The sequence below is a fragment of the Arthrobacter sp. SE2 genome (assembly GCF_058244265.1).
Genome location: NZ_JBZAYA010000001.1, coordinates 1 through 57671 on the forward strand (window position 1 = coordinate 1; position 57671 = coordinate 57671).

Consider the following 57671-nt stretch of genomic DNA (forward strand, 5'->3'; position numbering starts at 1 on the left):
CCCAGCAACTCGCCGGCGCCACCGGACCGGTCATCGCCGTCACCGACTACATGAAGGCCGTCCCGGACCAGATCCGCCAATTCATCCCCAACGAATTCGCCTCCCTCGGCGCCGACGGATTCGGATTCTCCGACACCCGCCAAGCCGCACGCCGCTTCTTCAAAAACGACACCCACTCCATCGTCGTGAAGACCCTGCAACTACTCGCCCGCCGAGGCGAAGTCGACGCACAGGCTGCGGCCCAGGCAATCGAGAAGTACAGTCTCCTCGATGTCAACGCCGGCACCACCGGCGGGGCAGGCGGCGAAAGCTAAAGCCTCCAGCGAAGCAAAACGAAGCCAGCAACATCTCGACGGCGGTCCACACCGAAAGGTGCGGGCCGCCGTCGGGCTTTAAGATCCGGGCTTCAACGATCGACCCACAGCACCAATTGGCGCAGCAAGCGCGTGACGCGCACCAAACGCAGTTGTAGCCTTCGCACAAATGGAGCTTGTGGATGATGCGCCGTATGCTCAAGGAATGGCAGAGCCGATTCAAACCCCCGCGAAACGCAAAGCGGCCGCGCGGACAGTAACACCGGAAAAGGCGGAGACTCTCAAGCGGCTCCGCGCCAATGTGGGGCAACTGTCCACCACCACCATGCGGAAGCTCGAGAAATCACTGCCTTGGTACAGCCGGCTGAGCTCCGACGAACGCTCAGCGTTGGGACTGGTTGCCCAAAACGGAATCGCGGCCTTCGTGACGTGGTACGAACGGCCGAGCTCGCCGTCCTGGATCCTGACGGACGTCTTCGGGAATGCCCCCACCGAGCTGACCCGCTCCATCAGCCTGCAAAAGGCCCTCCAGCTGATCCGGATCGTCGTCGAGGTGGTGGAGGACCAGGTCCCTGTGATCGCACCCGAAGCCGACCAACCCTCCTTGCGCGAAGCAGTCCTGCGTTATTCGCGGGAAGTGGCATTCGCCGCCGCGGATGTCTATGCCCGCGCCGCCGAGTCCCGCGGTTCCTGGGACACGAGGCTCGAAGCCCTGATTGTGGACGCCATCCTCCGTGGCGAGAATACCGATGCCCTTCGTTCCCGCATCGCGGCCCTCGGCTGGAAGGCCCAGGAGCGATTCACGGTGATGGTGGGAAACTCGCCGTCGGAACCAAGCGCAAGCTATGTGAGCGAGTTGCGCCGGACCGCCGGACGCTATTCGGAAGACGCCCTGGTTGGAATCCAGGGCGACCGCCTGATCCTGATTCTGGGTGGCGTGCAAGACCGCGACACCGCGTATCTGAGACTCAGCGAACTTTTCGCCCCGGGCGCGGTGGTCTACGGACCCGAGGCCAGTTCCCTGTTGGAGGCAAGCAGCTCTGCCCAGGCAGCCTTTGCCGGGCTCACCGCCGCCAAGGCTTGGCCTTCGGCTCCGCGACCGGTAGCCGCGGACGACCTCCTCCCGGAACGCGTAGTCTCGGGTGACGACGCCGCCCGCCGTTCCCTCATCAAGAACATTTACCGGCCGCTGCTGGCCGCTTCCAACGGCCTTGTTGAAACCCTCGGCACTTATCTGGAACTTGGCCATTCCCTCGAAGCAACTGCCCGCGAGTTGTTCGTCCACGCAAACACCGTGCGGTATCGTCTCAAGCGCGTCTGCGACGTCACAGGGTGGGACCCGCTCCTCCCGCGGGAGGCTTTCGTGCTCCAAACCGCGTTGGTTGTGGGCAGGCTTTCGGCCCAGCCAAAGGCGACGTCGGAGCGTCACGGTACCCGATCCGCGGGTTGAACCGTTGTAGACTTCCTACAAACTGACCCAGTGAGCTTGGTGTACGCAAACACCAGTAGTTCACGCGGCAATTTGGAAAGCTGGTTACGTGCTTGCAATCGTCTGCCCTGGACAGGGCTCCCAGACCCCTGGATTTTTGGCCCCTTGGCTGGAGCTCCCTTCCGTAGAAGGCCATTTGGCCTCCCTGAGCGAAATCGCAGGCATCGACCTCAAGGCCCACGGCACCACCTCCGATGAAGAAACCATCAAGGACACCGCCGTCGCGCAGCCCTTGATCGTCGCCGCAGGGCTCGTGGCAGCGAAATCACTGTTCGACGTCGAACTCAGTACCCTCCCGATCGTCCTTGCCGGCCACTCGGTCGGGGAGATCACGGCCTCGGCGCTTGCGGGTGTCCTGAGCGAGGCCGAAGCCATGACGTTTGTGCGCGAGCGTGCCAACAGCATGGCCGCTGCCGCCGCGGTCACCCCCACCGGCATGAGTGCCGTCGTCGGCGGCGATCCGGCCGAGGTGCTGTCCGCAATTGAGGCGGCCGGCGCAACTCCCGCGAACGTCAATGGAGCGGGCCAGACCGTTGCGGCAGGCACGTTCGAACAGCTCCAGGCACTTGCTGACAACCCTCCGGCCAAAGCCAGGGTCATCCCGCTGAAGGTTGCCGGTGCGTTCCACACATCACACATGGCTCCGGCCGTGAGCGCGCTTGAAGCATTGCGGCCGTCCCTCAAGCCGCAGGATCCCACGGTTCCCCTGCTCTCGAACTTCGACGGCCAGGAGGTCACGGACGGCAGTGCCGCCGTCGAAAGCCTGATCGCCCAGGTTTCGCGCCCGGTACGTTGGGATCTGTGCATGGAGAACCTGGTCCAGCGCGGAGTCACCGGACTCATCGAGCTGGCGCCGGCCGGCACCCTGGCCGGCCTCGCCAAGCGCGGCATGCCAGGCGTGAAGACCGTTGCCGTCAGGACCCCGGATGATTTGTCCGCCGCACTTGCACTCTTCGCGGAATTGGAGGGAGACGCATGAGCACCCCCGTACTCAAGCAAGCACCGACGAGGGAATATTCACGCATTGTCGGCTTGGGGGCATACCGCCCGGACATCATCGTCACCAACGACGACGTCTGCCAGTGGATCGATTCGTCGGACGAATGGATCCGCCAACGCACGGGTATCGTGACCCGCCACCGCGCCGCAGCCAATGTCAGCGTCATCGACATGGCCGAGGGAGCTGCCCGCGAGGCGCTCAAGCAGGCCGGCATTGAGGCTTCCCAGCTGGGCGCCGTCATCGTCTCCACCGTCACGCACCCGTATGCCACGCCGTCCGCGGCTGCTGCCCTTACCGACCGTTTGGGCGCCACCCCGGCACCTGCCTTCGACATCTCCGCGGCATGTGCAGGCTACTGCTACGGCATTGCCCAGGGCGATGCCTTGGTCCGATCGGGCGCGGCTGAATACGTCCTGGTGGTCGGCGCCGAGAAGCTCTCGGACGTCATCGACAACCATGAGCGAACTATTTCCTTCCTCCTCGGCGACGGTGCCGGTGCCGTGGTCATCGGCCCGTCCGACACGCCCGGCATTGCCCCGTCCGTCTGGGGATCCGATGGCAGCAAGTGGAACGCGATCGGCATGACGCATTCCCTCGACGAGGTCCGCAACCTTGGCGAGACTGCCCGCCATTCGGATGAATCCGACGATCAGGCCATTATTTCCGCAGCGCAGGATGTTTGGCCGACCCTCCGCCAGGACGGCCAGACGGTCTTCCGTTGGGCCGTCTGGGAAATGGCGAAGGTTGCGCAGCAAGCCCTCGACGCCGCAGGAATTGAAGCCTCGGATCTGGCAGCGTTTGTCCCCCACCAGGCGAACATGCGGATCATCGATGAAATGGTCAAGAAGCTCAAACTTCCCGAAACCGTGGTGGTTGCACGGGACATCGCTGATGCGGGAAACACTTCTGCCGCCTCCATTCCACTGGCCACGCACCGACTCCTCAAGGAGAACCCTGCGCTCAGCGGTGGCCTTGCCCTGCAGATCGGCTTCGGTGCCGGTCTTGTGTTTGGTGCCCAGGTAATCGTTCTTCCGTAGTTTCGGACCGCGCCTACCTTTCAATTGAATAGTGCTTTGAAACCCAAGCCGTAACCGCGGTTTGCCCCCATTTCCGGCAATAGCCGGCACAACAAGAAAAGGAGCCAACAATGGCTAGCAACGAAGAAATCCTGGCCGGCCTGGCTGAAATCGTGAACGAAGAGACCGGCCTCGCCACTGAAGCCGTGGAGCTGGACAAGTCCTTCACCGAGGACCTGGACATCGACTCCATCTCCATGATGACCATCGTCGTCAACGCTGAAGAGAAGTTCGGCGTCCGCATCCCGGACGAAGAGGTCAAGAACCTCAAGACTGTCGGCGACGCCGTCAACTTCATCTCGAACGCACAGGTCTAGCCTGGCCTCAACTGTGCCGGACTTCGGGTGCGCCCTGTTGCATCCGAAGCCCGGCACAGCTGCTTTATCTCCCAAAGTTTTTTCCTGCCTCCCCAGTGAGAACAGCACGTGGGTTGGCTGATCCGACAGAGAGTGATCGCATGGCACGCAAAGTAGTCATAACCGGTCTGGGCGCCACAACGCCCATCGGCGGCGACGTCCCCACGATGTGGAAGAACGCGCTCAAAGGGGTCTCCGGTGCCCACACACTCGAGGACGAGTGGGTTGCCAAGTATGACCTTCCGGTCCACTTTGCCGCCCGGTGCTCGACGCCGGCCCTCGAGGTTCTGAGCCGCGTTGAAGCCAAGCGCATGGACCCGTCCACGCAGTTCGGTGTCATTGCTGCCCGCGAGGCCTGGGCAGACTCCGGTATCACCGAAATCGACCACGACCGCCTTGCCGTGGCTTTCGCCACCGGCATCGGCGGCGTCTGGACGCTCCTGGACGCTTGGGACACGCTGAGGGAAAAGGGCCCCCGCCGGGTTCTGCCCATGACGGTCCCGATGCTCATGCCGAACGGCGTCGCTGCTGCGGTCAGCCTTGACCTCGGCGCCCGCGCCGGTGCGCACACCCCGGTTTCTGCTTGCGCTTCCGGCACCGAAGCGATGCACCTCGGCCTGGATCTCATCCGCTCGGGCAAGGCCGACGTCGTCGTGTGCGGTGGTGCCGAAGCCGCCATCCACCCGATGCCCCTCGCCGCGTTTTCCTCGATGCAGGCCCTCTCCCGCCGCAATGACGATCCCGAGCACGCTTCGCGGCCGTATGACCGCGACCGCGACGGCTTCGTCATGGGTGAAGGCGCCGGCGCCCTGGTCCTGGAAGCCGAAGAGCACGCGATCGCCCGCGGTGCGCGCATCTACGCTGAGCTCGCCGGTACTTCGGTCACAGCTGACGCCTACCACATCACGGCACCGGACCCGGAAGGCCTGGGCGCTATCCGCGCTTTGAAGGCTGCCATGTTCGACGGCCGCATCCAGGCTGAGGACGTCGTCCACGTCAACGCCCACGCCACCTCGACGCCCGTGGGTGACAAGCCTGAGTACACTGCCCTCCGTGCCGCCCTTGGCGCCCACGTCGACAATGTGGCGGTCTCTGCCACCAAGTCGCAGATGGGGCACCTGTTGGGCGCTTCAGGTGCCGTAGAAGCAGTGCTCACGGTTCTTGCCGTCTACGAACGCCAGGCTCCGTTGACCATCAACCTTGAGAACCAGGATCCGGAGATCCCGCTCGACGTCGTCACTTCGGCACGCACTTTGCCCGCCGGTGACATCGTCGCCTTGAGCAACTCCTTCGGTTTCGGCGGCCACAACGCCGTCATCGCCATCCGCAACGTCTGACAGTCGCCGCAGTTTCGAGGCACAAGCCAGGCACAAGAGGAGGGCCCCACCGCGGTGGGGCCCTCCTCTTTGCTATGGAAAACTGTCTCGGTACTTTGTTCCCTAACCGACTTGGTGCAGCCAGCGCACAGGGGCGCCTTCAGCGGCATGCCGGAAGGGCTCGAGCTCTTCGTCCCAGGCCTCGCCGAGCGCCAAGGAAAGCTCATGGTAGACGGCGGCAGGATCTCCCGCCCCCGACTCGTAGGCATAGCGGATGCGGTCTTCAGTCACCATGATGTTGCCGTGGACATCGGTGACGGCATGGAAAATACCCAGCTCCGGTGTGTGCGACCAACGCGCGCCGTCCACGCCTTGGCTCGGCTCCTCCGTGACTTCGTAGCGAAGGTGTGCCCACCCACGCAGCGCCGAAGCCAATTGGGCACCCGTTCCAGGGACTCCTGCCCAAGAGAGCTCGGCGCGGAACATTCCGGGAGCGGCAGGTTGAGGGGTCCACTCAAGATCGGTCCGCTTGTCAACGACCGATCCGATGGCCCACTCAACGTGAGGGCACAACGCGGTAGGGGCCGAATGCACAAACAAGACACCGCGGGTTATTGCAACAGACATTCCATCCTCCATAGCTGTAGGTACGTCTTCCCCAACGACCTCTGCCTGGATGGAAATTTGTTGCGCGGGTGCCGCGCCCTTCCGGTTTCCCTACCTATCTATGATTTTTTCCGCAGCGGAAGAACATTCAAGTTTAGGTTGAAAGTTCCCCCACAGTGCTTTCATTTTGCCGTACGGACCGGAATTACGCCAGTGCGATTCATGGACGGGCGGATTTCCTCCCTTGGGACTCCTCGAAGTGTCGCACGGTTTCGGGTCCTTAAGCACGGGGGTGGGCTTGTTGATAGCTCTTGCGAAGCCGGTCCACCGATACATGGGTGTAAATCTGGGTTGTTGCGAGGCTGCTGTGTCCCAGAATTTCCTGCACGGCGCGCAGGTCCGCGCCGCCGTCGAGCAAATGGGTTGCGGCAGTGTGGCGCAGGGCGTGGGGGCCGGTTGCCGCGGTATCCCCCAGGGCTGCCAGCAGGTCGTTCACCACGCTGCGGGCCTGGCGCTGATCGATGCGGTTGCCCCTTGAACTGAGAAAGAGCGCCGGTCCGCTACGCTCGCTTGCGAGCCGTGGACGGCCGCGGCGGAGCCAGTCGTCGACGGCGAGCGCAGCCGGGACCCCGTAGGGCACCGTCCGTTCCTTGTTGCCCTTGCCGAGCACGCGAAGAGTTCGGCGATCCGAATCGAGATCACCGATGTCCAGGCCGGCGAGCTCGCCGACACGGATCCCCGTGGCGTAGAGCAATTCGACGACCGCGCGGTTTCTCAACGGCATCGGAGAGCCATCTGAAGCTGCCTCTGACAGGTTTTCGAAGATCCTGGAGACCTGCTGTTGGTGAAGGACTCCAGGGAGCGCGTGGTCCCGTTTGGGGGCTTGGAGGCGGATGGCAGGGTCTGAGGCGATGAGTTCTTCCTGCAGGGCCCAGGAGGTGAATGCGCGGGCCGTCGCGGCATGCCGGGCGAGTGTTGCCCTGGACTTGCCGGATTCGCTTTGTGCCCCCAGCCAACGCCGGAGGGTGCCGAGTTCCAGATCTGGGAGCTGCTCTACGCCCTCCGCCACAGCAAAGCGCAGCAGGCTCTCGACGTCTGCGATGTATGCCCGCACAGTGTGGGCGGACCTGGCACGTTCGCCCTCGAGGTAACGCCGGAAGTCCTGAACGGACCCGGCGAGTGCTTCGGGGAGCGGTTTCTCTTGCACCCTTCCACTGTGCCAGCCGCGGGGCCCTATGGTTGACATCGCCACGTTCGGCCATCTTCACCTATGGGCGATGGACCTGTAAATCCTGTAGTACTGCCACAGGAGCAACCCCTGCCAGACCGCGAAAAGAACCCAAAGCCATACCGGGCCAGGGCCGCCCTGGACGAACAGGACGGCTCCCACGATCAGAAAGAGACCGATTTGCTGTCCAATCACGAACCTCGCGGGCTGCGTCCTTGACTTCATAGTCACTTCGGCTCCTTTGCTGAAACGACGGAAGGACGGTCCCCCATATCGCCCCAAGTGACGCTACGCCAACTTCCAGTTAACTGATAGTCGACCGTCAATTAGGTTGCGAATTTGAGACCCCGAACCAGGCTCAGCCTGCCATCCAGTCCCAAACTCAACCATGCTTCCCCGACCTTTTCCACGCGCCGCTCACTGATACCGCCAAGCCAAACAGGCCAAGGCGTCCAAGACCTGCCCTGACGGACTCGGGGCTGAGTCCTGCCACGACCGCGAGCTTCTCCACCGAGCTCGTCGAGCGGATGGGCAGCGCGTCGAGCAGAATCAGGTCCTCGAGGGTGAGCCCATCGTGGTCCGAGGCAGCCGTTTCCTTGTCCCCGACGAGCCCCTCACCGCTCGACCCCGCCAGTTCAGCGATCTCTCCGACATCCGTGACACAGACAGCTCCGCCATCGCGGAGGAGTCGATGGCAGCCCGCAGAGTTCGCGCTGTGGATGGACCCCGGGACCGCGGCGACCGACCTGCCGATGGACTCAGCATGATGGGCTGTATTCAGGGCACCGGAACGCCATCGCGCTTCCACCACCACCGTCACGGCTGCCAAGGCGGCGATAATCCTGTTCCGCTGGAGGAACCGGTAACGAGTGGGCGCCGAGCCCGGAGGAACCTCCGCGATGACCGCCCCTTGGTTTGCCACGGCACGAAGCAGATCCTCATTTCCGGAGGGATAGTATCGGTCAACTCCCCCTGCCATCACTGCGATGGTCGGCATGTCGTTTGTCCCCCCGGCCAAGGCCCCTCGGTGTGCATGTGCGTCGATCCCGTAGGCCCCTCCGGACACGACCGTGAAGCCGCGCTGACCCAGCCCGTAGGCGAAATCACCCGTTACCGAGGACCCGTAGCTTGTGCTGTCCCGTGAGCCGACAAGGGCGACGACCCGCCGTACGGGTGGGAACTCTAATTCGTGCCCGCGCCACCACAAACACAACGGTTCATGAAGGCCCAGATCTGCCAATTGTGCAGGCCACAGCGGGTCCCCAGGGATGATCATGCGACCACCCAGGCGTTGCATCGTGGCAAGGTCCCGTTCCGGGGCAAGGTCCGGGATCCGGGGCGCCCACCGGCGCAACGCAGCGGCCAATCCGCCCCCTGCAGAAGAAACCCCGCTGTCAAGCAACAAGGAACCCACTTCCTGCTCAAGCCCGGGTCCGGGAGCGAGTTCGCCGGTCGCTATTCTGAGGCCGTCAACGGCCCCGGAAACCTGGACCAGCGCGAGCCCGGCCGCATCTTGCGGTTCCATCAGCCGTGATAGCGCTGCCCGGGCAAGTCGCTCCCTTTTCCGGTCCGGAGCGTCCGGGGTGAGCTGCTGGCCGTGTTCAGTCATGGCGTGTCCTTTCATGCGGCCGCAACCGCCTGCCGCAAGCCGAGGGCCTGCCCGATGTCGTCGCTGTGGGGTTGGTCCCTGTGGCCCAGGTCCGCGAGGGTCCACGCGAGACGCAGGACGCGGTCGTAGCCCCTTGCGGTGAGGATTCCACGCTCCAGGGAAGCGTCAAGAATCTTCGTGGTCGCGGAAGGGAGACGCAGTTCGCCGCGCAGTACACGCCCGGGAACCTGCGAGTTGGTTTCCATGCCGAAACTCCCCAGGCGTTCACGTTGCCGTGACCGGGCGGCATGGACCCTCCTGGCGACCGTGGCTGTGTCCTCCTCCGCGCCGGATTGCCCAAAGTCCGCGAGGGATACACGTTCCACCTGGAGCTGGATGTCCACTCTGTCCAGCAAGGGCCCAGACATGCGCCCGAAGTAGCGGCGCCGCATCACCGGAGTGCAGGTGCAGTCGACTCCCTTCCCCGTGGCCTTCCCGCAAGGGCAAGGATTCGCCGCGAGGACCAGCTGGAAACGGGCCGGATATGCAGCGGTGCCGGCGGAGCGGTGAATGACCAGTTCTCCACTCTCCAGAGGTTGCCGCAGGGCGTCCAGGACCCGGCGTTCGTACTCGGGTGCCTCGTCCAGGAACAAGACGCCACGGTGCGCCCGTGAGGCCGCCCCGGGCCGCGGCAGGCCGGAACCACCGCCGATGATTGCTGCGGCGGTCGCACTGTGATGGGGATTCTCAAAGGGCGGGCGGCGCAAGAGTTGTACCGAGTCGACATGGACGGCCGAAAGCGAATGGATCGCCGTGACTTCCATGGCTTCCCGGTCCCCTAAATCCGGCAAGAGTCCCGGGAGCCGCTCGGCAAGCATCGTCTTGCCCGCACCGGGAGGACCGCAAAGCAGCACATGATGTGCCCCGGCCGCGGCAACCTCCAAAGCACGGCGGGCATCGCCCTGCCCCGAGACATCACAAAGATCCGGAACAACCGCGGCTCCGACGTCCTGATCCCCCGCAACGTCACCGTCGGCCGGGTCATAATCCAGGGCCAGGTCCTGCGGATCGGCCCCGAGATCAAACGCAAGTCGGGCCAGGGTCTTGTAGCCACGAACCACCGCCCCGGGAACCAACTCTGCCTCGGCGACGTTGGCCTGGGCCACAACAATCTCGGGGTGGCCTGCCTGAACAGCCGCCATGACCGCCGGCAAGATGCCGCGAACCGGCCTCAACCGGCCATCCAGTCCCAACTCGGAGATGAAGACCGTGCCTTCGGTGGAACGGATATCACCAGCAGCGCGCAACACTGCCATGGTGATCGCGAGGTCGAAACCCGAGCCACGCTTCGGCAGCGAGGCCGGAATCAGGTTTGCAGTGATCTTTCGACGACTCAACGGAATGCCGGAATTCTGCGCCGCGGAACGAATGCGCTCCTTCGCTTCGTTCAGGGAAGCATCCGGAAGCCCCAGGATCACGAAATTGGGGAGCGTTTGGCCGATATCTGCTTCGACCTCCACGATGTAGCCATTCAAGCCCAGCAGCGCAACAGAGTAGCTACGGCCCACGCCCACCTAGCCCACACCCCTGAGGTGTTCGAGCTGTGGCTCGCCCACGCCGTCGTCGACGATTCCCACGACATCCACCCGGCGGCGCACGGCGCGATGCTCGTGATCACGGCACCAGGAAAGGGCCAGACGATGGAGCCGGGCGAGTTTGGCGGCGCCGACCGCTTCGAATGGGTGCCCGTAGGCCAGGTTCTTCCGGGTCTTGACCTCGGCAATCACCAAGGTGTCGCCGTCGAGCGCCACGATGTCGATCTCGCCCTCGGAACATCTCCAATTGCGGTCCACAATCCGCATTCCCTGCGTTTCAAGGAAGGCTACGGCCAACGTTTCACCGTGCCGGCCCAGCAAGTCTTTGGCTTTCATGACCACCTCCGCTTCCAGCCTGGAGGAGCGGAGAATCCGAAGACAGGGGGCAGTTTGGCTATGTGGGAAACTCCGTCAGTCAGACGGTGTGGAGGAGAAGTTGGCGGACTTTTCCTAGTGGCGGGCTTTCCTAGTTGCCCAGGTTGCCCAGATCGCCTAGGTCGCCGTCCTTGGGCAGGGAAAGTTCCTCGTTGCGAGGCAGTTCTTCGACGTTGACGTCCTTGAACGTAATAACCCGGACATTCTTCACGAAACGCGCCGAACGGTAGACGTCCCAAACCCAGGCGTCCTGGAGGGTGAGGTCGAAATAGACCTCGCCATCGGCACTGCGTGCCTGCAGGTCAACGTGGTTTGCAAGATAGAACCGGCGTTCGGTCTCGACAACGTAGCTGAACAAACCAACGACGTCGCGGTATTCGCGGTAGAGCTGGAGCTCCATGTCGGTTTCGTAGTTCTCAAGATCCTCGGCACTCATAGATCCATCTTGCACCATAGAGGGCGCACACGCCGCCACGGTTGGGCGGACGGCAGCCAGGACCAGGAAAAGCGGAGGCTAGACCAGGTTCCAGCTGGTCCGGTGGTACGGCGTGGGACCCAACGATCTGATGGCATCGCGGTGGAAAGACGTGGCGTATCCCTTGTTCTCGTTCCAGCCGAAAGCTGGATATTCCTCGTGCAGCTCAATCATGATGCGGTCCCTGGCCACCTTGGCCAGTACACTTGCCGCCGCCACGCTGAGGCAGCTCATGTCCGCTTTCACCCGGGTGTGCACCGGGGCCTCACAAGCAGGACCAGCCATCTCGACGTCGAACAAGGAACCCTGGGTCTGGGGCGAGAGCCAGTTGTGGCTCCCGTCCAGCAGGACGAGGTCCGGATGCACGCCCGAGGCGAGAATCTCGAACCAGGCGCGTGTTCCGGCAAGGCGCAAGGCGCCCACAATGCCCAGCGCATCGATCTCCGCTGAACTTGCGTGGCCCACTGCGGAGCCAACCGCCCATTCGCGTACCAGCGGTTCCAACCGCTCGCGGTCCTCGGGCTTGAGAAGCTTGCTGTCGCGGACATCGGCGAGCAGGCCGTGGTCACGGAGATCGACGACGGCGATCCCCACCGACACCGGCCCGGCGAGGGCTCCGCGGCCTACTTCGTCGACACCGGCCAGAAGCGTGACCCCCGGAGACAGGAACCCCCGTTCGACGTCCAGGGTCGGAAAATCCGGAGCGTGCTTGGTCCGCGCAGCGGGTTTCCGCTGCGCTCGAACCGGAGCTGCCGCTCGTGTCCCCGCTGGAACCATCATTTGCCTGCTGGAGCCGTTGGTGTAGCCGTGTTCTGGGGCGACGGCGCGGGAACGTTGCGGAAGACCTCGGAGTGGTTGTCAAGGATCTGCCAACGGTTGATGGGCCAGGCGATAACCGTGGCTTTGCCTTCGACGTCGGAGATGTCGATGAAACCACCATTGACTGATTGGTGTTCGCGGGAGTCCGCCGAGTTATTGCGGTTGTCGCCCATAACCCAAATTTTGCCCGCAGGGACCACCACATCGAAAGACTTGGCCATGGGAACCTGGGCAGGATTGATGTAGCTCTCGTTGAGGACGGTGCCATTGACGCTGACCCGCGCTGAACTGTCGCAGCAGGAGACCCTGTCCCCCGGCAGGCCGATCACGCGCTTGACGAGGTGCTGATTGGTCTCGTCCGGAAGCAGTCCGACGAAGACGAGACCGTCCTGGAACCATTTGAAGGGCCCGGGCGTCGCCTTCTGCGTGGGCGGAAGCCATCCTTGAGCGTCCTTGAAGACCACGATGTCGCCGCGCTCCAGTGCGAAAGGTTGCGGGACCAGCAGGTTCACGAAGATCCGGTCGTCAACGTCAAGGGTGTTGACCATTGACTCCGAGGGAATGAAGAAGGCACGGAACAGGAAGGTTTTGATCAGGAAGGACAAGACGATCGCGATGACCACCACGGTGCCGATCTCCCTCAGCCAGCCGAGGAACGGACTGCCGTGGGTTTTGCCGGCAGTTTCGGACCGATCGCTTTCGCCCGATTCCAGCCGCGGATCCCGCCGTGCAGCGCGGCGCGGAGACTCCTGCTCCTCAGGCTGGACCGCCGTCGGAGCCGTCGCGCTCCCCGGTGCCGGATCGACGTCGTCCGCTGTAAGATCCATGGCGGGAGCGGACGGTCCGTCCAAGGGCCGGGCGTCGCCGTCGTGCCGTTCCGGCTTCCCGGGAGTTGTCTCGGGCATCTATTGTCCGTTCTTCGAGGTTGTACCGGCCTGCGCAGGGCGAGGCAGTTCTGCAAATCTATCAAGCGGCCAGATAATCCGGACCGGACGCCCGATGACACGCTCCAGCGGCACCATTCCTCCGCCGGGTGCACCCAGAAGGCTGCGCGAATCGGCCGATCGTGAACGGTGGTCCCCCATGAGCCACAATCGGTCACTCGGAACGACGACGTCGAACCTCTGCTCGCTCGGCGTGTCGCCGGGATACAGATAGGGTTCCTCAAGCGGCTGACCGTTGACTGTGAGTTTGCCATCGGTGCCACAACAAACGACGTGGTCGCCGGGAAGCCCGATGACGCGCTTTACGTATGTCGTGTCACTTCCCGTCAGGCCCAGCCAGTGGCCAGTGGCGGCCACCGCGTCGGCAAGCGGTCCTTTGCCGCTGTTCAGCGGAGCAAAGGTTCCCCTGCCGTCGAAGACCACGATGTCTCCACGGCGAATAGGGCCTGCGGCGAAATCAGTCCGGGACACAAGGATGCGGTCTCCAGTACCCAGGATCGGCTCCATGGACTCAGAGGGTATGAAGTAGACGTCGAGCCACAACGACCGGACAAGCCCACTGATAGCAACGGCCAGGACAAGTGCGAGCAAAACAAAACGCCAGCCCTGTTTCCGGGGCTGGCGTTTTGCGTGGTCCATGATTCGTTTCCTGTTGCGTTGCGGATTTCTCCGGCGCAGGCCGGACACGAATCCAGGACCCGCTGTTGGTCGAAAGACCTACTTGCCGGTGGCGAAGTCGCGCTTTTCCTTGATCTTCGCAGCCTTGCCGCGCAGTGCGCGCATGTAGTAGAGCTTGGCGCGGCGGACGTCACCCTTGGTGACGACCTCGATCTTGTCGATGATCGGGGAGTGCACCGGGAAGGTACGCTCTACGCCGACACCGAAGGAGACCTTGCGGACCGTGAAGGTTTCGCGAACGCCGTCACCCTGGCGGCCCAGGACGAAGCCTTGGAAAACCTGGACACGGGAGTTCTTGCCTTCGATGATGTTCACGTGAACCTTGATGGTGTCACCCGCGCGGAACTCGGGAACATCGTTACGCAGCGAAGCTGCATCTACGTTATCGAGGATATGCATTAATCCACTCCTGGTGAACGCCACAGGTCATCCACTTTGGGTCACGGCGGGCAAGCCGGGGCGCAAGGCCGTCCGGAAATTACCGCCGAAGATTTTCAAGTCCGGTACCGCCACTGATTGGCGGTTCCGGGTTGTCAGGCTGTTGGTGACGCTCCCCCTGTGGCAGGCGCGAACCCAGTAGACACAAGGGTTAATTCTGCCACAACCCGGGAGTTCCGGCCAATCCCGCGAATGCGGCCCGGTTGTTGCGCTCGAGCGGTGGATAAGACTGCCCGACGGCGGCGGGCTCAGTCCGGGAGGTCGGCGTCCGGGCGGCGCCGCAACCGGCCGTCGACGACGTCGTACCCGAGTTCCCCGAAAACGGTGCGGTCCGCACGTGTCAGGCGGCCGGCGTCGAACTCTTCGAGCAGGTCCGGGCGGCGTTCCGCCGTGCGCCGGAACTGTTCGTGGCGGCGCCACTGGGCGATCTTGCCGTGGTTGCCGCTCAGAAGGACGGCGGGCACGTCACGATCGCGCCATGACGAGGGTTTCGTGTAGACGGGGTACTCGAGCAAGCCGTCCGAATGGGATTCCTCCACCAACGATTCGGGATTGCCGACGACGCCCGGAAGCAATCGCCCAATGGCTTCGACCATGGCCAGGACTGCAACCTCGCCGCCGTTGAGGACGTAGTCGCCCAGACTGACCGGGCGGACGGTGAAGTGGCCTGCCGCCCATTCCATGACACGCTCGTCGATGCCTTCATAGCGGCCGCAGGCGAAAACGAGCCGATCTTCCTCGGCGAGCTCATAGGCAAGGGCCTGGTTGAAGCGCTCCCCCGCGGGCGACGGGACGATCAGGACCGGCTTCGTCGTCGGACCGTCCGATGTGCCCTCAGCTTCGGGACTTCCGGCTTCGGCACTTGCTGCAGAGGCAATGGATTCCAAGGCCTGGGCCCAAGGCTCGGGTTTCATGACCATGCCCGCACCGCCACCGTACGGAGTGTCATCCACCGTGCGGTGCTTGTCCGTAGTGAAGGTCCTCAAGTCATGGACATTCAGCTCCAGAAGCCCATCCTGACGGGCCTTGCCTATGAGGGAAAGCTCGAGTGGCGCCAAGTACTCGGGAAAGATACTGACGACGTCGATGCGCATTTAGGCGTCATCCTTGGTTTCAGCGTCGTCCTCTTCCGTATCGGAGGCGGAAGCATCGGTGTTCAGTTCGAAGAGGCCCGGCGGAGGGGTGAGCAGAACGTAGCCGTCCTCGACGTTGACCTCGGGCACGATCTCTTCGACGAAAGGCACCAGGATTTCCTTGCCGTCAGCGTCTTTAATGACCAGCAGATCCTGGACGGGCATGGTGTTGAGTGCAGTCACTTTACCTACGACCTGCGAGCCGACACGGACCTCAAGACCGACGAGCTCATGCTCGTACCAGCCTTCGTCGTCGTCCTCTTCCAGCTCTTCCGTCTCGATGAACAGCTTCGCCCCGCGGATTTCCTCTGCCTGGTTGCGCGTGGAGATCTCTTCGAAACCGAGCAACAGGATGTCCTTGTTCCACCGCGCGCTGGTGATGGTCAAGGGACCGGCCTTTGCGGGCTCCACCACAAATTCGGTCCCCGGGACGAAACGATCGCCGGGGGCATCGGTGAGCACCTGGACGGTGACTTCGCCGCGGATTCCGTGGGGCTTGCCGATTCGGGCAACCTGGAGCTGCATGGGGTTCCTCTGATTTCTTCGCTGGGCCGGCTTAGGGACCAAGGCTGGGGGTTTGCTCGTAAAACAATCCGGCCCCTCCACCATAATCTGGTGAAGGGGCCGGATTTAAGACAAGTATTGCTGAGCGCGTTACCGGCGACGGTCGGTGTCGACGACGTCGACCCGGACCTGCTCGCCGCCCGCCAATGCCGCAATCACAGTGCGCAAAGCGCGTGCGGTGCGACCTTGGCGGCCGATCACCCGTCCGAGGTCGTCCTGGTGAACACGCACCTCGAGGGATTCCCCGCGGCGGTTGTTCTTGGCACTGACCTTGACGTCCTCAGGGCTGTCAACGATCCCACGGACCAGGTGCTCGAGCGCTTCTGCCAGCAATTTACTCAGCCTCGGTGGTCTCTGCTTCAGCGTCAGCGGGAGCTTCAGTTGCTTCCGACTGCTTGGCCTTCTTGGTGATGGCTTCCGGGATGATGACGGAACCCTTCTCCGGTGCAACGAAAGCAGGCTTGGCGACCTTGGTCTTCAGCGTGCCTTCCTGGCCCGGGAGACCCTTGAACTTCTGCCAGTCACCAGTGATCTTGAGGATCGCGGCAACCTGCTCGGTCGGCTGGGCGCCGACGGACAGCCAGTACTGTGCACGCTCGGAGACGACCTCGATGTACGAGGGCTCTTCGGTGGGGTGGTACTTGCCGATTTCTTCAATCGCACGGCCATCGCGCTTGGCGCGGGAGTCCATGACGACGATGCGGTAGTACGGTGCGCGCATCTTACCGAAGCGCTTAAGGCGAATCTTTACGGCCACTTTTGTGGTCACTCCTGTTTCTGAAACGGGGTTGAGCCCGTCGTTCTGCACCCGTGGGGCGGGCCATACTTGAGGGTTCCAAGGACAAGATGCACACACGGAGAGAGGGGCCGTGCGGATCGAGTACCTGTCCATTGTGCCAGATGGCGGACAGTATTTCGAACGCGCGGTCCGTGCGGCCGGTTTACTGCGGGGTTACTCGCCCGCGGACCAGACGTAGAGACCGGCCCGCTCCGCCTTTTCGACGTCGCTCGCGAGGGCCGCCAACTGCTGGACGTACAGACGGGACTGTTGGGCATCAAAGGGCATGTCCTCTTGGGCCGCCCAGCTTTCGGCGACGTCGTCGAGGACGTTTCCCTCCCCTTCGGTCTCGTAGCTGAGGAGCTCGGACAGGGCGCGCACCATGGCTTCGGGGACGCCGAGCAAGGCGTCGCTGGTGACGTCCACCAAAGAAAGCTCATAGTCGGCCCCGCCTGCATGCACGGCGGTCCCGGCGAGGTCGCCGAGCTGTTCTACTTCGAAATCGCTGATTCCCGGGATCCGTAATGCAGCGCCGGATACGTCGCTGCCCTTCTCCAGGGCAGCGGCCCTCTTGAGTGCTTCATCGTGGGTGGCAACAAAGATTTCAGCAAAGCCCATGGAAAGTACTCTCATTCGTTCGTGCCAACGGAGCTGCGGCGCGGCGGCCGATATGCGCCACACCGTCGGATCAAGCGTAGCGGACGGCGACCCGCAGCCGGTTGCGCCACGGGTCCTCGAAGCGCAGCTCCTGGCCCGTGTGGTGGGACGCAATACCGGCAACCTTGAGGCGGTCCGCGAGCGCGCCGACGTCGTCTCCTGACGGCACCTCGATGACAACCTCGCCGAGGCCGAGTGTGTCCTTGCGCGGACCTGCACCGCGGCTGTTCCAGACGTTCATGGCCATGTGGTGGTGGTAGCCGCCCGCGGAGACAAACAACGCCTGCCCGTGCCACCCGGCGGTCTGTTCGAAGCCCAGGGTGTCGACGTAGAAATCATGGGCGGTCCGCACGTCGCCCACCTGGAGGTGGACATGCCCGACGCCGGCGCCCGCCTCATGCTGGCCCGCCACCGCGGCTTCGCTCAGGTATTGCTGGAGGTAGCGCTGCGGCGGGAGCGGCAGGCTGTCCATGACGACCGAACTGCCGTTCCACTCCCAGCCTTCGCGGGGTTTGTCGTAGTAGAGCTCAATGCCGTTGCCCTCAGGGTCGGTGAAGTAGAAGGCCTCGCTGACCAGGTGGTCCGCACTGCCGACGAAAGCGTGGGGCTCGTATTGCGCGGCCGAGGCAACAGTTGCGGCGAGCGAGGATTGGTCTTCGAACAGCAGAGCTGTGTGGAACAGTCCGGCCTCACCGCGACCCGGAATCTGGAGCCCGGAGGCCGGCGCGAGGTGCACCAACGGCTTGCCGAGCCTGCCGAAGTAGAGCCCGCCATCCTGTTCGGCGACCACGTCCAGCCCTAGCGCCCGCTGGTAGTAGTCGCCCATGAGCTTCATGTCCCCCACTTTGAGCATGACGGTACCCATGGTGAGTTCGGCAGGAAGGAGATCCTGGCTGGATGTGATGGTCATGTGAAACTCCCGGCTTTTTGTGGTGCCGCCCTTCGGCAACCTCTATCTATCTAAATTACTTGAAGCTTCAATTTATTCCTAATGCCCGGCGCTTCCTGAAATATGTCCCCTCAGCACGGTGCATTGCGGATTCAGCACCACCTCAAGGGACGCACGGGGATCGTTTGCGTAGAGCACGACGTCGGCACTGGCACCTTCGCTGATGCCGTCGGCACCCAGCCACTCGCGGGCGGACCAGCACGCGGCATCGAGGGCGGCGGCCGCCGGAAGGCCCGCGCGATGCAGTTCCAGGATTTCCTCGCCGATCCGGCCGTGCTTGATGACGCTGCCGGCGTCGGTCCCGGCGTACACCCGCACTCCGGCGTCGAATGCCTCGGCGACGCGTTCATGCCTGCGCTCCCACAGCCTGGTCATGTGGGCGGCGTATCGCGGGAACTTCGCTTCCGCCTGCTTCGCGATGTCCGGAAAGGTCGCAATGTTGATGAGGGTGGGGACAATCGGCACATCCTGGTCCAGCAGCCGGGGAATATGGTGCGGCAGGAGGCCGGTGGCGTGCTCGATGCAGTCGATGCCGGCGTCGAGCATGTCGTCGATAGTCCCTTCGGCGAAGCAATGGGCAGTCACCCTGGCTCCCTCGGCATGTGCTGCCGCGACCGCGTCCTTGACGATGGCGGCCGGAAAGGACGGGCCGAGATCCCCGGCGGAACGGTCGATCCAGTCCCCGACGATCTTGACCCAGCCATCTCCGGACCGCGCCTGTTTGCGCACCGCCTCCACCAGATCCTCCGGCTCGACTTCTTCGGCCAGTCCGGGGATGTACCGGCGTTGCCTGGCAATGTGCCTGCCTGCGCGGATGATCCTGGGCATGTCCGTCCGGCGCTGCAGCCAGCGCGTGTCGCTTGCGGATCCGGCGTCGCGGATCAAGAGCGTTCCGGCGTTCCGGTCCGCCGTCGCCTGCAGGCGCGCAGTCTCGTCGTCGACGGCCCCGCCCTTGCCCAAGCCAACATGGCAGTGCGCGTCGACAAGGCCGGGCAGCACCCATCCGGCCAGGACGACGTCCGGTGCGGCAGCAGGCCGCAGAAAGGTCAGCCGTCCGTCGACCGACCAGAGGCCACGCCGTTCCTCCTCCGGCCCGGTGAGCACGGTGCCGCTGAACTCGATGATTTCCGCCATGATTCCACCCTAGACTCCGACGCCGTCGCCGGCCCCGTCACATCTGTCCTGGTCACATCTGTCTCAGGAGCTCTCTGCTGTGGTAGCTTCGTCTACGACCACACGGGGGCCCTTGCAAGGGCTGAGATCAGGCTGACGCAGCCTGCGACCGTTGAACCTGTCCGGGTAATGCCGGCGAAGGAAGTGAGTAATCCTTTGAGCACCAAAGAAGCACAGCTGAGCCCTATCCAAAACGGATCGGCCCAAGAGGTGACACAATCCCTCAAGTCGCATTCCCTCGCGTTCCTGGAGGATGCCGGGACGGGAATCCGGGTTCCGGTGACTGAAATCGCCCTGGAGCCGTCCCCCAACGGCGAGGCCAACACGCCTTTCCAGGTGTACCGCACCGCAGGGCCAGGGAGCGATCCCGTGGTCGGCCTCGAGCCGTTCCGCAGCGAGTGGATCGAAGCCCGCTGCGACACTGAGGCCTACAGCGGCCGCGAACGGAACCTGCTCGACGACGGCAAGTCGGCCGTACGCCGCGGCGCCGCCTCAGCGGAGTGGAAGGGTGCACAGCCGGTGCCCCGCCGCGCCGTCGACGGCAAGACCGTGACGCAGATGCACTACGCCAAGCAGGGCATCGTGACGCCCGAAATGCAGTTCGTGGCACTTCGCGAAAACTGCGATGTGGAACTCGTCCGCAGCGAGGTCGCGGCCGGCCGGGCCATCATCCCCAAGAACATCAACCACCCCGAATCCGAGCCGATGATCATCGGCAAGGCGTTCCTCGTGAAGATCAACGCCAATATCGGCAACTCGGCCGTCACCAGCTCCATCGCCGAAGAGGTGGACAAGTTGCAGTGGGCCACGCAATGGGGCGCCGACACCGTGATGGACCTGTCCACGGGTGACGACATCCACACCACCCGAGAATGGATCATCCGCAACTCCCCCGTGCCGATCGGTACCGTGCCTATTTACCAGGCCCTCGAGAAGGTCAACGGTGAAGCCAACAAGCTCAATTGGGAGATCTTCCGCGACACTGTCATTGAACAATGCGAGCAGGGCGTGGACTACATGACCATCCACGCCGGCGTGTTGCTGCGGTACGTGCCACTCACCGCGAACCGCGTGACGGGCATCGTTTCCCGTGGCGGCTCCATCATGGCCGGCTGGTGCCTGGCGCACCACGAGGAAAACTTCCTCTACACCCACTTCGACGAACTCTGCGAAATCTTCGCCAAGTACGACGTCGCGTTCTCGCTGGGTGATGGACTGCGCCCGGGCGCGACGGCGGACGCCAACGACGCCGCGCAGTTCGCCGAGCTGGACACCTTGGCGGAGCTCACGAAGCGTGCGTGGAAGTTCGACGTACAGGTCATGGTCGAGGGCCCTGGACACATCCCGTTCCACCTCGTCCGCGAGAACGTCGAGCGGCAGCAGGAGCTGTGCGACGGCGCACCGTTCTACACCCTCGGCCCGCTCGTGACCGACGTTGCTCCGGGCTATGACCACATCACCTCGGCTATCGGCGCCACGGAGATCGCGCGCTACGGAACCGCGATGCTCTGCTACGTCACCCCGAAGGAACACCTGGGCCTGCCAAACAAGGACGACGTCAAGACTGGCGTGATCACCTACAAGATCGCGGCCCACGCAGCTGACCTTGCGAAGGGACACCCGGGCGCCCACGAACGCGACGATGCCCTGTCCAAGGCCCGCTTCGAGTTCCGCTGGCGTGACCAGTTCGCGCTGTCATTGGATCCGGTCACAGCCGAAGCGTTCCACGACGAGACTCTCCCGGCGGAACCGGCCAAGACTGCGCATTTCTGCTCCATGTGCGGACCGAAATTCTGCTCCATGCGCATCAGCCAGGACATCCGCGACGAATACGGCTCGGCGGATTCCCAGGCGGCCATCGCGGAAATGTACAGCGGGATGCGCGAAAAGAGCGAGGAGTTCCTGGCATCCGGCGGCAAGGTCTACTTGCCCGAGCTCGAGGTTCCCGCAGGAAAACGTTGAGCGAACGTCGGGAAGCCTGAACTGATCAGGAAGCTTGCACTGATCCGGCGCGGCTGACATCCGCGATGAAGGACCGGATCATCCGGTCTCCTTCAACTGAATCATGAGGCCGGTGTCCTCCAGCCGCAACGCGGTGGAGGGCACCGGTTTCCTGCAAGTAGCCGGCGATCTCTTCGTAAAGGGGTTCCCAACCACCGGTCAGGACAAGCGTGGGGACGCCGGGCACGATGTGCAGGGGCGCTTCCCACGGCGGGGCCTGGAGCCGCAGGCGTCGAGCGGTACGACGGGCCTCCGGGGTACTGAGAACGGCCGCCTCGGAAGAAAAGGCCCTGCGGACGAATTCGCGTTGATAATCGTCATCGCTGAGTTCGTGCCGGATCCGGAACAACGGCTCCATGAGTGCCCGGTAAGCCGCGGTGGCGGGCAACTCAGCCGTCAATGAAAGACAAGCCGGTTCCACCAGCACGAGGGACCGGACCAGGTCCGGCCGCTCCACCGCGGCCAACATGGCTGAAATCGCGCCTTGGGAGTGCGCTACGATATGGCCTCCACGTGCGGGGCCGGAACCTGACGCGGCCTCCCGCCCTCCGAGGCACTCCAGGATAATGTCCACGTCGGCGCCAACATCGGATTCCAAAGGCTCGGCCTGCGCATCAAAGCCGTGGCGTTTCAGGAACAGTGCATCGTACGCCAGCGCCATGCCGTGCTGTTTCGGCCACGCGGCAGCGCCGAATGTGCCTGCTCCATGGACGAACACAACGCGCTGCTTTTGCATCCCCCCAGCCTATGGCACGGGGCTGACAAGCCAACTCACTGGCAGTTAATGCCGTTCTGAGCCATCAAAACGACACCTATTGCCAGCTAGTTGGGTGAGACGGCTACTTGCCTCCGAGGAACTTGTCGAAGCCCTTGGGGAGGTTCAGCTGCGAGGGATCGAAGTCGCCGCCAGCTTGGCCGAATGCCGCGCCCGTGGGAACGGCTTTCGCCCGCTTGTTCTCGGCGTCGCGCAGTTCCTGGGCCGCCTTCGCGGGGTTTCCGGAACGGGCCTTCTTCTTGGGCGCGTTCTTGCTCGCCTTGCGGGAACCGCCACCGAGTCCGGGCATGCCAGGCATCCCGGGCATTCCGCCGCCCTGGGCCAGCTTCTTCATCATCTTCTGGGCCTGCGCGAAACGCTCCAGGAGGCCGTTGACCTCGGAGACGTGGACACCGGAACCACGGGCGATGCGGGCACGACGGGAACCGTTGATGATCTTCGGAGCCAAACGCTCATGCGGGGTCATGGAGCGGACAATTGCCTCCACGCGATCGATTTCACGCTCGTCGAACTGCTCCAGCTGCTGGCGGATGTTCTGCGCACCCGGCATCATCATGAGCATCTTCTTCATGGAGCCCATGTTGCGGATCTGCTGCATCTGGGCGAGGAAGTCGTCCAGGGTGAAGTCTTCCTGGTCGGCGAACTTCTTCGCCATCCGGGCCGCTTCATCCTTGTCCCAGTTCTTCTCGGCCTGTTCGATGAGGGTGAGAACGTCACCCATATCGAGGATGCGGGAAGCCATGCGGTCCGGGTGGAACAATTCGAAGTCGTCGAGGCCTTCGCCGGTGGACGCGAACATGACCGGCTTTCCGGTGACCGACGCTACCGAGAGGGCGGCACCACCGCGCGCGTCGCCGTCGAGCTTTGACAGTACGACACCCGTGAAGTTGACGCCTTCATCGAAGGCAACCGCCGTGTTGACGGCGTCCTGGCCGATCATGGAGTCGATCACGAACAGCACTTCGTTCGGGATGATCGCCTGGCGGATGCGGCGCGCCTGGTCCATCATTTCGGCGTCGACGCCGAGGCGTCCCGCGGTGTCGACAATCACGACGTCGTGCAGCTTTTGGCGGGCCTCGTCGACGCCGGAGCGGGCGACGGCGACCGGGTCGCCGCTGGGAACATCCAGATCCGAGGTGGTGCCGGGGTGCGGAGCGAAGACGGGGACACCGGCGCGTTCGCCGACAATTTGGAGCTGCGTCACGGCGTTGGGACGCTGGAGGTCAGCGGCCACCAGCACGGGGCTGTGGCCTTGGGCCTTGAGCCACTTGGCAAGCTTGCCGGCGAGGGTGGTCTTACCCGCACCCTGCAAGCCGGCGAGCATGATGATGGTGGGGCCGGCCTTCGCCAAGCGGATACGGCGGGTCTCGCCGCCCAGGATCTCCTGGAGTTCCTCGTTGACGATCTTCACGATCTGCTGGCTCGGGTTCAGGGCCGCGGAAACCTCGGCGCCCAGGGCGCGTTCACGGATGCGGGCTGTGAACTCGCGGACCACGGGAACGGCAACGTCGGCGTCCAAGAGGGCACGCCGGATCTCCCGGACGGTGGCGTCGACGTCGGCCTCGGTGAGGCGGCCCTTGCCACGGAGATTCTTGAAGGTTGCTGTCAACCGGTCAGAGAGTGAATTGAACACGCGCCGTGCACTTCTTTCAATGGTCTACGAATGGCGGCCGTTCCGACGCACCAATATCTTGACGATTCCTGCCCCAAACAAATCTGACTCAACTGAGGGACTCGACTATCTAGGGTACCAAGACGCGCCCGCAAGATGGCATGCTGGCACAGTGACCAGCAAAACAACAGTAAATACGTTGCTCATCCTAGGCGCCTCCGGAGATCTGACGGGACGATTGCTGTTGCCGGGCCTTGCCAGGCTCGTGGCCGGCGGGCTCGCGGACGGCCTGAAGCTTATCGGAGCCGGCTCAGACCCGTGGACACCCCAGCAATGGAGCAAACGCGTCAGTGGTGCGTTCGAGGAGGCCGCCAATGGCGCAGGCGCCGCGGGCAAGAAAGCAATCGCGGCCCTGGAGAAAAGTACTGAATACCATCAGTTGGACGTCACGGCGGATGGACAGCTCGCGACGCTCCTGGCCGGGCTCGAAGCACCAATCGCCGTCTATTTCGCTTTGCCCCCGCACATCAGCCAAAAGGCCTGCGAGGTCCTCAACGCCGGGCAGCTTCCTCCCGAAACAAGCCTGGTCATGGAGAAACCCTTCGGATCCAGTTCCGAATCCGCCCGGGAACTCAACAAGACCCTCGCCGCTTTGGTCCCGGAAGACCACATCCACCGCGTGGACCATTTCCTTGGCAAGGCCACCGTGTTCAACATCCTCGGCCTGCGCTTCGCCAACAGATTCCTGGAGCCGGTGTGGAACCGGGACCACATCGAGAAGGTGGAGATCATCTTCGACGAAGACCTCGCCCTCGAAGGGCGTGCGCGCTACTACGACGGAGCCGGCGCCCTCAAGGACATGATCCAGAGCCATTTGCTCCACATCATGGCGCTGCTGGCCATCGATGCCCCCTCCAGCATCGGCGAGCGCGATCTCCGCGACGCGATTTCAACGGTGCTGCGTGCGAGCAGCATCACCGCACCCTACAAGAAGTCCACCCGACGGGCGCGGTACACCGCCGGCCGGATCGGCGACCGGGACGTGCCGGACTATGTCGCGGAAGCGGGCGTGGACCCTGCCCGGGAAACGGAGACGCTCGCGGAAGTCGAAGTGGGAATCGACACGTGGCGCTGGAAGGGCGTCCCCTTCATCCTGCGCTCGGGAAAGGCGCTGGGTGCCGCGCGGAAAGAGGCCATTGTCACGTTCCGGCCCGTTCCGCACCTGCCGTCCGGATTCGAGGGCGTGGACTCCCCCAACCGGCTGCGCATCGGGTTCGGTCCTGACACCCTGCAGCTCGACGTCGACGTCAACGGTCCCGGAAACATCTTCACGCTCAATCGCGTGACGCTCAACGCAGAATTGAATGCTTCCGATCTGCTGCCCTACGGAGAAGTATTGGAGGGCGTCATTACCGGCGATCCCCTGCTCTCGGTCCGCGGCGACACCGCCGTCGACTGCTGGCGGATCATCGAGCCCGTGATCAAGGCCTGGGCCAAGGATTCCGTGCCGCTCGAAGAGTACGACGCCGGCGGGCCCGGTCCCGCGGACTGGCCCACCGCCGTCGGGGACTAGCCAGCCAGCCGCGCTCCTTCGGAAGCGCACACGCAAGAGGGGCCGGGTACCTTTCCGGGTATCCGGCCCCTCTTTGCGTTGGTGCCTTAGATGGCTGCTGCGCCTCGCTCGCCCGTGCGGACACGCACAGCTTCGTAGACGTCTACGGTCCAGACTTTGCCGTCACCGGCACGGCCGGTGTTGGAGGAAGCAATCAGGACATCGAGGATGTCGTCTGCTTGCTCGTCCGTGGCCAGGACCTCCACGCGGATCTTGGGAAGTAGATCCACGTTGTACTCGGCTCCGCGGTACACCTCGGTGTAACCGCGCTGCCGGCCGTAGCCGCTGGCCGCGCTGACCGTCAGTCCCTGTACCCCGTATGCTTCGAGCCCCTCGCGGATGGCGTCGAGCTTCTCCGGGCGGACGATCGCCGTGATGAGTTTCATGCCTGGACACTCTCCTTGCCTGATACGGATGCTTCTTCAGCTGCTTCGGACGATACCTTGCCGGTGATGAGGTCGTGAAGGGGCTGGAAGCTTCCGCCGTGGCCGCCGACGCCGAACTCGTATGCCGTTTCGGCGTGCAGGCTGAGGTCTGCACCGGCGATCTCCTGGCGTTCGGAGATGCGGAAGCCCATGAGCTTGTGGATCGGGTAGGCGATGATGAAGGTCATGACGCCGGTGAACACGATCGAGCAAAGCGCTGCCAGGGACTGTGCAACCAGCTGGGTAGTACCCCCGCCGTAGAACAGGCCGGCTGCACCCTGGGTCGGGGTGGCGAGGAAGCCGATGGCCACCGTGCCGATGATGCCGGACACGAGGTGGACGCCGACGACATCAAGAGAGTCGTCGTAGCCAAGCTTGAACTTGAGGCCGACGGCGAGGGCCGAGGCAACGCCGGCTGCAACACCGAGGGCGATGGCACCGAGCGGAGAAACGTTGGCACAAGCCGGGGTGATGGCGACCAGACCGGCGACGACGCCCGAAGCAGCTCCGAGCGAGGTGGGGTGGCCGTCACGGATGCGCTCCACGATAAGCCAGCCGAGCATGGCCGCTGCCGGAGCGGTGAGGGTGTTGATCCAGATGAGGCCCGCCTGCTCGACGGTTGCTGCTGCACCGGCGTTGAATCCGAACCAGCCGAACCAGAGGATGGCCGCACCGAGCATGACCAGGGGCACGTTGTGCGGGCGGTGGTTCGGGTCCTTGCCGAAGCCCTTGCGGTTGCCGATGATCAGGACGAGGATCAGGCCGGCCACACCGGCGTTGATGTGCACCACGGTGCCACCGGCAAAGTCGATGACCGGGGCGAAAGTCTGGCCGAACCAGCCGTCCTTGGAAAAGAGCCCGCCGCCCCACACCATGTAAGCCATGGGTGCGTAGACCAGGGTGGCCCAGATCGGGGTGAAGAGCGTCCAGGCCGAGAACTTGGCACGGTCCGCGATGGCACCGGAGATCAGGGCCACGGTGATGATCGCGAAGGTGGCCGCGTAGCCTACCTTGAGGAGGTCAGCGGGATCCGTGAAGTTGTGCAGACCGAAGTGGCTGAACGGGTTTGCGAAGAGCTGGAAGAAGTTGTCCGTGTTGCTCGTGGACATCGATGCGCCCCACAAGACCCAGACGATGGTCACTGTGCCGATGGCGATGAAACTCATCATCATCATGTTCAAGGCGGCCTTGGCACGGGTCATGCCGCCATAGAAGAATGCCAGGCCCGGGGTCATGAACAGCACGAAGGCTGACGCGACCAGGAGCCAAACGAGACCGGCGCTGAATTCCATGGTCTACGTCCTCTCTGCTCTTTGTTGCGGACTTTGCCGCCTGTCCCAACGCATTTGCGTTCTACATAAGAGTTTTGCGGGGCAGTGTTTCACCTGCGAAGGTTTTAGATTGCGGGGCTGTTACAAGAACTTCTCGAAGGTAAATGGTGCATATCACCCGTGTTACGGATATGTTTCGTCAGTTCCACTTTCCCCGCGTTCCCACGACCCAGAGGACCCCGACACCATGACCGCAAGCCCCGAATCCCCCGCCAATCAAGGAGCGAGGGCCGCGAAGGCTGCAATGCCACGGGACATCAAGGTGATGTTGGCGGCGGCGTTCCTGATTGCATTGGGTTTTGGCCTCGTGGCGCCCGTGCTCCCCCAGTTCGCCACGACTTTCGACGTCGGAGCAACGGCAGCCGCGGTGATCGTGAGTATTTTCGCCTTCATGCGCTTGGTGTTCGCTCCCGCCGGGGGTGCCCTGATGGGCCGCTTCGGCGAGCGTCCTGTGTACATTGCAGGGTTGCTGATTGTGGCGGCGTCGACGGCCGCCTGCGCCTTCGCCCAGAACTATTGGCAGCTGCTGGTCTTCCGGGGCCTCGGCGGAGCCGGTTCCGTGATGTTCACCGTTGCGGCGATGGGCCTGTTGATCAGGCTCGCCCCTCCGGAAAGCCGTGGACGGGTCTCCGGCGCGTACGCCTCCGCCTTCCTGATCGGCAGCGTCCTGGGGCCCGTGGTTGGCGGCCTGCTGGCCGGCTTCGGCCTGCGCGTCCCGTTCCTCGCCTACGCGGCGGCCCTGGTCCTTGCGGCCCTGGTTGTCCGCACGCAGCTGACGGGCAGTTCAGGTGCAGCGAAGCAAGGCGGCGCGGCAGGGCCGGCAATGCGCATGAAGGAGGCCCTGGGCGATTCTGCCTACCGGGCCGCCCTGTTCTCCAGTTTCAGCAACGGCTGGGCGACCTTCGGCGTACGCATGGCCACCGTGCCGTTGTTCGCCGTGGTTGTGCTGGCCGGAGGATCGGCCTCGGCGGGGTGGGCGCTGGCGGTGTTTGCAGGGGGAAACGCGCTGGCGCTGACCTTCTCCGGCCGTATGGCTGACAGTTTCGGCCGCAAGCCCATGATGCTGCTGGGCTTGGTGGTCACCGGCCTGGCCACCGCCACCATCGGCTTGACCGGCAATCTTCCCGCATTTTTCGGGGCGTCTGCCGCGGCCGGCTTCGGCTCCGGCTTGCTGAACCCGGCCCAGCAGGCCGCCGTCGGGGACATCATCGGTCGTGGCCGCTCCGGCGGCAAAGTGCTGGCGGCCTTTCAGATGGCCTCCGACGCCGGAGCCATCGTGGGTCCGGTCCTGGTCGGCCTCCTGGCCGATGGGCTTGGCTACGGTTGGGCCTTCGGCGCAACGGGCGGCATCCTCCTGCTCGCCGCCGTCGGCTGGTCGGCAGCGCGCGAGCCGATGCAGCGCGCCCCCGAAAGCGTCGACTGACCCAACTGACTGGCACTAGGTGTCGTTTTGAGCCGTGAAAACGACATTAACTGCGAGTCAGTTGGGCTGGACGCGGCTAGTTCAGCAGGGCGTCGACGAAGGCTTCGGCCTCGAACGGCGCGAGGTCGTCGGGTCCTTCCCCGAGGCCGACGAGCTTGACCGGCACGCCAAGGGCCTTTTGGATGGCGACGACGATCCCGCCCTTCGCGGTGCCGTCGAGCTTTGTGAGCACGATTCCCGTGATGTTGACTACTTCGGAGAAGACCTTGGCCTGGTTCAGGCCGTTCTGGCCGGTGGTCGCGTCCAGCACCAGCAGGACTTCGTCCACCTCGGCCAGTTTCTCGATGACGCGCTTGACCTTGCTGAGCTCGTCCATGAGGCCGACCTTGTTTTGCAGGCGGCCGGCGGTGTCGATCATCACGACATCCACTTCCTGCTCAATGCCGGCCTTGACGGCTTCATAGGCGACAGATGCCGGGTCCGCGCCGACGACGTGCGACCTGACGGTTGCGACGCCGACACGCTGGCCCCATGTGGCGAGCTGCTCCGCAGCCGCCGCACGGAAGGTGTCGGCCGCGCCCAGCAGGACGTCCTTGTCTTCGGCGACGAGAACGCGCGCGAGCTTGCCGACGGTGGTGGTCTTGCCGACCCCGTTGACGCCGACGACGATCATGATGGCCGGGTGGGCTCCCTTGCGTTCCACGTTCAGGCTGCGGTCCATCGTGGGGTCCACGAGCTTGATGAGTTCCTCGCGCAGGAGTGCCTTGACGTCCTCCGGGCTGCGGGTGCCTTGGACCTTTACCCGTGCACGCAAAGCATCGACCAACTGCATGGTGGGCTCCGTGCCGAGGTCGGCAAGGAGCAGTGTTTCTTCGACTTCGTCCCAGACGTCTTCGTCGATCTTGTCGCTCGAAAGCAGGGCCAGGAGCCCCTTGCCGAGAATGCTGTTGGACTTGACCAATCGCGCCCGAAGCCGGTTGAGGCGGCCCTCGACAGGCGCGGGGGTCTCCACCTGGATAAGTTCAAGTCCCGCGGCGTCGTCCGGAACGTCGGTCTCCGGTACGGCAAGGTCGGAGGGTTCGACGACGGGTCCGGGCGCCGTGCGATCCGGTGCGGTCCCGGGGGCGTCGTCGACGATCGTTCCGCCGCCTGCCGGCGCCTTGTCAGCGGGGTCGTTGGCGTCGCGCGTTCCAGCGTAAGTCGAGGAGGACTTCCGCGCCTTGAGCAGGACAGGAATCAGCCCTCCGACCACCACGATGGCAGCGACAATGGACAAAATAATGGGGAGGAGATCGTTCACTCCCCTAGCTTCTCACAAAGCTAGACCTCGGCACCGAGCCTCTGGCTGATGACAGTGGACACGCCGTCGCCCCGCATTGTCACTCCGTAGAGGGCGTCTGCGACTTCCATGGTCCGCTTCTGGTGCGTAATGACAATCAGCTGGCTGGACTCGCGCAGCTCTTCGAAAATCGTGATGAGCCTGCCCAAGTTCGTATCGTCCAGAGCGGCTTCCACCTCATCCATGACGTAGAACGGCGAAGGCCGCGCCTTGAAAATCGCCACTAGCAAGGCGACAGCCGTCAGCGACCGTTCCCCACCGGAAAGCAAGGACAACCGCTTGATCTTCTTGCCGGCAGGCCTTGCCTCCACTTCGATGCCGGTGGTCAGCATGTCATCGGGGTCCGTCAGCACCAATTTGCCCTCCCCGCCGGGGAAGAGCCGCGCAAAGACGTGGTCGAACTGCTTGGAGGTATCAGCGAATGCCTCGGCAAAGACCTGCTGGACGCGGTTGTCCACTTCCTTGATGATGTCCAAAAGGTCTTTGCGACTGGATTTGAGGTCTTCCAGCTGCGTGCTCAGGAATTGGTGTCGTTCCTCAAGCGCGGCAAATTCCTCAAGCGCCAAGGGGTTCACTTTGCCAAGCGCGGCGAGGTCCCGTTCGGCTTTGCGGAGCCGTTTCTCCTGCTCGGCGCGGACAAATGGAACACCCTCGAGGATGGCGTTTCCGTCCTCATCCACGGGCGCGCGGAGTTCGGCCCACTTGTCCACGGCAGCGGCGGGGACGGGAACGGGCTGCTCCGGACCGAAGTCGGCCACGAGTTGTTCGGCTGACAGGCCCAGCTCCTCGATGGCGCGGGTTTCCAACGCTTCGATCCTGAGCCTTTGCTGGGCCCGGGCGAGTTCGTCTCGGTGGACGGAATCCGTCAGTCCCGCTAGCTCCTGGGCCAACTTCTCGTTACTGCTCCGGACATCAGCGAGTTCCCTTTCGCGCTGCTCCCGGACGGCCTCGGCGAGATCGCGGGCGCGGGCGGCGAGGTCCACTGAAACGTCAACGAAACGTACAGTCTGTTCGACGGCGGAAGCAACGGCCGAGGCCCGCTCGGCTTGGGCTTTGCGTCGCAAGGCCCGGCGCGCGGCTTCCTCACGTGCCCGCCGTTCGCTCGCGGCCGCCCGTTCCAGGGAAGCGGCCCGGTTGCTGGTCGCGGCGAGCTGTTCCTCGGCACTCCGCAAGCCCAGCCTGACCTCCATCTCACGGGACCGGGCGTCGCTGGCAGCCCTGGCCAAGGCATCGCGGTGCTCCGTGGAAGGCTCTTCCTCCTGGGGGGCTTCTTCTGCCGCGGCCAGTCGTTCCGCCGCAAGCTCAAGGGACTCCTCTGCCACGGCGATGTTCAGTTCGGCTTTGGCCAGGGACTCCGCCATTCGATCGCGTTCCGCGACGGCGCTGCGCAACTGGGAATTCAGGTGGCCAAGCCGTTCCGCGACGGCGGCCAGGCGGGCATCCGAGTCGTGGAGTTTGTCCAGCGCGGCGTTCGCACGTTCCTGGGCATCGGCCCGGCGCGCTTCGGCTCGAGCAAGGGCGAACTTTCCCCGCTCAAGACGCGTGGTGAGCTCCAGAAGCCGGGTGCCGGCGTCGTCCACTGCGGCTTGGACCTCAAGGAGCGACGGCGCCGTGGCCGATCCCCCGTCCACCGTCAGGACCCTGAAGACGTCGCCTTCGAGGGTCACCGCGATAAGCTCCGGGTTGCCGGCAATGAGGCTTGCCGCCGCGTGCAAGTCGTCGACGACGGCGGTGGACGCCAGAAGGGTCCTTGCGCCACTCGCTTCGGGGGCGTCAGTCGCCACCAACCCGGCGGCCCAGCGCGCACCGTCAGGCAGCAGCGGCAATTCCCGCAGGCCAGGCTCGGGATCCGCTGAGGGTACCGCGCCCGCCACCAAAAGCGACGCGCGTCCGGCGTCGGCGTCCTTCAACAGTTGCATCGCGGCGACGGCCCCCTCGCTGTCTGACACCACGACAGCGTCGGAAGCAGTGCCAAGTGCTGCGGCCACGGCCGTCTCATACCCGGGCTCCACCGTCAGGAGGGAAGCAAGCGAACCCAGGACTCCGGGGTGGTCCGAGGACAGAAGCCGCGAAGAACCATCCTTGCGGTTGAGTCCAAGCTGCAAAGCATCGCGGCGGGCGGTGAGCGCATCGCGTTCGCGGACTTCATCGCGTTCGGCAGTTTTCAACGCTTCGATCTCCGCGTTGATCTCGTCAAGAAGCGCGCTGGCGTCCTCGTATTCGGCGTCGAGGCTTTCTTCGCCGTCTTCGACGCCGGCCACCTGCGACTCGAGGGCCGCAAACTCACTTTGCGCGTGCCGACGGCGTTCCTCACCGGCTGCCAGCGAGTCCCTGAGCCTGCCCCGCTCAGCGTCGGCCGCCTCGGCCCGGGAGCGTGCGGCAGCCAATTGGCCCACGAGTTTCGCAAGGCCTTCACGGCGATCAGCTGCTGCCCGCAACACGGCCGTCAGGCGTTTGTCCTCGGCGGCGGCCAGGTTCTCGGCTTCCTGTTTGGCTGCCGTAGCGTCGAGCAGGGCGGCTTGCTTCGCCAGGATGTCATGCTCAAGTTCCGACTGCTCCTGCCGGACCCGGGCGGCCTGCCGGTCCAGGTGGTCCGGGTCGCGGCCTGAATCCGGGGCAGCATCGGAGGCGCCAAGGAGACGGCGGCGCTCGGTAGCGAGCGATCCCAGGGCGCGAAGCCGGTCCCTGGTTGCCGACAGCTGGTACCAGTTGTCCCTGGCGGCATTCAGCCTAGGAGTGGCCTCAGCTGCGAGTTGCTCAAGCCGGAGCTGGCGTTGGCGGCCTGCGCCGAGCTCCGCTTCGACTACCTCGCGGCGCTCCTTCAACGCGGCTTCGTCGGCGACGTCCTCCTCCAACGTCCGGGTGAGCTGGACGAGATCATCGGCCAAGAGCCTGGACTTGGCGTCGCGGACGTCGAACTGCACGGTTTGGGCACGGCGGGCGACTTCGGCCTGTTTGCCGAGCGGCGTAAGTTGACGGCGGATTTCCGCCGTGAGGTCACCAAGGCGTTGCAGGTTCGCCTGCATGGCTTCCAGCTTGCGGACGGTCTTTTCCTTGCGACGCCGGTGCTTGAGGATGCCTGCGGCTTCTTCAATGAATCCCCTGCGGTCCTCGGGGGTGGCGTGCAGGACCCGGTCCAACTGCCCCTGCCCCACGATCACGTGCATCTCCCGACCAAGACCTGAATCCGAGAGCAGCTCCTGGATGTCCAGGAGGCGGCATGGCGAGCCGTTGATGGCGTACTCGGATCCTCCGGTCCGGAACAATGTGCGGGAAATGGTGACTTCGCTGTATTCGATCGGCAAGGCGCCGTCGGCATTGTCGATCGTCAGGGCAACGTGCGCCCGGCCAAGAGGGGGCCGCCCCGATGTCCCGGCGAAGATGACGTCTTCCATTTTGCCGCCGCGCAGGGTCTTGGCACCTTGTTCGCCCATGACCCAGGCCAGCGCGTCAACCACATTGGACTTGCCCGAACCGTTGGGGCCGACAACGGCGGTGACGCCCGGCTCGAAGTCGAACGTCGTGGCCGACGCGAACGACTTGAAGCCCCGGACAGTCAAACTTTTCAGATGCAAGGTGTTTCGGATCTCCTGAGTGGCTGAATTCCCGTTCTCAATCTACTGCCCGACGGCGGAAATCCCCGGATTTGCGGGGCAAACCGGCGAATCCGTGCTACCAGCGGCCGTTGCGCGGCTTCGGCTGGCAGATCGGGCAAGTGTACGAGGAGCGGTTCATGAATTGCTCCCGTTTAATCACACCGGGAAGTCCAACGGCGGAACAACGCCTGCACGGCTCGCCCTCCCGGCCGTAGGCATCCAAGGACCGCGCGAAGTATCCCGAAGCTCCGTTGACATTGACGTAGAGCGAATCAAAGCTCGTCCCACCGGCGGCGAGGGCGTCGCTCATGACTTCCTTCGCGGCGTCGACGAGCCTCACGGCATCGGTCCGCTTGAGGGTGTCTGTCGGCTTTGCATAGTGGAGCCTGGCCCGCCAGAGAGCTTCATCGGCATAGATGTTGCCTATCCCGGAGATGACAACCTGATCCAACAGGGCACGCTTGAGACCGGTCTTGCGGGCTTTGACCTTGCGGTAGAACTCGTCAAAGGAAAAGTGCGGGTCCAGCGGATCGCGGGCGATGTGCGAGGCTTCTTCGGCAATTTCAGGAAGGGGCGTCTCGCCCTGGCCGCCGGGGCCGCCGTCGGACGTCGGTACAAGGGAAGTGACAAACAGTCCACCGAAGATCCGCTGGTCCACAAACCGTAACTCCTCGGGCATGCCGTCGGAGCTGCTAAGACGGAGACGGACTTTGAGGTGCTTCTCATCGGGGAACGCAGGGGCCTGCATGAGGAGCTGCCCGCTCATACCGAGGTGCGCCATCAGCGCGACGCCGGGCATCGTTTCGGCGGACACTGCCCCGCCTGGCAGTTCGGCGGCGTTGCCCGCACTGCGGGGTTCCTCGGTTCGCAGGGGCATCCACAGGAACTTACCGCGGCGGACGACATCCAAAACCGTGGAGTTCTCAAGGTTGCCGATAAAGTCCTCTGTGCCCAAGGCGTGGCGGCGGATGGAACGGGGATCCAGGACCTCCACGGCCGTGATGGTCCGGCCACGCACCCAACGTGCCAGGCCGCGGCGGACCACTTCGACTTCGGGCAGTTCCGGCATGTGGAATCAGGCGCTATGCGCAGGATCAGCCGGAGAGTCGGCTTTGCTGTTCAGCGTGACCTTGCTGTTGAGCGTGCGCCACGCATCTGCAGCGGCTTCCTGCTCGGCTTCCTTTTTGGAGTGGCCCGTGCCTTTGCCGTAGGCGGTGCCGCCGATCTGGAGCACTGCCTCAAAGCTGCGCGCGTGGTCCGGGCCGGAGCCTTCGACTGCATAGTAGATGGACCCGAGCTGACGGCTGGCGGCAAGCTCCTGCATGCTGGTCTTCCAGTCGGTGCCGGCACCGAGGGCTGCGGCGTCCTTGAGCAAGGGCCCAACGAGCCGCATGACGAGCTGCCGGGCGGTCTCAATGTCGTTGGAAAGATAGGTGGCGCCGATGAGCGCTTCCATGGTGTCCGCAAGGATTGAAGACTTGTTCTTACCGTCGGTGAGCCTTTCGCCCTGCCCGAGGTAGATGAATTCGCCGATGCCAAGGTCCCGGCCGATACCCGCCAACGCGCGGGTGCTGACGACGGCGGAGCGTCGCTTCGCTAGGTCGCCTTCCGGCAGCGCCGGGTTGTCGCGGTACAGCGAATCGGTCACGGAGAAGCCCAGGATGGAGTCGCCCAGGAACTCGAGGCGCTCGTTGGTGGGAATCCCGCCATTTTCATACGCGTATGAACGATGTGTCAGAGCAAGACGAAGCGTCTCGGCGTCAATGGAGACACCGAGACGCTTCAGAAGCTCTTCAGTTGAAGACATCCTTTGTCAGCCTTTTGGCGGATTTAGACGTCAGCGACCTTGCGGCCCTTGTATTCAAGGAACAGCGCGGTCCCGGCAGAGTCGGTTACGACCTTTGCCTGGTGCGGCAGGCTGTAAACAACCTGGCCGTTTTCGATGGTCTTGACCAAGTTGGGGGCAGTTGCCTTCCACTGGGCACGGCGGGCGCGTGTATTTGCGCGAGACATTTTCCGCTTGGGAACAGCCACGGCTATCTCATTTCTCTTTTAGTCAGCACTTACTAATCAGTTTGCCGGTCGGTCTTAGCCAGTTCAGCTAGGGCAGCCCAGCGAGGATCCAGGTCCTCGTGGTGGTGCCCCGGCTCGTCTTCCAGACGCACTCCGCATATTGAGCAGAGGCCCTGGCAGTCTTCCCGGCACACCGGCTGGAACGGCAGCATGGTTACAACCGCGTCCCGCAACACCGGTTCAAGATCGATTAGATCGTGCTCGACTCGACGTTGCTCTTCATCGTCTTCTTCGTCCGAAAGCTCGACGCCCTCATAGAAGAAAAGTTCTTGCACATTGACCTCAAGGTCATACGCAAGGGGATCCAGGCATCGTCCGCATTCGCCCTTGACTTCAGCGAATACGGTTCCAGATACCAGAATTCCTTCGTGTACGGCCTCAAGCCTCAGGTCGAGCTCGATATCCGAGCCTTCCTGAACGCCAATGAGTGCCACGCCAAGGTCACTTGGCGCGGGTACATGTTCCGTGAGCGTCCGCATGCTTCCTGGACTACGTCCGAGGTCCTTGACGTCCAGCGTCAAAGGCGAACTTGCATCTCGCTTAATGAGAACTCCTGTAGAACATATGACCGACGTACCATCTTAGCCTGAACGCGTGAGCGGACTCAAACCGGGTCAATTACAACGCGTTCTGCCCGAGGTACCGATCCAGCTTACCCGTTGCGGAGCTACTCCGCTGCCGACCCGCCAGCGAGGAGCCTCTTGAGCACCGATTTAGGCACGAAATCGGAGACATCGCCGCCCAAGAGGGAGATTTCCTTGATGAGCGTGGAGGACAAATGAAGGTAGTGGGCCTCCGCCGGAAGAAAGACAGTCTCGACGCCGGACAATTGGCGGTTCATGGTGGCCATGGGAAGTTCGTAGTCGAAATCCGAGGACGAGCGCAGGCCCTTGACGATCGCCGAAATTCCCCGATGCCTACAGTATTCGGCCAGCAATCCCTCGCCCATGGGCTCCACGATGATGCCCCGCAAGGAAGCAAGTGTCTGCCTAGCCATGTCCATGCGTTCTTCCAGGCCGAAGCGGTACTTCTTCGCATAGTTGGTGGACACGGCGACGACGACTTCATCGAACAGGCCGGCGGCCCTCGCAATGACTTCCAGATGTCCGTTGTGGATGGGGTCGAAGGAGCCAGGGCACACTGCGCGTCTCATGGTTCGAACCTACCGCATCCGGGGCCGCAGGCACTATGGCGATACCATGGCTGAAACGGCGGGCCGGACGAGCCGGAAGCCAGCACCCAGGAAGGCATCCCCACAGTGACGAGCCCGGCCTCTCTCAGCCAGAACACGTCCGCCGCACCTTGGCAACGTGCCGCAAGCGGCGCCAACCTGCTTTCGGCCGACGGCAGCCTCGGAGTGACCATCTTCGAAGAGATGACCACCCTGGCAATGTCCACCGGAGCCATCAACCTGGGCCAAGGATTCCCGGACGAGGACGGTCCGGCGGAAATCAAGGCAGCAGCGCAGGCAGCCATCACGGCGGGAGCCAACCAGTACGCGCCAGGCAAAGGGATCCCCGAGCTTCGCGAGGCCATCGCCGCACACCAGGAACGCTTCTACGGACTGACCCCGGACCCGCAGACCGAGGTCATTGTGACCACCGGGGCCACTGAAGCCATCGCCGCCGCATTGCTCGCATTCATCGAACCCGGCGACGAGGTCCTGACCTTCGAGCCCTTCTACGACTCCTATGGCGCCATCATCGGACTCGCCGGGGCCAAGCATGTGACCGCTCCCTTGCTGGCGCCGGACTTCCTTCCGGACGTGGACGCGATGGAATCGGCATTCAGCGAGCGCACGAAGGTTGTGCTCCTCAACAATCCGCACAATCCCACGGGCGCCGTTTTCCCTCGCGAGGTGCTGGAACGCGTCGTCGAGCTCGCGCTGAAATACGATGCCTTGATCCTCAGCGATGAAGTCTACGAGCACCTCACCTTCGGTGTGCAGCACCTTCCGGTCGCCGGCATCCCGGGAGCGGCCGAACGAAGTGTCACGATTTCCTCGGCTGGGAAGACGTTCTCGTTCACCGGCTGGAAGATCGGCTGGCTCAGCGGACCGGCGCACCTTGTGGCGGCGATCCGAACGGTCAAACAATTCCTCAGCTACAGTTCCGGGACCCCGTTCCAAAGTGCGATCGCGGTAGGCCTTGCCCTTCCCGATGAGTTCTACACCGGCATCGCGTCCACTCTCCAGCACAAGCGGGACATCCTGGCCGAGGGACTGCGGGCCGCGGGCTTCGGCGTCTACACGCCGCAGGGAACATACTTCATCAACGTCGACACTGCGCCCCTCGGCATCAACGACTCCGTGGACCTGGCCCGACGACTGCCGGAGCTCGTCGGAGTGGCGGCCATCCCCGTTCCCGTGTTTTGCCACCCGGAAGGCGCGGAAAGGACGCGCAGCCTTCTCCGGTTCGCGTTCTGCAAGAAGACCGAAGTACTGGAAGAAGCGGCCGCCAGGCTGGCCACCCTGCGGGACAGGCTCTGACTGTGTCAACCGGCCAAAACCACGAGGGACGGCGCTTCCTGCGAGCCACCGGCCAACATGCCGCGATCGAGGCCGACACACTGATTGACGGCGCCTACATCCTGCGCATCGGCGACGCAGAGCAATCCCATGTCAATCTCGCGGAGCCCACGGAAATCTTCTACGAGTACCTGCGCAGGATCGGCCATGTAGTGGATCTGCTCGCGCCAGGAGGGCAAGCCATCACTGCCCTCCATCTCGGCGCGGGGGCCTTGACCCTGGCCCGCTACATCGAGGCGACGAGGCCCGGTTCGGAACAACACGCCGTCGAACTCGAACGTGAATTGCTCGACTTCGTGCTGCAGAAGTTGCCCATGCCGGACGGCACCCTCTTGGAGACCCATATTGGCGACGCACGCGAAACCCTCGCCGAACTGCCCACGGAACTCGAGTTCGACGTCGTGATCCTGGACATCTTCTCCGGTCCCGAGGCCCCGGCACACATCGCCTGCCAGGAGTTCTATGAAGAGACCGCGGCGCGGCTCCGGCCCGATGGGGTGCTCATCGTCAATGTCGGCGACGAAGCGGCCCTGACCCTGGTGCGCAGCCAGGTCGCCGCGCTGCGCCGGGCGATGCCCGACGTTGCGGCTTTCGCCGAGGCCGGCATGTTCGCCGGCCGGTACCCCGGCAACATCATCCTGGTGGGGACGCGCCGGCCGTGGCCGGCCGATTGGACGGCGGAACTCCTCGCCCGGGGGCCGCACCCCGCGGCGGCGCTGAGCGGAGTGGAGCTGGACCGGATATCGGGCTAGCGCCGCCTTTCGGGCTCGCGCTAGACGGGTTCTGCGAACCAGAGCTTGGTTTCGCCGTACTTCTTGTCGGCAAACCGTTCGAGGGTGTCCGGCCAGTCCGGTTCCGGGGACCGTGAGGAACGCTCGACGACGATCACCGCGCCTTCATCGAGGTGGAAGGCGAGCTTTGCGAGGACAGCCTTCAGGGAAGGCTCATCCAAGGGATAGGGCGGATCCAGGAACACGAGGTCCCAGAGAACGTCATCCGCCGCGCGTTCCAGGAAGGATTCCACTTTGGAACGAGTGACGGAGACAATCCTCCGTCCCAGCACTTGGTTGGCCATGTCGGCGTTTCGCTGGCAGACCTCGGAGGCACGTGCGTCAGATTCCACGAGTTCAGCCGAGCGCGCGCCCCGGCTGGCACTTTCGATGCCGAGCGATCCCGAACCCGCATAGAGATCCAGCACCCGGGCATCGTCGATGGCGTCGAGTGCCTCGAGCCGCGAGAACAACGCCTCCTTGACACGGTCCGTCGTGGGCCTAGTGGCGTTTCCAGGGACGCTGACCAGCGGATTGCCGCCGACCACACCGGCAATGATCCGGCTCACCGGCCAACTCCCGGGGCGGAGCACACAGGCGTGCCTTCAAGCGTGGATTCCTTAGCCGCGTTCAAGGAACGCCTCCTTTTCGGGGTTCAGATATTCGTCAATCGCGGCGGCCAGGGCCTGTTGGCCGTCCAACCCGGGATCGTCCGCGACGAGCCGCTGGGCATCGGTGCGGGCGCGGGCGATCACGTCCTCATGCTCCAGGACCCGCAACAGCTTCAGGGTGGAGCGCCCACCGGATTGCGAGGCGCCAAGGATATCCCCTTCTCGGCGCAGCTTGAGGTCTTCCTGGGAAAGTTCGAAGCCGTCGGTTGTGGAAGCAACGGCGTCAAGGCGCCTGCGGCTCGGATGGCCGGGCTCGAGCGTCGTGACCAGCAGGCACGTGCCCGGAAGGCCGCCGCGGCCCACCCTCCCGCGAAGCTGGTGGAGTTGCGAAATGCCGAAACTGTCAGCATCAAGGATCACCATCAGCGTGGCGTTATGGACATCCACCCCCACCTCGATCACTGTCGTGGACACCAGCAGCTGGGTCTGGTTGGCGGTGAACGAGGCCATGGTTTCGGACTTGAGGGCCGGATCCTGCCGTCCGTGGAGGGGCTCCACCCGCACGCCGCGCAGGGCCGGCTCCTGGCTGAGCGTTTCAACGACGGCGTTCACCGAAGCGAGCTCGCGTGCGGGGCCCTCCTCCGAAAGTTCGGCGTCGCTTGGTTCCGCTTCGCCCGGGCTGAAGTCGCCGTCGTCGTCGTCTCCGATCTTGGGACACACGACGTACACCTGGTGGCCGGCGTCGATCTCTTCCCGCGAGCGTTTCCAGATCCGGCCCGCCCAGCCCGGGTTTTCCGCGAGCCCGACAACGTGGGTGGAGATGGGCGCGCGGCCTGCAGGGAGTTCGTCCAGCACGGACGTTTCGAGGTCGCCGAAGACGGTCATGGCAACAGTGCGTGGAATCGGAGTAGCAGTCATCACCAGCAGGTGGGGCGGCCGGTTGGCCTTGGCACGCAGGGCGTCGCGCTGCTCCACCCCAAAGCGGTGCTGCTCGTCCACCACGATCAGTCCGAGGTCCTGGAACGAGGTTTTGTCACTCAGCAGCGCATGGGTGCCGATCACAATGCTGGCATTGCCCGAGGCCGCGTCCAGCATGGCTTGCTTACGGGCAGCCGTCGGCATGGAGCCTGTCAGCAAGGCGACCTGGACCGAACCCGGGCCATTCCCGGGGTCGCTGTCCAACAGTCCGGCACCGCCTAGCATGCCGGCGCCTCCGAACAAACCGTCCCGGGCCAGCGGGCCCAGGGTCCTCCGGACGGAATCGAAGTGCTGTGCCGCGAGGACCTCCGTGGGGGCAAGAAGTGCCGCCTGCCCGCCGGCATCCACCACTTGCAGCATGGCCCTCAAGGCCACGATCGTTTTCCCGGAACCAACTTCGCCCTGCAGCAAGCGGTTCATCGGCGAGTCCTGTGCCAGCTCGTGCGAAAGCGTCTTTCCGACGGCGGCCTGGCCGGCAGTCAGCGTGAACGGCAGCTGCCGGTCGAAGGCAGCAAGGAGCCCTTCGGGCACGGGCCGACGAGCAGTGGCCTCTTCTGCAGCCAACTGGGCCCGGCGCCGCGCCAGGGCAGTCTGCAGAACCAGTGCTTCCTGGTAGCGGAACCGGTCACGGGCGCGCTGCCAATCCGCCGCCGTTTCCGGCGAATGGATCAGCCGGTACGCTTCCCCTACCCCCAGGAATTTCTCCCGGGACGCAATTTCGGCAGGCAGCGGATCCTCGATGCTGTCCACATCGATGGTGTCCAGCAGCGTGGTGATGACCTTGTGGATGGACCAACTGGTGAGCTTCGCGGTGGCCGGATACACGGGAATGGGCATGGCCGCCAGCTTTTCCGGATCGACGGAAACGGCAAGCTCCGGGTCCTCGTCGAGCAGCATGAAGTCCGGATTGGTCATGCCCAAGGATCCACCGTAGCGGCTGACCTTGCCGGAGAACATCACGCGGCGCCCCGGCTGAAGCTCAGCGCGGGCACGGAAGCCGTTGAAGAAACTGATTTTCAAGGTTCCGGGAATCTGCTCACCGCTGGCCTCGTCCGTGACCACGACGTCCGTCAACGATCCCCGCCTTGCACGCATTTGCCGGGTTGAATTGGACAGGACCCTGGCGATGAGGGTGGCTTCTTCATCCAACGGCAGTTTGCTGATGGGCGTCAGCTCCCCACGGCTCAGGTAACGGCGGGGAAAGTAGTTCAGGAGCTCCCCGACAGTGTCCAGGCCAAGGTGCTTCTCGATGACGGACGCGGAGCGTTTGCCGATCCTCCGCTCGAGGGGAAGGTGAAGCTCAGTATTCATGCCCGTGCTGGCCTGCCGGAAGGCCTGGGTCGCGCGGCATTGAGAGCTGGCTGACGGAGATGTCGGTGGGGTCGCCGAGTGAGCGGATGACGGCCACGGCGGGTTCAGCGTCCGGAACGTGGACATGCACGCGCCACCGGTAGCTGGCTTCCGCCGAGTCCTCATCGTCATCGTCGTCGTCCCCGGAATCCTTCGGTCCGGACGGGCTGCCTACCAGGTTCGCGCTGCCCACCTGGCTCATGATGACGGAGTCGCCGAGTTCGTCCAAGCGCTGACGGAGCGTGGCAGCGGCCAACGGTGAAAGGCTGATGGTGCACATGACCTCGACGCCGTCGTCGTCAGGCATTCCCGCATGGATGTGCGGATCCTGCAGGTCGTAGCCGTGGAGCCCGTCCAGGAGCTCATCCTGGAGTTCTTCGCCGAGCACAGCCGAACGGAGGCAATCCAGGATCAACAACATGCCCACCCCACCCGCGTCCACTACATGGGCCGCATGCAGCGGGGCCAGCTGGTCCTCGGTTCGCACTACTGCGTCTAGCGCTGCATTGACGGCGGCATCGAGGGCCAGGCCCAACGCCTGGTTGCTGTCGTCGCCGTTGTGGGCACTATCGCATTCGCCCGCTGCCCTGGCGGCAGCTTCGAGAACGGAGAGCATGGTACCAGGTACCGGCTCGCTCAAGGCAGACCAAGCCCGGATCTGGGCCCGGTTCAGTGCGGCGGCAAGCAGGGGCGCGCTGAGGCGCGTGTGCCCGGCCAGCGGCTCGGCCATTGCGCACAAGAAGACAGCGAAGAGTGTTCCTGAGTTCCCCCGGGCCTGCTCCATGGCCGCGCGTCCTGCCGTTGCCAGAACGGCTCCGACGTCGTTCACCGGTTCGTCCGCGGTGGACCGATCGGCGAATGCCGCAGCAGCAGCGCGGACTGTGAGGTAGAGGTTGGTGCCCGTGTCGCCATCTGCCACCGGGAAGATGTTGATGGCATTGAGACGGTCGCTGTGGTTCCCGAGCGTCGTCTCCGCTTTGCCCAGCCACCGCTTCATGGCGTGCGTGTTGGCGGCAATCTTAGTCTGCAAAGTGATCCCATCCCACGGTGTCAGCGGGGATTCCCGCTATCCGGACGCCGCTGTGCTGTCCTTCGGCAACGGCCTGGATCGAGCCTATCGCAGTGAAGCCGGAAGGTAGCTGAACATTTGCTGGAAATGTCGCCAACAGGCCGTGGTCCTCCCCGCCCCCCAGGATCCAGTCCATGGGATCGCTGCCAAGAGGAGCCGAGGCAGCTTCCAAGGGAGTGGCGAGGGCCTTGAGTGCGATGGGGTCGAGGTCGAGTGCCACGCCACTGGCTTCGGCGAGACGGGCGCCGTCGCGCAAAAGCCCGTCCGAGACATCCATCATGGCCGTGGCTCCTGCCTTCGCCCCCAGCGGTCCTGCGGCAAGAGGCGGCAGCGGCCGGCACTGGCTATCCATGAGTCCGCGCTGGGCAGCGTTCAGCTCGCCTACGGGTATGGTGCTTTCGAGCAGGGCCAGGCCGGCTGCGGCGCGTCCAACAGTTCCGGCAAGGGCCACGGTGTCTCCCGGACTTGCCCCGGAGCGCAGGACAGCAGGGAGCCCGTGCATTGTCCCGACGACGGCGACCGTCACCGCGATTTCGCGGCCACGGCCCAGGTCTCCCCCGGCAACCGAACAATCGGCAGCCCCCAAGCCGACAATGCCGGCCGTCAGGCCATCCGCGAAGTCCTCGACCCACTGGACGGTAGTGTCGGGCGGCATGGTCAAGCTGACGACGAGGGACACTGCAGTACCGCCCATCGCGTTGATGTCGCTGAGATTCTGCGCTGCCGATTTCCAGCCGACGTCATACCCCGTGGTCCGGTATCCGTTGTTCCATTCAAGGCGGAAGTCCTGGTCCTGGGTCTGGGTGTCGATGGAAATGAGGGTCCGGCCATCCGGCGCGGCGACGACGGCGGCATCGTCCCCCGGCCCGAGCAGCACGCTGCTGCTGGGGTTCAGGCGCGGAAAGATGCGCGCGAGGAGCTCGCCTTCGGACAGCTCGCCGACAGTCTGTTGTTCTATGGACACAGCTCTACGCTATCGCGAACCGCCGACAACAAAAGGCTGTCCCTTCGCGTCCGTTGCCCCGATCCTCGGTTTGCCGCAGCCGCGATAGGCTTGATCAATGCAACAAACGAAAGCCGCTGTGTACGTCCGCGCCCTCTGTTCTTTGACAGCCGCGGCGGTTTCGATCCTTACGCTTGCAGCCTGCTCTCCCGTCGCCGACGTGAAACCTGCGGCTGATGCCGCGAATGCTGCCTGCGCACCCATGATGGTGTCGCTCCCGGACACCATCGGCGACGCCGCCCTGCGGAAGACCAACAGCCAGGCCACGGCGGCATGGGGCGACCCGTCTGTATTGATTCTGCGTTGCGGCGTCAATGTGCCCGGCCCCACGACGGACCGTTGCGTCACCGTCAACGACGTCGACTGGGTCATCAAGGAAGGCGACCCGGTATGGACCCTGACTACGTACGGGCGCGAGCCCGCAACTGAAATCCTCATGGACCCGAACAAGATCAGCTCCGCCACCGTCCTTGCCGATCTGGCACCCGCCGCGGCGAAAATCAAGGCGGTTCGCAAGTGCGTCGGCCAGCCGGAGCTGCTTCAGAACCTGCCCACGACTACTCCTGGCAAGTAGCCTGCGCCGCCCTGCCGGTTACTAGCGCAGGCCGGTTTTCCGGTTGAGGGCCAGGTAGATGAGTTCGTCGATCAACTCGGCGTAGCCCAGGCCGGAAGCCGCCCACATTTGCGGATACATGCTCTTCGGTGTGAAGCCGGGCATCGTGTTGATCTCGTTGATGATGAGTTCGCCGTCCGGAGTGTAGAAGAAGTCCACGCGGCTCAGGCCTTCTGCATCCACAGCATCGAACGCAGCCGCCGCGAGCTCGCGGACGCGCGCAATGGCCTCCTCCGGAATATCGGCGGGGCAGCTAAGGGCCGCGGCGCCGTCCTCCACATACTTCGCGTTGAAGTCGTAGAATTCGTGTTCGCCGGGAGCGACGGCGATTTCCCCCGGCATGGAGGTTCGAGGAGCCGACGTGCCACGTCCTTCGAGGACGGCGCACTCGATCTCACGGCCGACAATGCCGGCCTCGATCACCAGCTTGAGGTCGTGCCGCCGTGCTTCTTCAATGGCTGCGTCCAGCTCATCCATAGAGTCCACCTTGGAAATTCCCATCGAGGAACCGGCGCGGGCGGGCTTCACGAAAACCGGGAACCCGAGGCGGTCCACGCGCTTGCGCACGGCTTCGGCGTCGTTGATCCATTCACGGTCAGTGACGGCGACATACGGTCCCACCGTCAGTCCGGCGGCTTCGAAAACGACCTTCATGAAATGCTTGTCCATGCCGACGGCGGATGCGAGGACTCCGGCTCCCACGTATCGGGTGTCGGACAGCTCCAAGAGGCCCTGGATGGTGCCATCCTCGCCCCAAGGGCCGTGCAGGAGCGGAAACACGACATCCACGGAGCCCAGTTCCTCAGGCACCGCATTCGGTGCCGTGACGATCAATTGGTGGGCTCCACCTACCTCAGCGAGGGTTACGGTCCTCCCGGAGGGCAGCACCTCAGGCAGGGCCGACGCGCTCAGCGACCACTGGCTGATGTCAGCGGAAGGGATCACCCACTGCCCCGACTTGGCTATCCCGATGGGGACGACGTCGTACTTGCTCTTGTCGATAGCGCCCATGACCCCGGCCGCAGTCACGCAACTGACGGCGTGCTCGCTGGATCGGCCGCCAAAGAGTACGGCGACGCGAGGCCGCCTGTGTTCGGCCGGCTTCGCGGACTCGGCAGCTCCAGCAGGAGCGGCAGTTCCGGCAGACAGGGATTCTTCGGTCACAGTCAGTAATCGCCTTCGGACTTCAGGGAGCGGGCCAGGAGTCTGGGCCCAAGTTCATCAACGGACAGTTTGCCTTCGAGGACGGCTACCACGGCCGCGGTGATCGGCATGTCGACACCGAGTTTTCCGGCTAGTTCGTAGACAGCGTACCCGGATTTAATGCCTTCCGCCGTCTGCGTCATACGCTCGGTGACCTGGTCCAGGGTCAAACCTTCGCCGAGCAATCGTCCCGCCGTGTGGTTCCGGGACAGGGGCGAAGAGCAGGTAGCCACGAGGTCCCCCAGCCCGGCAAGGCCTGCCATAGTGCGGGCCTCGCCGCCCAAGGCGAGGGCCAGCCGGGAGGTCTCCGCAAGACCCCGCGTGATCACGGATGCCTTGGTGTTGTCGCCCATTTGCTTGCCTTCGCAGATACCGACGGCAAGGGCAATCACGTTTTTCACGATCCCCCCGATTTCGACGCCGACCACGTCGTTGCTCGTGTAAGGGCGGAAGTACGGTGCGGTGCAATAGAGCGCGAACGATGCAGCCGTTGCTTCGTCGCTGCAGGCTACGACTGAAGCCGTCGGTTCCTGGCGCGCGATCTCCATCGCCAGGTTTGGCCCGGAAACAACAACCACCCGCTCCTCGGGAATCTCGAGTTCCTCGGAAATGACCTGGCTCATGCGGGAATCCGTACCGAGTTCAAGGCCCTTCATGAGGGAAACGACCACGGCGCCAGGGGCAACCAGTGGTTTCCATTTGCGCAGTTGAAGCCGTAGCGACTGCGCCGGCACGGCCAAAATCACGATTCCGGCACCCGCGAGGACCTCTGCCACGTCTGTTGAGGCAGTGATGGAATCGGGGAGCGCAATGTCCTTCAAGTATTGGATGTTGCGGTGCTCCGCATTGATTTGCGCAACAACTTCGTCCCGCCGGCCCCAAATGCGGATACTGCGCTCCGCGCCGGTGGCAATTGCGGCATCCGCCAGGACCTTTGCGAACGTCGTACCCCAGGATCCGGCGCCAAGCACGGCGACAACACCGTTATCACCTTTGAGTTCTACCCCGGAGGTCACTTCTGTCCGTCCGTGCCGTCGGCGCCCGAGGTTCCTTCAGTCGCTTCGAAGCGACCGTGCTTCGACTGGTTGTGGGCGGCCGGGTCCCAGCGTTCCTTGGGCGGTTCTTCCCCGCGCAAGGTTGCAAGGAGCTCCGTGATGGCGTCCATGATGACGTCCGTAGCCTCAACCAGGGTGGCCCGATCCAGCGGCCGGCCCTGGAACGCGCTGAGATCAACCGGATCGCCGACCAAGATGCGGGATGTCTTCCGCGGGAAGACATGCAGGCGCTTGGCGTACCTGGGGAACACCTCTTGGGCACCCCAATGGGCGATGGGAACCACGGGAGCACCGGTCTGGAGTGCCAGGCGCGCCGCTCCCGTGTGACCCTTCATCGGCCACAAATCCGGATCGCGCGTCAGGGTGCCCTCCGGGTAGATGATGATGGCACCGCCGGCATCCACCACTTCCTGGGCGGCTTGCAACGAACGGTTCGCCCCCGCCGTCGAGCGCTCCACTGGAATCTGGTTCGCGGCGCGCAACAGGCTACCCAGGACGGGGGCCTTGAAGAGGCCCGCTTTCGCGAGGAAATGCGGTGGACGCTTCATGTTGTAGAGCATGTGCCCCACGACAATGGGGTCGATCTCGGTGCAGTGGTTCGGAGCGGCGATGAAGCCACCCGCGGGGAGCTTTTCAGTCCCCTCCCACTCCTTTGCCATGAGGATGTTCATGAGCGGTCGCGCAATTCCCGCAAGAACAGCGAACATGGCACGGCTCTGGGCCGATTCCTTCAAGGTGTCCCCCGTTACTTGGATTCGGTGAGGTCGAAATCGGCGCCCAGCCCGGCGAGCTTTTCAGTGAAGCGCTCGTAGCCGCGGTTGATGATGTCGATCCCGGTCACCCTGGACGTGCCGGTCGCGGCGAGCGCCGCAATAAGGTGGCTGAATCCGCCACGGAGATCAGGGATGTCGATGTCGGTGCCCCTCAGCGGAGTGGGTCCCGAGACGACGGCGGAATGCAGGAAATTGCGCTGGCCGAAGCGGCATGGCACACTCCCAAGGCATTCGCGGTGGACCTGGATGGTTGCGCCCATGCGGGTCAGTGCATCGGTGAAGCCGAAGCGGTTTTCGTACACGGTTTCGTGGACAATCGACACGCCTTCTGCCTGGGTCAAGGCGACCACCAGGGGCTGTTGCCAATCGGTCATGAATCCCGGGTGCACGTCCGTTTCAAGGACCAGCGGGCTCAGCTTTCCGCCGGGGTGGTAGAAACGGATGCCGTCCTCGCGGATATCCATGCCGCCGCCCACCTTGCGGTAGGTGTTGAGGAAGGTCATCATGTCCCTCTGGGAAGCACCCTCCACGAAGATGTCTCCGCGGGTCACCAGGGCAGCGGAAGCCCACGACGCCGATTCATTGCGGTCCGCCAATGCGCGGTGGTCGTAGCCACCCAGATCCCGAACACCCTCGATCCGGATGGTGCGATCGGTCTGGACGCTGATGATGGCACCCATCTTCTGCAGCACGGCGATGAGGTCGATGATTTCCGGTTCGGTAGCGGCACCGCTCAGTTCGGTGATCCCCTCGGCGCGCGTGGCACTCAGAAGGACTTGTTCCGTGGCTCCCACCGACGGGTACGGGAGCGAGATCTTGGCGCCGTGGAGTCCCTTGGGAGCGGAGATGTGGATGCCGCCCGGGCGCTTTTCGACGACGGCGCCAAACTGGCGGAGCACGTTCAAGTGGTAATCGATCGGCCGGTCGCCAATCTTGCAACCGCCGAGATCGGGAATGAACGCTTCGCCGATGGCGTGGATCAACGGACCGCACAGCAGGATCGGGATGCGGGAGTCCCCGGCGTGGGCGTCGATCGCGGTGCTGGACGCGGTCTTCGCATTCTTGGGATCCAGGGTGAGATCACCGGTGACGGGATCCTTCTGAACAGTCACGCCGTGGAGCTGCAACAGGCTGGTGACTACCTCCACGTCCTTGATTTCCGGGACGTTCCGCAGCACCGAGGGTTCGTTGCCGAGGAGGGAAGCCACCATGGCCTTGGGAACAAGGTTCTTGGCACCTCTGACGGTGACGCGGCCGGTCAACGGGACGCCGCCGCGGATTGTCAGAACACTACTCATCTATACCGGTTTCCTCACGAGTTGATGCCCCCACACTTACGAAGGCTCCAGCTAAGCATAAAAGCTGACGTTAGCGATTCGAAATGGAGGGGCGTGGCGAAGGCGGGTTTGCGGGTGCTGCTTGTGCCGCGAGCGCGCGCCGGAAACAACTCCGCACCCCGAAAAGACGGGCGCACCCGGTAGTTCGGGTGCCTTGGTCTTTAACTGGTGCAAGTGGTGACGGGAGCCTCCATTGCGTGGCGCATTCGTTCACGTATTCGCAGGATCTTTCCACATACGACGACGGCGGGCTGGCCACCGGGCGCGGTGCCCCCAACGCTGGAGGCATGCCACCTTTCCGGTCCGATCCATGGATAACCCCTCATTCCAACCCCAACGACGACCATGGAGGGCGCACGGTGGCAAGAATGGCCCGGCGCAATGAACTGGTACGGATTCGCCGGGGCTTGTACCTTTCGGTCAGCCGATGGACGGAGCTTGAGCCGTGGGAGCAGTTCCGCGTCAAAATCCAGGCCGTGAACGATGCCGCCCGCAAGCCGCCGGTCTTCTGCGGCCAATCAGCAGCCGCATTGTGGGGCCTTCCGCTGATCGAGGTTCCTGACGAAGTCGAGACGCTGGTCATGCCGGGTCCGGGCGGCGGCAGGTCGCGGTACGGCATCAGGCGCCGCCTGGCCGTCCCGGAGCATTGCGAAGTTGTTTTGCTGGACGGCCTGCGGGTTGCCTCGATGGACCAGACCATCAGGGACCTCTCCGCCATGTTGCCCCTCACTGGATCGTTGCCGGCAGCAGATCGCGCATCTTCGTTCTGGGCGCAGTCGGGGCGATCCCCGGAGGATTTCGGCGAAAGAGTCCTGTCTCGACTCGGTGGGCTGAGCAAAGTCAAACAACGGCGAGTGCAAAGAGCAATTGCAGCGGCTGATCCCGCGTCCGGTTCGCCCGGCGAATCATTGAGCCGCGCAGTCATGATCCTGGCCGGAAGCGAAAGACGGTGCCGAACTCTTGTTGAAGCTGCGCAACGCCGGGATCGGGCCATGAACACAACGTGCCACGCACACGAAAAGGACCGGCGCACCCGTTCATTCGGGTGCACCGGTCCTTTCAAGGTGCAAAAGCTAGTCAGGCAGCCTCCGGTCCTCTTCGGCTGATCTACTGGATTCGCGCCGGCAGGGTTTTCGGCTTGAAGGAAGGCCTCGTGGCCTCGTAGGCCGTGATGTCTTCCTCGTGCTGGAGCGTCAGTCCGATGTCATCCAGCCCTTCCAGGAGGCGCCACCGGGTGTAGTCATCGATCTCGAAGGGTGCCACGACGTTTCCGCACACAGCGGTCTTGGACACGAGGTCCACCTTGACTTCGGTGCCGGGCGCGTTTTCGAGTACCTTCCAGATGAGCTCGATGTCGTCCTGGGCGAGCTCCGCCGCCAAGAGGCCTTGCTTTCCCGAGTTGCCGCGGAAAATATCCGCGAACCGCGAGGACAGCACGGCTTTGAACCCGTAGTCCTTCAGTGCCCAGACTGCGTGCTCGCGGGATGAGCCGGTACCGAAATCGGGTCCAGCCACAAGCACGGAGCCCGCGTTGAACGGTTCCTGGTTCAGGATGAAGGACGGGTCCTTGCGCCACGCTGAGAACAGCGCGTCTTCGAAACCGGTACGGGTAATCCGCTTCAGGTAGACCGCTGGGATGATCTGGTCCGTGTCCACATTGCTCTGGCGCAGCGGGACACCGATGCCGGTGTGGGTGGTGAACTTTTCCATGGGGATCCTCCTAGGCGGCGTCGGTGGTGGTGGATGCGGAAACAGAGGCGGGCTCCAGGTCCGAAGGCGAGCTCAGCGTTCCGCGTACTGCCGTGGCTGCGGCGACTACGGGCGAAACCAAGTGGGTGCGGCCGCCCTTGCCCTGACGCCCCTCGAAGTTGCGGTTCGACGTGGACGCGCAGCGCTCCCCCGGTTCCAGCTGGTCCGGATTCATGCCCAGGCACATGGAGCAGCCGGCAAAGCGCCATTCGGCGCCGAATTCCTTGAACACCTTGTCCAGGCCCTCCGCTTCGGCCTCAAGGCGGACGCGTGCCGAACCGGGAACGACCAGCATCCGGACCTTCGGGTCCTTTTCCCGCCCGCGGATGACATCGGCGGCGGCACGGAGATCCTCGATGCGGGAGTTGGTGCAGGATCCGAGGAAGACAGTGTCCACCCGAATGTCCTTCATGGGCGTGCCGGCTTCGAGGCCCATGTACTGCAGCGCGCGCTCGGCCGCAAGTTTGGCGTTCTCGTCACCGAAGTCTTCGGGGAACGGTACCGCCTCGTTGAGCGAAATGCCCTGGCCCGGGTTGGTCCCCCAGGTCACGAACGGCTCCAAGGTATCGGCGTCGAGATCCACCTCGACGTCGAAAGCAGCGTCGTCGTCGGTGTGCAGCGTGTTCCAGTATTCGACGGCGGCATCCCACTCCTCCCCCTGCGGGGCGTGCGGGCGGCCGTACATGTAGTCGTAGGTCGTCTGGTCCGGAGCCACCAGGCCGGCGCGGGCACCGGCTTCGATAGACATGTTGCAGATGGTCATGCGGGCATCCATGGAGAGCGCCCGGATGGCCGATCCACGGTATTCCAGGACGTAGCCCTGGCCGCCGCCGGTACCGATCTTGGCGATGACGGCCAGGATGATGTCCTTCGCCGAAACGCCCGGGCGCAGGGTGCCTTCAACGTTGATGGCCATGGTCTTGAACGGCTTGAGGGACAGCGTCTGGGTGGCCATGACGTGTTCCACCTCCGAGGTGCCGATACCCATGGCGAGCGCTCCGAAGGCGCCGTGGGTCGAGGTGTGCGAATCGCCGCAGACTACAGTCATGCCGGGCTGGGTGAGGCCCAGCTGCGGGCCGACGACGTGCACAATGCCTTGTTCGGCGTCGCCGAGCGAGTGCAGGCGGACTCCGAACTCCTTGCAGTTGTTGCGCAAAGTCTGGATCTGCGTGCGGCTGGTCAGATCGGCGATCGGCTTGTCTATGTCCAGGGTCGGCGTGTTGTGGTCTTCCGTGGCGATGGTGAGGTCGGGGCGGCGCAAGGGGCGTCCGGCCAGCCGCAAGCCCTCGAAGGCCTGCGGGGAGGTCACCTCATGCACGAGGTGCAGGTCGATGAACAGAAGATCGGGCTGGGCGTTGGCTCCTTCGCCTTCGCCCTTGCGCACCACGTGCGCATCCCAAACTTTCTCGGCCAGTGTCTTTCCCACGGCCTGCTCCCTTCACTGCGGTTGGCTTGACTACTTCCACTGAACATCAGTGATCCAAACTGCGCCAGTGAAACAACTTGCATCTCAGATATTGAGACGGCAATATCATTACATGGACAATTCTAGTGGAGTCGGCGTCATCGATAAAGCGGCCCAAGTGCTCGACGCACTTGAGGCGGGGCCAACCACCTTGGCTCAACTTGTGGCAGCAACCGGGCTGGCCCGCCCCACGGTGCACCGGCTCGCGCTGGCGCTCGTCCACCACCGCCTCGTGAGCCGTGATATCCAAGGCCGCTTTGTCCTCGGCAGCCGCCTTGTTGAGCTTGCTTCGGCGGCCGGCGAAGACCGGCTCATCGCTTCTGCGGGCCCGGTCTTGATCCAGTTGCGCGACGCCACGGGAGAGAGCGCCCAAATCTTCCGACGTCAGGGCGACTGGCGCGTCTGCGTTGCCTCTGCCGAACGTCCCATCGGCCTGCGAGACACTATTCCCGTGGGCACCCAACTCTCCATGAAGGCCGGCTCAGCCGCCCAGATCCTGCTGGCGTGGGAAGACCACGACCGCCTCCTGGACGGACTTCAGAACGCCCGGTTCACGCCGACCGTCCTGGCCGGAGTACGACGCCGGGGCTGGGCCCAGAGCCTCGGCGAACGCGAGCCTGGAGTCGCCTCGGTCTCCGCACCCGTGCGAGGCCCTTCCGGCCGCGTCATTGCCGCGGTGTCCATCTCCGGCCCCATCGAGCGCCTGACCCGCCAGCCGGGACGTCTGCATGCCGAAGTCGTCTGCAACGCCGCCCGGGTATTGACTGAAGCCCTGCGTAAGAACAACGACTAGGCGCTTGCCATTTTTGCCGCCGGCGCCTCCCCGTAGACGGGCGCAGGTAGGGTAGGCGCATGAACAGCTTTGCCGTGTTCCTGCGTGGAATCAACGTGGGCGGGATCAACATCAAGATGGCCGACCTCAAAGCAGCCCTCAAGGCGTACCCTTTCGCCGACGTCAAGACCCTGCTGGCCAGTGGCAACGTGGTGCTCCAGAGCGAGCTCGACGCCTCGGCAGTCAAGGATGAGTTTGAAAAGTGCTTGAGGGAAGCATTTGGTTATGACGCCTGGGTAGTGGTCCTGACCGCCGAACGAGTTGCCGAACTGGTGGAAGCCTGCCCCTATCCGGCCGACGATAAAACGACGCACAGCTACATCACCCTCGCCTCGGACGCGGCAATGTTGGACGAACTATTCGACGCCGGCACAGCCCTCGGCGCCGCCGGGGAGGGCGGCGTCGATCAAGTCCGGCTGGGTCCCGAGGCCTCGGCTTGGCTTGCCCCGGCGGGAGGGACCCTGGACAGCCCCTTCAGCAAGCTCTCCGCAAAGGCCCGCTACAAGGCGAGCACCACCACCCGGAACCTGCGCACGCTCATCAAGGTCAGGGACGCCGCAAAAGCCCTCCAGAAGTAAGAATGAGCTGCCACGAGTACCGTTCTCCCCTGCTTTGAAATAGGAAAGCGCTTCCGACACGGCGAGTCGCGTCATTCCCGGGCTTTCGCGCCGCAAACAAGGGGAGAAAGGTACGGCGCACGAGGATTCTGGGGGTCTTGCTTGAGGCAAAAAAATCCCCCGGAACCTGTTGGTTCCGGGGGATTCGATTTGTGACCCCAGCGGGATTCGAACCCGCGTTACCGCCGTGAGAGGGCAGCGTACTAGGCCGCTATACGATGGGGCCTTGCACTTTATTGAACTATTTGCACTTCTATTTACCACACTTCTAAACGCCGCTTCCGGCATTCAAGCTGAATGATTGTTTCATACATTCAACCTTGCTTCAAATCGGCGAACCGTTTCGAAAGCCCGAATTCCTGCACTAATGTGTGGATTATTCGGAGCTGGGATACCAGGACTCGAACCTAGAATGACGGTACCAGAAACCGTAGTGTTGCCAATTACACCATATCCCATTGGTGCTTTTAGGCCGGATTCGATGGCGTAAACCTTCGCTCCGTGCCCCTCAGCACGAGTAATTACTTTACCCGAGACTTTCGATGCACACAAATCGAGAACACGCGCCCGCGTCCAGCTTGGTGCACACCTCAGCGATCCGCCGATGTGGATGCCGGCGCGAAAAAACCCTTGCAATCGAGGGGAGCTTAGGTTTACTCTCGGTAGGTTACCAATCGGTAACCTACGTCACGCACTTGTTTCGTGGCACAGCTGCAGGCCGAATCGCCTGTTAGCTGCGTCACATGGGGGGATCCTCGGCAGCAGCGCCGCTGTCGGGAAGTCATCGAGAGGAACTGCCCATGACACCGAACCCGGCAATTGCCACCAGAACACGAAGCCGTGCCCAGATAATCGCTATTGCCGTGCTCGCACTCCTGCTCATCGCGCTCCTTGGCTTCTATACCTTGGTCATTGGGAAAATCGCGGCGGGGTCGGCGCAGCTCAATGACGGCGCTGGCCAGGCGTCTGCCGGTGCCGGCCAACTGAAGGACGGCGCCGCGAGGCTCGCGGGTGGAGCTGCGGAAGCCGGGACAGGTGCGGCCAAGCTGGCGGATGGCGCGTCGAAAGTCCAGAACGGAATCCAGACCAAGCTGGCTCCGGGAGCCCAGCAGTTGAAGGATGGAGCCGACAAACTCGCCACGGGGGCCGTGAAGATCCAGAATGACGTCAACGCCAAGCTTGCACCGGGAGTCTACAAGGTGGACGACGGCGCGCAGCAGCTCGCAGCCGGTGCCGTACAGCTTTCCGCGGCGCTGACCCCGACGCCGGGCGGCAACGCTGAAAACAATCTCGGCGACGGCGCCACTCAACTAAACACCGGTGCGAACCAGCTCAACAACGGAGCCGCCCAGCTCAACGCCGGTGCTGCCCAACTCGACGCGGGCGCTTCGAGGCTCGCGGCGGGCACCGATCAGCTCAAAGGTTACCCGGGGGCAGGAGACGATCCCACCAAGGGAACGGGTTCCGCTGCGTTGGCCCAAGGACTCCAGCAGCTCGCCGACGCGGCCAACGGCATCCAAGGCGTGGTGCCCCTGGCAACGCTGAAGGCGCAGATCAACGCGCTCAACGACGGCGCGCATCGCCTCGATGCCGGAGCCTCGCAATTGCAGGCCGGAGCGGGCCAGCTTTCGGCTGGGGCGGCGCAACTGCACGAGGGCACCGGACGGCTCGCAGACGGCACCGGGAAGCTCGCGGCAGGGACCGGCAAGCTGACGGCCGGTTTCGCCACGCTCGCCCAGAAGCTCAACAGCCAGGATCCCGCGTCCCCGGGCGTGGTTCTAGGAACCCAAATGCTCGCCGATGGAACCGCAAAGATCCGCGTGGGCATGGACGGCGTACCTGGCGACCCTGAGCACCCGGGTCTCCTCAAGGCCACGGCCAGCATGACGGACGGAACATCCCGCTTGGCTGCAGGTACCGACTCGTTGATGACGGGCATCAAGGGCAGCCCTGCTGATCCCTCCTCCCCCGGTCTCCTGGACGGTTCCACTGCATTGGCGGCGGGCGCCTCCAAGTTGTCGGATGGAAATGCCAAACTGGCCGCAGGCTCAGCCCAGTTGTCCACCGGTGCCGAAAAACTCGCGGACGGAAATGCGCGAATCGCGGCGGGCACAGCGGAACTGCATCAGGGAGCTGCGGCGGTATCGCCGTCGAGCATGGCCGAAAAGTCGGATACCGGCACGGCGCTCGGACTTGTGGGCGTCCTGGGGGCGGGTTCCGTCGGAACGTTCGTTTTCCTGCGGAAGTTCCGGCTGGGCGCGTAGCTGCAGAAGCCTCAGGCGAGCAGTCGCGTCAAGGCGTCTATTTCCCGGCCGGAAAAGTCGGAGGCGAGCTCACCTGTGCGGTTCAACCAGATGCCCAGCAATCCGGCGGCAGTGGCGCCTTCGGCGTCGAGAAGGCGGTTGTCGCCCACAAAAAGGGTCTCAGCCGGGTTGGTGCCCAAGCGCCGGACCCCTTCCAGGTAAATGGCGGGGTCCGGCTTGGGCACGCCTACGGTGTCCGTTCCGACAAGGACCGAGACCCGGGCAAGCCCCGCGCTGTCGAGCTTGACCCGCTGGTAGTCGTGGACATTGTTGCTCACGGCGCCATAGGGGATGCCCGCGGCGTCGAGGGCGTCGAGGACGGGCAGGACATCGCTGAAGGCCCTGACATAACTGGGCTGCAGCCGGGAATAGTCATTGAGCCACGTATGGGAGTCCTCGCCGCCGAGTTCCACTCCGAAATGCCCCAGGGCCGCACGGCCACGCAGAAGGCGCTGCTCGTTGAACGTCAACTCGCCGGCGAGGTACCGGTCATAGAAGTGCGTGGTTTCGTGCGTGAAGATCCGTCCGAACTTCTCCCACCCGGCCTGGTCCAGGCCGGGCAGGAGGTGTTCGCTCACGTCACGCAGGGCCGTGGTCATGGCGTACTCAAGGTCCACCAAGGTGTCGTCGATATCGAACAGGACACCCCGGGCCGTGCCGAATGACTCATGAAGTGCGCTGATCACGGAGTGCCTGAACTAGTCGCGGAACGCGCGCAAGCGGGTGAGCGAGGAATCCTTGCCCAGGATGACCATCGATTCGAACAGCGGCGGCGAGATGCGGCGGCCGGAGATTGCCGTGCGCACCGGGCCGAACGCGAGGCGCGGCTTGATCCCAAGATCCTCCACCAAGGCTTGCTTGAGTGCTGCCTGGATGCTTTCTGCTGTCCAGTCGGCGAGGGGTTCGAGCGCAGCCAACGCGGCGTCCAGCACCTCGCCCAGGTTCTCGGGGAGTCCCTTGCGGGCGTCGTCGGCGACGTCGATCGCGTCGTCGTTCTTGAACAGGAAGGCAAGCATCTCGGGAGCCTCGCCCAACAGGGTGATCCGCTCCTGGATCAGCGGCGCGGACTCGGCAAGAATCTCTTCCTGGCGCGGAGTCAGGATCTCCCCCACGAAGCCTGCGGCACGCAGGTAGGGCACGAGCCGCTGACGGAAGTCCTCCGGAGTGAGCATGCGCACGTGCGTTCCGTTGATGGCTTCGGCCTTCTTGATATCAAAGCGCGCCGGGTTGCCCAGGACGTCGTGGATGTCGAAGTTGGCCACGAGCTGCTCCACGGTGAAGATATCCTCGTCGGCGCTCAGGGACCAGCCCAGGAGGGACAAGTAGTTGAGCAGTCCTTCGCGGATGAAGCCACGTTCGCGGTGCAGGAAGAGGCTGGATTCCGGATCGCGTTTGGAAAGCTTTTTGTTGCCCTGGCCCATGACGTAGGGAAGGTGGCCGAACTCGGGCATGTACTCGGCCACACCAATGGCGTAGAGGGCCCGGTAGAGGGCGATCTGCCGCGGAGTGGAGCTGAGCAGGTCTTCGCCGCGGAGGACGTGCGTGATGCCCATGAGTGCGTCGTCAACGGGGTTCACGAGTGTGTACAGCGGGGCGCCGTTGGCGCGCACCACGGCGAAGTCGGGCACGGATCCGGCCTTGAACGTGATCTCCCCGCGCACAAGGTCGTTGAAGGTCA

57 protein-coding genes, 2 tRNA genes and 1 riboswitch (1 of these 60 running past the window's edge) are annotated in these 57671 nt (G+C 63.9%); of the genes, 16 read left to right on the forward strand and 43 right to left on the reverse strand.

Annotated elements, in window-relative coordinates; all coding sequences use genetic code 11:
• The 6 genes from AC4CS3_RS00005 to fabF all read left to right on the forward strand — a co-directional run.
• Positions 1-314: transketolase-like TK C-terminal-containing protein (locus tag AC4CS3_RS00005; RefSeq protein ID WP_490781689.1), on the forward strand; the 314-nt coding region annotated here is incomplete at its 5' end.
• A gap of 205 nt (positions 315-519) precedes the next feature.
• Complete coding sequence (locus AC4CS3_RS00010; protein ID WP_441411829.1) at positions 520-1764, forward strand: PucR family transcriptional regulator; 1245 nt, start codon at positions 520-522, stop codon at positions 1762-1764.
• A gap of 88 nt (positions 1765-1852) precedes the next feature.
• Positions 1853-2782, forward strand: a complete 930-nt coding sequence (locus AC4CS3_RS00015; protein WP_490781690.1) for an ACP S-malonyltransferase — start codon at positions 1853-1855, stop codon at positions 2780-2782.
• Positions 2779-3840 (forward strand): beta-ketoacyl-ACP synthase III, encoded by a 1062-nt coding sequence (locus AC4CS3_RS00020; protein WP_490781691.1) that lies wholly within the window; start codon positions 2779-2781, stop codon positions 3838-3840. Before AC4CS3_RS00015 ends, AC4CS3_RS00020 begins: the two co-directional genes overlap by 4 nt.
• Positions 3841-3950: 110 nt before the next feature.
• Positions 3951-4196: an acyl carrier protein gene (locus tag AC4CS3_RS00025; protein ID WP_345449978.1), complete on the forward strand. Its 246-nt coding sequence runs from the start codon at positions 3951-3953 to the stop codon at positions 4194-4196.
• 140 nt (positions 4197-4336) lie between these two features.
• Positions 4337-5572, forward strand: a complete 1236-nt coding sequence (fabF, locus tag AC4CS3_RS00030) for a beta-ketoacyl-ACP synthase II (protein WP_490781692.1) — start codon at positions 4337-4339, stop codon at positions 5570-5572.
• Positions 5573-5674: 102 nt separating this feature from the next.
• On the opposite strand, the gene AC4CS3_RS00035 is transcribed toward fabF, so the two are convergent.
• The 18 genes from AC4CS3_RS00035 to AC4CS3_RS00120 form a co-directional block, all read right to left on the reverse strand.
• Entirely contained in the window at positions 5675-6178 is a 504-nt protein-coding gene (locus AC4CS3_RS00035; RefSeq protein WP_078108617.1) for a DUF3145 domain-containing protein, read from the reverse strand.
• A 259-nt stretch (positions 6179-6437) separates the two neighbouring features.
• Positions 6438-7364 carry a tyrosine recombinase XerC gene (locus tag AC4CS3_RS00040; RefSeq protein WP_490781693.1) on the reverse strand — a complete coding sequence of 309 codons (927 nt, stop codon included), beginning with the start codon at positions 7362-7364 and terminating at the stop codon, positions 6438-6440.
• Positions 7365-7421: 57 nt separating this feature from the next.
• A complete protein-coding gene (locus AC4CS3_RS00045; protein ID WP_490781694.1) occupies positions 7422-7616 on the reverse strand; it encodes a hypothetical protein in 195 nt (64 codons plus the stop codon).
• Positions 7617-7767: 151 nt separating this feature from the next.
• Complete coding sequence (gene dprA / locus AC4CS3_RS00050; RefSeq protein WP_490781695.1) at positions 7768-8994, reverse strand: DNA-processing protein DprA; 1227 nt, start codon at positions 8992-8994, stop codon at positions 7768-7770.
• Positions 8995-9005: 11 nt separating this feature from the next.
• Positions 9006-10547 carry a YifB family Mg chelatase-like AAA ATPase gene (locus AC4CS3_RS00055; protein WP_490781696.1) on the reverse strand — a complete coding sequence of 514 codons (1542 nt, stop codon included), beginning with the start codon at positions 10545-10547 and terminating at the stop codon, positions 9006-9008.
• Positions 10548-10904 carry a YraN family protein gene (locus AC4CS3_RS00060; protein ID WP_490781697.1) on the reverse strand — a complete coding sequence of 119 codons (357 nt, stop codon included), beginning with the start codon at positions 10902-10904 and terminating at the stop codon, positions 10548-10550.
• A 130-nt stretch (positions 10905-11034) separates the two neighbouring features.
• On the reverse strand, positions 11035-11379 hold the full coding sequence (locus tag AC4CS3_RS00065) for a DUF2469 domain-containing protein (RefSeq protein ID WP_028267525.1): 345 nt from the start codon (positions 11377-11379) through the stop codon (positions 11035-11037).
• A gap of 78 nt (positions 11380-11457) precedes the next feature.
• A complete protein-coding gene (gene rnhB / locus AC4CS3_RS00070; RefSeq protein ID WP_490782089.1) occupies positions 11458-12195 on the reverse strand; it encodes a ribonuclease HII in 738 nt (245 codons plus the stop codon).
• On the reverse strand, positions 12195-13142 hold the full coding sequence (gene lepB / locus AC4CS3_RS00075; protein ID WP_490781698.1) for a signal peptidase I: 948 nt from the start codon (positions 13140-13142) through the stop codon (positions 12195-12197). Before lepB (AC4CS3_RS00075) ends, rnhB begins: the two co-directional genes overlap by 1 nt.
• A complete protein-coding gene (gene lepB / locus AC4CS3_RS00080; protein ID WP_490781699.1) occupies positions 13143-13820 on the reverse strand; it encodes a signal peptidase I in 678 nt (225 codons plus the stop codon).
• A 78-nt stretch (positions 13821-13898) separates the two neighbouring features.
• A complete protein-coding gene (gene rplS, locus AC4CS3_RS00085) occupies positions 13899-14258 on the reverse strand; it encodes a 50S ribosomal protein L19 (RefSeq protein ID WP_234752061.1) in 360 nt (119 codons plus the stop codon).
• 287 nt (positions 14259-14545) lie between these two features.
• Positions 14546-15391: a tRNA (guanosine(37)-N1)-methyltransferase TrmD gene (gene trmD, locus AC4CS3_RS00090; RefSeq protein ID WP_490781700.1), complete on the reverse strand. Its 846-nt coding sequence runs from the start codon at positions 15389-15391 to the stop codon at positions 14546-14548.
• Positions 15392-15955 carry a ribosome maturation factor RimM gene (gene rimM, locus AC4CS3_RS00095; RefSeq protein ID WP_490781701.1) on the reverse strand — a complete coding sequence of 188 codons (564 nt, stop codon included), beginning with the start codon at positions 15953-15955 and terminating at the stop codon, positions 15392-15394.
• A gap of 129 nt (positions 15956-16084) precedes the next feature.
• A complete protein-coding gene (locus AC4CS3_RS00100; protein WP_028267532.1) occupies positions 16085-16327 on the reverse strand; it encodes an RNA-binding protein in 243 nt (80 codons plus the stop codon).
• 1 nt (position 16328) lies between these two features.
• The gene (rpsP, locus tag AC4CS3_RS00105; RefSeq protein WP_059387673.1) at positions 16329-16751 is read right to left on the reverse strand and encodes a 30S ribosomal protein S16; all 423 of its coding nucleotides are present in this window, start codon (positions 16749-16751) and stop codon (positions 16329-16331) included.
• Positions 16752-16946: 195 nt separating this feature from the next.
• Positions 16947-17390, reverse strand: a complete 444-nt coding sequence (locus AC4CS3_RS00110; protein ID WP_490781702.1) for a hypothetical protein — start codon at positions 17388-17390, stop codon at positions 16947-16949.
• A 70-nt stretch (positions 17391-17460) separates the two neighbouring features.
• Entirely contained in the window at positions 17461-18339 is an 879-nt protein-coding gene (locus AC4CS3_RS00115) for a VOC family protein (RefSeq protein ID WP_441411817.1), read from the reverse strand.
• A gap of 78 nt (positions 18340-18417) precedes the next feature.
• Positions 18418-19512, reverse strand: a complete 1095-nt coding sequence (locus tag AC4CS3_RS00120) for an amidohydrolase family protein (protein WP_490781703.1) — start codon at positions 19510-19512, stop codon at positions 18418-18420.
• Positions 19513-19604: 92 nt separating this feature from the next.
• A riboswitch (TPP riboswitch) is annotated at positions 19605-19712 on the forward strand.
• On the opposite strand from AC4CS3_RS00120, the gene thiC reads away from it, so the two are divergent.
• Positions 19708-21513, forward strand: a complete 1806-nt coding sequence (gene thiC, locus AC4CS3_RS00125; protein ID WP_490781704.1) for a phosphomethylpyrimidine synthase ThiC — start codon at positions 19708-19710, stop codon at positions 21511-21513. It overlaps the preceding riboswitch by 5 nt.
• A gap of 25 nt (positions 21514-21538) precedes the next feature.
• On the opposite strand, the gene AC4CS3_RS00130 is transcribed toward thiC, so the two are convergent.
• Together AC4CS3_RS00130 and ffh are read right to left on the reverse strand one after the other, a co-directional pair.
• A complete protein-coding gene (locus tag AC4CS3_RS00130; protein WP_490781705.1) occupies positions 21539-22288 on the reverse strand; it encodes an alpha/beta fold hydrolase in 750 nt (249 codons plus the stop codon).
• A 103-nt stretch (positions 22289-22391) separates the two neighbouring features.
• The gene (ffh, locus tag AC4CS3_RS00135) at positions 22392-23960 is read right to left on the reverse strand and encodes a signal recognition particle protein (RefSeq protein WP_490781706.1); all 1569 of its coding nucleotides are present in this window, start codon (positions 23958-23960) and stop codon (positions 22392-22394) included.
• Positions 23961-24111: 151 nt separating this feature from the next.
• Between ffh and AC4CS3_RS00140 the strand changes: the two genes are divergently transcribed.
• On the forward strand, positions 24112-25512 hold the full coding sequence (locus AC4CS3_RS00140; RefSeq protein WP_490781707.1) for a glucose-6-phosphate dehydrogenase: 1401 nt from the start codon (positions 24112-24114) through the stop codon (positions 25510-25512).
• 86 nt (positions 25513-25598) lie between these two features.
• On the opposite strand, the gene AC4CS3_RS00145 is transcribed toward AC4CS3_RS00140, so the two are convergent.
• Together AC4CS3_RS00145 and AC4CS3_RS00150 are read right to left on the reverse strand one after the other, a co-directional pair.
• A complete protein-coding gene (locus AC4CS3_RS00145; RefSeq protein WP_028264639.1) occupies positions 25599-25937 on the reverse strand; it encodes a P-II family nitrogen regulator in 339 nt (112 codons plus the stop codon).
• A complete protein-coding gene (locus tag AC4CS3_RS00150; protein WP_490781708.1) occupies positions 25934-27268 on the reverse strand; it encodes an ammonium transporter in 1335 nt (444 codons plus the stop codon). The genes AC4CS3_RS00145 and AC4CS3_RS00150 overlap by 4 nt, the downstream gene beginning before the upstream one ends.
• A gap of 226 nt (positions 27269-27494) precedes the next feature.
• Here AC4CS3_RS00150 and AC4CS3_RS00155 point away from each other — a divergent pair, with 226 nt between their 5' ends.
• The gene (locus AC4CS3_RS00155) at positions 27495-28730 is read left to right on the forward strand and encodes an MFS transporter (protein ID WP_490781709.1); all 1236 of its coding nucleotides are present in this window, start codon (positions 27495-27497) and stop codon (positions 28728-28730) included.
• Positions 28731-28806: 76 nt separating this feature from the next.
• Here the strand turns inward: AC4CS3_RS00155 and ftsY are convergent, their stop codons facing one another.
• From ftsY to coaD, 7 genes are all read right to left on the reverse strand, one after another.
• The gene (ftsY, locus tag AC4CS3_RS00160) at positions 28807-30030 is read right to left on the reverse strand and encodes a signal recognition particle-docking protein FtsY (RefSeq protein WP_490781710.1); all 1224 of its coding nucleotides are present in this window, start codon (positions 30028-30030) and stop codon (positions 28807-28809) included.
• Between the two features lie 20 nt (positions 30031-30050).
• Complete coding sequence (gene smc, locus AC4CS3_RS00165) at positions 30051-33644, reverse strand: chromosome segregation protein SMC (RefSeq protein ID WP_490781711.1); 3594 nt, start codon at positions 33642-33644, stop codon at positions 30051-30053.
• Positions 33645-33741: 97 nt separating this feature from the next.
• Positions 33742-34734: a bifunctional DNA-formamidopyrimidine glycosylase/DNA-(apurinic or apyrimidinic site) lyase gene (mutM, locus tag AC4CS3_RS00170; RefSeq protein ID WP_490781712.1), complete on the reverse strand. Its 993-nt coding sequence runs from the start codon at positions 34732-34734 to the stop codon at positions 33742-33744.
• 6 nt (positions 34735-34740) lie between these two features.
• Positions 34741-35472 (reverse strand): ribonuclease III, encoded by a 732-nt coding sequence (rnc, locus tag AC4CS3_RS00175; RefSeq protein ID WP_441411807.1) that lies wholly within the window; start codon positions 35470-35472, stop codon positions 34741-34743.
• A 23-nt stretch (positions 35473-35495) separates the two neighbouring features.
• Positions 35496-35699 carry a 50S ribosomal protein L32 gene (rpmF, locus tag AC4CS3_RS00180; RefSeq protein WP_028264646.1) on the reverse strand — a complete coding sequence of 68 codons (204 nt, stop codon included), beginning with the start codon at positions 35697-35699 and terminating at the stop codon, positions 35496-35498.
• Between the two features lie 32 nt (positions 35700-35731).
• A complete protein-coding gene (locus tag AC4CS3_RS00185; protein ID WP_059387665.1) occupies positions 35732-36259 on the reverse strand; it encodes a YceD family protein in 528 nt (175 codons plus the stop codon).
• Positions 36260-36405: 146 nt separating this feature from the next.
• The gene (gene coaD / locus AC4CS3_RS00190; protein WP_441411805.1) at positions 36406-36891 is read right to left on the reverse strand and encodes a pantetheine-phosphate adenylyltransferase; all 486 of its coding nucleotides are present in this window, start codon (positions 36889-36891) and stop codon (positions 36406-36408) included.
• Between the two features lie 105 nt (positions 36892-36996).
• Between coaD and AC4CS3_RS00195 the strand changes: the two genes are divergently transcribed.
• Together AC4CS3_RS00195 and AC4CS3_RS00200 are read left to right on the forward strand one after the other, a co-directional pair.
• Complete coding sequence (locus AC4CS3_RS00195) at positions 36997-38226, forward strand: aminotransferase class I/II-fold pyridoxal phosphate-dependent enzyme (RefSeq protein WP_490781713.1); 1230 nt, start codon at positions 36997-36999, stop codon at positions 38224-38226.
• A gap of 2 nt (positions 38227-38228) precedes the next feature.
• Positions 38229-39017 (forward strand): spermidine synthase, encoded by a 789-nt coding sequence (locus tag AC4CS3_RS00200; RefSeq protein ID WP_490781714.1) that lies wholly within the window; start codon positions 38229-38231, stop codon positions 39015-39017.
• 20 nt (positions 39018-39037) lie between these two features.
• Here the strand turns inward: AC4CS3_RS00200 and rsmD are convergent, their stop codons facing one another.
• From rsmD to thiL, 4 genes are read right to left on the reverse strand one after another with little or no spacing between them, the layout of a single operon-like run.
• Complete coding sequence (gene rsmD / locus AC4CS3_RS00205; RefSeq protein ID WP_490781715.1) at positions 39038-39604, reverse strand: 16S rRNA (guanine(966)-N(2))-methyltransferase RsmD; 567 nt, start codon at positions 39602-39604, stop codon at positions 39038-39040.
• Positions 39605-39655: 51 nt separating this feature from the next.
• Positions 39656-41935: an ATP-dependent DNA helicase RecG gene (locus AC4CS3_RS00210; protein ID WP_490781716.1), complete on the reverse strand. Its 2280-nt coding sequence runs from the start codon at positions 41933-41935 to the stop codon at positions 39656-39658.
• Positions 41925-42971, reverse strand: a complete 1047-nt coding sequence (locus AC4CS3_RS00215) for a DAK2 domain-containing protein (protein ID WP_490782090.1) — start codon at positions 42969-42971, stop codon at positions 41925-41927. The genes AC4CS3_RS00210 and AC4CS3_RS00215 overlap by 11 nt, the downstream gene beginning before the upstream one ends.
• Positions 42972-42993: 22 nt before the next feature.
• Complete coding sequence (gene thiL, locus AC4CS3_RS00220; protein WP_490781717.1) at positions 42994-44007, reverse strand: thiamine-phosphate kinase; 1014 nt, start codon at positions 44005-44007, stop codon at positions 42994-42996.
• 97 nt (positions 44008-44104) lie between these two features.
• On the opposite strand from thiL, the gene AC4CS3_RS00225 reads away from it, so the two are divergent.
• Positions 44105-44620 carry a DUF3515 family protein gene (locus tag AC4CS3_RS00225; protein ID WP_490781718.1) on the forward strand — a complete coding sequence of 172 codons (516 nt, stop codon included), beginning with the start codon at positions 44105-44107 and terminating at the stop codon, positions 44618-44620.
• 21 nt (positions 44621-44641) lie between these two features.
• Here AC4CS3_RS00225 and AC4CS3_RS00230 read toward each other — a convergent pair whose 3' ends face one another.
• From AC4CS3_RS00230 to murA, 4 genes are read right to left on the reverse strand one after another with little or no spacing between them, the layout of a single operon-like run.
• A complete protein-coding gene (locus AC4CS3_RS00230; protein WP_490782091.1) occupies positions 44642-45808 on the reverse strand; it encodes a D-alanine--D-alanine ligase family protein in 1167 nt (388 codons plus the stop codon).
• 17 nt (positions 45809-45825) lie between these two features.
• Complete coding sequence (locus AC4CS3_RS00235; protein WP_490781719.1) at positions 45826-46878, reverse strand: NAD(P)H-dependent glycerol-3-phosphate dehydrogenase; 1053 nt, start codon at positions 46876-46878, stop codon at positions 45826-45828.
• Positions 46875-47651: a lysophospholipid acyltransferase family protein gene (locus AC4CS3_RS00240; protein ID WP_490781720.1), complete on the reverse strand. Its 777-nt coding sequence runs from the start codon at positions 47649-47651 to the stop codon at positions 46875-46877. Before AC4CS3_RS00240 ends, AC4CS3_RS00235 begins: the two co-directional genes overlap by 4 nt.
• Before the next feature lie 11 nt (positions 47652-47662).
• Positions 47663-48988, reverse strand: a complete 1326-nt coding sequence (murA, locus tag AC4CS3_RS00245) for a UDP-N-acetylglucosamine 1-carboxyvinyltransferase (RefSeq protein WP_059387657.1) — start codon at positions 48986-48988, stop codon at positions 47663-47665.
• Positions 48989-49224: 236 nt separating this feature from the next.
• On the opposite strand from murA, the gene AC4CS3_RS00250 reads away from it, so the two are divergent.
• Positions 49225-50133, forward strand: coding sequence for a hypothetical protein (locus AC4CS3_RS00250; protein WP_490781721.1), 909 nt, complete (start codon positions 49225-49227; stop codon positions 50131-50133).
• A gap of 1 nt (position 50134) precedes the next feature.
• Here AC4CS3_RS00250 and leuD read toward each other — a convergent pair whose 3' ends face one another.
• Positions 50135-50737, reverse strand: a complete 603-nt coding sequence (leuD, locus tag AC4CS3_RS00255) for a 3-isopropylmalate dehydratase small subunit (protein WP_441411795.1) — start codon at positions 50735-50737, stop codon at positions 50135-50137.
• Between the two features lie 10 nt (positions 50738-50747).
• Positions 50748-52202 (reverse strand): 3-isopropylmalate dehydratase large subunit, encoded by a 1455-nt coding sequence (gene leuC, locus AC4CS3_RS00260; protein ID WP_437770693.1) that lies wholly within the window; start codon positions 52200-52202, stop codon positions 50748-50750.
• 112 nt (positions 52203-52314) lie between these two features.
• Here leuC and AC4CS3_RS00265 point away from each other — a divergent pair, with 112 nt between their 5' ends.
• Entirely contained in the window at positions 52315-53034 is a 720-nt protein-coding gene (locus AC4CS3_RS00265; protein ID WP_028264661.1) for an IclR family transcriptional regulator, read from the forward strand.
• A gap of 59 nt (positions 53035-53093) precedes the next feature.
• Positions 53094-53651, forward strand: coding sequence for a DUF1697 domain-containing protein (locus tag AC4CS3_RS00270; RefSeq protein WP_345449933.1), 558 nt, complete (start codon positions 53094-53096; stop codon positions 53649-53651).
• A 192-nt stretch (positions 53652-53843) separates the two neighbouring features.
• Here the strand turns inward: AC4CS3_RS00270 and AC4CS3_RS00275 are convergent.
• Positions 53844-53916, reverse strand: a tRNA-Glu gene (locus AC4CS3_RS00275).
• A 160-nt stretch (positions 53917-54076) separates the two neighbouring features.
• Positions 54077-54148 (reverse strand) — tRNA-Gln (locus tag AC4CS3_RS00280).
• A 342-nt stretch (positions 54149-54490) separates the two neighbouring features.
• Here AC4CS3_RS00280 and AC4CS3_RS00285 point away from each other — a divergent pair.
• Positions 54491-55954, forward strand: coding sequence for a hypothetical protein (locus AC4CS3_RS00285; protein ID WP_490781722.1), 1464 nt, complete (start codon positions 54491-54493; stop codon positions 55952-55954).
• Positions 55955-55965: 11 nt separating this feature from the next.
• Here AC4CS3_RS00285 and AC4CS3_RS00290 read toward each other — a convergent pair whose 3' ends face one another.
• Positions 55966-56679 (reverse strand): HAD family hydrolase, encoded by a 714-nt coding sequence (locus tag AC4CS3_RS00290; RefSeq protein WP_490781723.1) that lies wholly within the window; start codon positions 56677-56679, stop codon positions 55966-55968.
• A 12-nt stretch (positions 56680-56691) separates the two neighbouring features.
• A protein-coding gene (gltX, locus tag AC4CS3_RS00295) for a glutamate--tRNA ligase (RefSeq protein ID WP_490781724.1) crosses the window boundary here: on the reverse strand, positions 56692-57671 show its 3' portion. 535 nt of this gene lie beyond the right edge of the window; the window shows 980 of its 1515 coding nt (coding positions 536-1515); the start codon falls outside the window, past its right edge; it ends in the stop codon at positions 56692-56694.

Coding starts and splice junctions, on each gene's coding strand:
- AC4CS3_RS00215 (WP_490782090.1), bottom strand. CDS start 42,971: ATGAAGCGGTGGCTGGGCAAAGCGGAGACGACGCTCGGGAACCACAGC.
- AC4CS3_RS00265 (WP_028264661.1), top strand. CDS start 52,315: ATGGACAATTCTAGTGGAGTCGGCGTCATCGATAAAGCGGCCCAAGTG.
- AC4CS3_RS00225 (WP_490781718.1), top strand. CDS start 44,105: ATGCAACAAACGAAAGCCGCTGTGTACGTCCGCGCCCTCTGTTCTTTG.
- AC4CS3_RS00270 (WP_345449933.1), top strand. CDS start 53,094: ATGAACAGCTTTGCCGTGTTCCTGCGTGGAATCAACGTGGGCGGGATC.
- AC4CS3_RS00150 (WP_490781708.1), bottom strand. CDS start 27,268: ATGGAATTCAGCGCCGGTCTCGTTTGGCTCCTGGTCGCGTCAGCCTTC.
- rimM (WP_490781701.1), bottom strand. CDS start 15,955: ATGCAGCTCCAGGTTGCCCGAATCGGCAAGCCCCACGGAATCCGCGGC.
- AC4CS3_RS00115 (WP_441411817.1), bottom strand. CDS start 18,339: ATGACCATCACATCCAGCCAGGATCTCCTTCCTGCCGAACTCACCATG.
- mutM (WP_490781712.1), bottom strand. CDS start 34,734: ATGCCGGAACTGCCCGAAGTCGAAGTGGTCCGCCGCGGCCTGGCACGT.
- AC4CS3_RS00155 (WP_490781709.1), top strand. CDS start 27,495: ATGACCGCAAGCCCCGAATCCCCCGCCAATCAAGGAGCGAGGGCCGCG.
- rnc (WP_441411807.1), bottom strand. CDS start 35,472: ATGTCTTCAACTGAAGAGCTTCTGAAGCGTCTCGGTGTCTCCATTGAC.
- AC4CS3_RS00210 (WP_490781716.1), bottom strand. CDS start 41,935: ATGAATACTGAGCTTCACCTTCCCCTCGAGCGGAGGATCGGCAAACGC.
- AC4CS3_RS00020 (WP_490781691.1), top strand. CDS start 2,779: ATGAGCACCCCCGTACTCAAGCAAGCACCGACGAGGGAATATTCACGC.
- lepB (WP_490781699.1), bottom strand. CDS start 13,820: ATGGACCACGCAAAACGCCAGCCCCGGAAACAGGGCTGGCGTTTTGTT.
- murA (WP_059387657.1), bottom strand. CDS start 48,988: ATGAGTAGTGTTCTGACAATCCGCGGCGGCGTCCCGTTGACCGGCCGC.
- AC4CS3_RS00120 (WP_490781703.1), bottom strand. CDS start 19,512: ATGGCGGAAATCATCGAGTTCAGCGGCACCGTGCTCACCGGGCCGGAG.
- rnhB (WP_490782089.1), bottom strand. CDS start 12,195: ATGGTTCCAGCGGGGACACGAGCGGCAGCTCCGGTTCGAGCGCAGCGG.
- coaD (WP_441411805.1), bottom strand. CDS start 36,891: ATGAGACGCGCAGTGTGCCCTGGCTCCTTCGACCCCATCCACAACGGA.
- AC4CS3_RS00285 (WP_490781722.1), top strand. CDS start 54,491: ATGACACCGAACCCGGCAATTGCCACCAGAACACGAAGCCGTGCCCAG.
- rplS (WP_234752061.1), bottom strand. CDS start 14,258: ATGCATATCCTCGATAACGTAGATGCAGCTTCGCTGCGTAACGATGTT.
- AC4CS3_RS00060 (WP_490781697.1), bottom strand. CDS start 10,904: ATGAAAGCCAAAGACTTGCTGGGCCGGCACGGTGAAACGTTGGCCGTA.
- AC4CS3_RS00010 (WP_441411829.1), top strand. CDS start 520: ATGGCAGAGCCGATTCAAACCCCCGCGAAACGCAAAGCGGCCGCGCGG.
- AC4CS3_RS00035 (WP_078108617.1), bottom strand. CDS start 6,178: ATGTCTGTTGCAATAACCCGCGGTGTCTTGTTTGTGCATTCGGCCCCT.
- AC4CS3_RS00145 (WP_028264639.1), bottom strand. CDS start 25,937: ATGAAACTCATCACGGCGATCGTCCGCCCGGAGAAGCTCGACGCCATC.
- trmD (WP_490781700.1), bottom strand. CDS start 15,391: ATGCGCATCGACGTCGTCAGTATCTTTCCCGAGTACTTGGCGCCACTC.
- dprA (WP_490781695.1), bottom strand. CDS start 8,994: ATGACTGAACACGGCCAGCAGCTCACCCCGGACGCTCCGGACCGGAAA.
- lepB (WP_490781698.1), bottom strand. CDS start 13,142: ATGCCCGAGACAACTCCCGGGAAGCCGGAACGGCACGACGGCGACGCC.
- AC4CS3_RS00065 (WP_028267525.1), bottom strand. CDS start 11,379: ATGAGTGCCGAGGATCTTGAGAACTACGAAACCGACATGGAGCTCCAG.
- AC4CS3_RS00130 (WP_490781705.1), bottom strand. CDS start 22,288: ATGCAAAAGCAGCGCGTTGTGTTCGTCCATGGAGCAGGCACATTCGGC.
- leuD (WP_441411795.1), bottom strand. CDS start 50,737: ATGGAAAAGTTCACCACCCACACCGGCATCGGTGTCCCGCTGCGCCAG.
- fabF (WP_490781692.1), top strand. CDS start 4,337: ATGGCACGCAAAGTAGTCATAACCGGTCTGGGCGCCACAACGCCCATC.
- AC4CS3_RS00025 (WP_345449978.1), top strand. CDS start 3,951: ATGGCTAGCAACGAAGAAATCCTGGCCGGCCTGGCTGAAATCGTGAAC.
- AC4CS3_RS00110 (WP_490781702.1), bottom strand. CDS start 17,390: ATGGGCTTTGCTGAAATCTTTGTTGCCACCCACGATGAAGCACTCAAG.